We start from the raw sequence: 55167 nt of genomic DNA, 5'->3' as shown, positions 1-55167 counted from the left end.
TGTTTTCGTAAATAATTAATCAGTAACGTAATTTTTGCATCTATGGTTTCCGGTAAATGTATTCCCCGTTCGTCAGAGAAAAATCGAATCAGATTAGCTAACATCTCTTGAATAGGAGGAGCATTGCGGAGAGTTCGCCAAATAAAGTAATCAAAATTAGCTTGAACTTCGTCTGCTAACTTCACCGACAAGGTAGTTTTGCCAATTCCTCCCATGCCTAATAGTGCTACTAATCGACAGCGCTCCTCGACAATCCATTGCTTAAGTTTAGATAGTTCTGCTTCTCTGCCATAGAAGCTACTACGAATACTAGGCGCTTCGCCCCAATCTTGCCGGTTGGGGACACTCGGTTTTGCAGGCTGCGAAGATGCTTGATATGCGCTTTCAATAACTTGTTGTAACTTAGTGAGCTTACCTGGCCCACCGCCGCTAACTTGGAATTTTTTGTAAACCTCACTTAATCTTTTGCGTACTGCCTCTGCACTAATACCCAATTCTTGGGCGATCGCATTTGGTGCTTTACCCTCAACGGCAGGCAAAAATACCTCTAGCTCACTACTAGATAAACACCGTTCTTCGGCTAATGCCAAAATAAAATTTTGAGCGATCGCACTCATGCACACACCAGAACTAACGACAACACTCATATTAGCTCACTTTGTGAGAAATTAATCTGCCAAAAGTGACGATTTGACTACTGTCCAGCAAGTGAAATGACAATGGTAAATCGTCGTATTCTGACTTTTTTTAACAATTTCTTCGGTATTACCTTGACGAAGTAACTTAGTTACCTTATAGTGAGTTTAACATAAGTTTTTAGGTAACTTAGTAAGTATGCTATTACCTTAAAACAACTTTGTGTGTGAGTGAGAGCTAAAGGCTGGAATAGAAAATTTCAGCAATTTCAAGAAAGGCAGTTATTCAAATTTCCTGGTTGGAATTGTTCATAAGCTAATGCGCCTACATATTTCACTTTTTCGTGAAGACTGTCATTGGTCATTTGTCCTTTGTGTGTAAACACAAATGAGAAATGACAAAGGACAACTCTTACAAGCATTGAACGCCTAGCCTTGATTTCTGAATCACGCTTCCAATTCATCTACAAATTCTAGATCACCATTGTTGGTATTCAAATTTTCAAACTTGACAAAAGTTTGCTCAGACTGCTGCGTGCCTTAACCAAGTAGGAGCATCACCATAAATATTTGCTCCAAACTTTAGGGTAGTTGATGGTGCGCTTGCACTTTAGATTCAACCCTCACAACAGGATAAAAATGATGAAAACCAATCTCAAAAATAGACAAAACCGACTTCTGAAGTGGGTAGCCAAGGGACTCAAGTACTTTCTCTTAGCTTTGCTTGGTTGTGCGATCGCTTTTGTTGTATCTCACGTTTTCAACGCTGTCTTAATAATTAAGATACTGCAATCCCCAGAACTATGGACATTGTTTTTGAGGATTGCAGTCTTTTTATTTTGTCTGTTTGTGATCGCCATGATGATCGAGTCTTGGGGTTAACTTTTGCCCCACTCATCAGCAGAAAGGTTGCTATTAGACACTCATGACGAATTGTAGTCAGTTACCTGTGGCTAACTTGCACTTAGCCACAGGTTTCTCATTCACTAGGAGATTATATCATGCCAAAGCATAACAGTAACGGCTTCAAAGGAGAAACACTGTCGCCAATTTTAGTTATTTTAATCGCAGGGTCAATCTCTTTAGCAATCGTAAATAAAGACAATCATCCCGCCTATTTTGACATTGTGAAAATAGCGATGGTTTATAGCTTCGGCTCTAGTAAGTCTAACGAGAAGACAAGACAGTTCCCTAACCAAGATGAGCAAGATAAAGACTAGTTGAGATAGCAAATCTGGAGACTATCTGTGAATATGGTACAAAATACATACTTTTCATAGTAGACCGATTACCCAACAGCTAACCCCCATGCTTAAAGTTGGGTAATCGGTCTTATCAGACGCGATTTATCGCGTCTTTACATGAGGCTTTTTGGCGTTACTGTCTTATATTTTTGCGATCGCTTCTAAAATAGAATCATGGTCTCAACTCCAACTCAACTATTACGACTGTCTCAAGGACATCTCAATTTACTAGCAACTTGTCCGCGTAAATTCCAACATACCTACTTAGAAAAACTTCATTCCCCGTCAGACCCTGAACATGAGGAACGGCAAACTTTAGGTAGTCGCTTTCACTTGCTCATGCAGCAGCAAGAAATGGGTCTGCCAATTGATAATTTTTTAGCAACGGATACTCAATTGCAAACCTGGATGGCGGCTTTTGCTAATGCTGCACCAGAAATTTTAACACCTGTAACCGATAACCAAACTTTCCGTGAAAGCGAACACTACCGTACCTTACAAGTTCAAGATTATTTGTTGATAGTTGTCTATGATTTATTAATTGCCAATCACCAACAGGCGCAAATTCTCGACTGGAAAACTTATCCTCAACCACCAAATAAACGCAACTTAGAGCAAAACTGGCAAACACGTCTTTATTTGTATGTGTTAGCTGAAACGAGTGAATATTTACCAGAAAATATTTCGATGACTTACTGGTTTGTGCAATCGCAAGGCAAACCAAAAAATACTAAATTTAATTACAATACTCGCCAGCATCAAGAAACAGCAAATGAACTTAATCAACTGTTGAGCCAGTTAACTCATTGGCTAGAAGCTTACCAACACAACGAGCAATTTCCGCAAGAAGCGGTGGGTAGTAAAGCTTGTGATTATTGCCAGTTTGCCACGCGGTGCGATCGCACACAAGCTACTGAAGAAATAAAAGATTTGTTGCCTAGTCTTGACAACATCCAAGAAGTATCAATTTAATGTTTGATAAATATTGGTTTGGTTAGCTTTTTATTCTAGCGATCGCACTTACCAACTTAAATTTTAGTAGATGAGTGCGATCGCATAGTTTTTAATTACATCCCAATTCTACGCACTTTTAGCATTTTCTTTGGCTGTTTCCTCTGCAACCGCTTTCAAACGGCTCAGGGTACTTCTACGGATGCGATCGCTTTTACGAACACCACCAGCCATTTCATACTCACGGCTGTCTTTACCGTATTTTACCGCAACTGCCAGCAGCATTTTTTCAGACAAGGCACTCAAATTTTTTTCTAGCTGTTCAATATCAGTTCTCGAAGCATCAATCACAGCCAAGGCAGTGTTATGAGTATCAAGTTTAGCATTTAACTGCTCAATTTGTTGTATCATATTTTGCAAGCTGTTATTATCGCCAAAATCTATATTTGGATCAATAGCTTTAAGTCCAGAAGCTCTGAGTTGAGCTTTTGCAAGAACGCGAGATGTACGTTTTGCGCGAGGCATAGATTTACTCCTGTAACGGTTATAGTGTTAGCTTGTCTCAAACAAGCTGTAATCTGGCTCAGGGTAAATCACAAAAATTAGTGTTTTAATTAACAAAGTATTTTCTAAAAAAGTATGTAATTATGCTTAAGCTACTAGTAGTTGCAACTCACCAAGGAAAACGCAACTATTAACCGTCTATGAAAACATCTCAGCACATAAAATCAACATGCTGATCACAAATAGTTGATGTTTTCTATGTATGAAGTGGCGTTAATAAGAAACTCTGCGTCGTTCGTCGCAAATTAGTTAAGGTTCTCTATGTATGAGGTGGCGTTAATAAGAAACTCTACGTCGTTCGTCACAAATTAGTTAAGGTTCTCTATGTATGAGGTAGCGTTAATAAAAAACCTTACGTCGTTCGTCACAAATTAGTTAAGGTTCTCCATGTATTAGGTAGTGTTAGTAATGAAAGGTAATTTTGCGTAGACGCAATGCGGCTAACTGGTACATAAACTACTCACCAACAATTTTAAGTGCTGACTCTATAACTTCTGTACTGACTCTAAAACCAATCTGAACCAGTTGTTCAAAAATCGGTCTAGCGGCTTCTACCTTACCTTCTTGCTTCGCAAGTAAAATCACACCCAGAGTTCCCCGTACAGGAATCCCTAAAGCAAGTGCAGCAGTTTTTGCGGCGCGATCATCTAAAATTGCTTCATAACCAGGATTGTTATATATCCAGGTAAGAACATGACTCTCTCCCAAACCAAGACCCCATGCAGCAATCACTGGATCAACTTGTTCTAAATTTTGAATATAGCTAGTTCCTGTATTCAAAATCCAGAGTTTTGTAGGGTCATTATCTGGGGCAATACAGATTTCTTGAACAACACCGCTAGGAATGACAACCTTATTACAGAGTTCAAAGAGCAAATGAACCTGATTAATCTTAGTAAGTACAATCAATGGAGAAGCATTCACAACCCATCGTCTAGTCACGCGCTAACTCCTGGGCTAATTCTTCGGGAGTCACTTGAAAAGGTGAAACATTATAACGATAAAGTGCTTCTAGAAATTGATGGCGACTAACTCCAGCAATTTCAGCAGCCTTAGATTGGGAAACCGTACCAACTTCATACCACTTGACAGCCGCCGCTAAACGCATCTCTTGAACAAACGTCTCTGGGTTACTGCGGAGTGCTGAAAATACGTCATTGGGAAGTTCGATACTAATTTGTATAGTCATAAATTCAGTTAAATCGGCAGCTCGTTTTTAGGCTAAGGCTAACATTACTTTTACTCAATACACAATGTTGATGGTGATGTTGGTAAAGAAAGCTGATGGATGCGTAGACGCAATGCGGCTTGTCGTAGACATCGCCATTACCATAATGAATACATGGGTATCTAGTAAAGCTCTCATTACATCTGATGTGAATTAAAACCTTGTAATAATGATATTGAGCGTGAAATAATGGGAAGAATAAGTTTTGGCAACTATTACCGATATCGGCACACTAATTAACCATAACCCAGAAATACATGGGGATTGCCCGATTATTGCTGGTACAGGGGTGACAGTCCGGCGTATAGCTATTTGGTATAAACAAGGTTACAGTGTAGAAGAAATTGCCGAGCAAATTAATCATCTAAGTTTAGCGCAGGTTTATGCAGCTTTAATTTATTATCATGCGAACCGTGAGGACATTGATGCTGATATTGCAGCCGAAGCAGCCGAAGCTGAGAGATTGGAGAAACTGCATCAGACTGAAAAACTTTCATGAGTCAAATTCGATTGTACATGGATGAAGATTCTACGGCACGTTCTTTAGTTATGGCTCTACAAAATCTTGGATTGAGGAATAATTTTCAATGAGTATGCGATCGCCTAGCATTTTTACGGAATTTAGACTAAAAAGCTTGTATTATCTCACATAAGCTTCCACACCCCAAACGGTCGGCAATGGAATTAAATCTGCGCTTCCCAGAGAATAACCAAGTCATTGTAATTTGTTGATTATTTAGACATTGACAAAACCTTAGACCCGGCTGCGGCTAAGATTTGGAAAACATATAACATCTTGGCAGATATTGCCGACAAGCAAAGCGACACCACCCAAGCTAAAGAATATCGTCGCCAAGCAAGGCAAGCAAAAGCGGCGTTTGGGGGGACACAGTATGAGTTGCGGCAACATGGGCAGTGGATTGCACAGGTAGTAGATGCTGTGGATAATGCAGAAATCAGGGAACAGCTAGAAATTGAGATGGAGAATCTTGCAGGAGATTTGCCAAATTTCGTTGCTGCCATCCGTCGTATCTTAGCCGGTGAGCGAGATGAGAATATACTGTGCGAGCAGTTAGATTTGGAAGATTCTATGATTATCTACGCTATCCTGCGGGGTATTGCTGACCCTCAATCCCTTGAGGCGTTGTTGGGAGAGTGATAATACCAATTCAAAATTCAAAATTAAGAAAGTGATTCTTAGTTGGATGCAAGACAAAATTATATCGTCGCCTGTAGGGGCATCGGCACTGCCGTGCCCTTAAGAGTGTGTGGACTTAACCGATAATCACTATCATGTTTGCGACATATCAATTATTCTAGAGGGCAAGAGGGCAAGGCATTGCTGTCGTATTCTTTTTTCAAATTGGTATAAGGTGCGTTAGCCTACGGCATAACTGGACTCTTAAAACTTTTACTCTTTGCGCCTCCGCGTCTTTGCGTGATGCAAAATTCATTTATTCTCCACTTCTGAAGAATAATCTTTACAAAACGCTTTCAACCCAATATGAATAACAATCACCGTCACGGCGACAGCTAAAGGAGATAGCACATCTCCTGAAAAACCCATTGTTACCAACACTGCACCAAGCGTTCCACAGCATCCTTATTATCCAAATCGCCCCATTTCTTCCACTGCTGATTCAGCATTCCCCCTTCTTGGCATAAATCACTTTTGGCGGCTCGTCCAAATCTCTGCAAAAAACTCTTAGACTTTTCTTGTGTAAGTTTTGTAATTGCTTCGGTTTGTTTTACCAGCATTTTTTCAGCCGACGTTTCATCGTCTCCTTGTTTTTGCCTTGAATCTGGGGCATCGCGCAGTTCGGTTAACTGGCGGTCAATTTCGGCAGAAAGGGCAGTAATTTCTTCGGGGCTAAAGATGCTGTTCATTACTGAATTGTTTAATAATGTTTGGCGATCGCTGGTTATTTTTACAATTCAATTTACAATATCATTGACGGCAATCTACCCACCAGTCAAAAAACCAAACTCTGATTTCACATTCCACCGCTTACCGTCGTGTAATAGCAGTGTTAAGTTGTCAGCAAGAAATTCAAAATGTAACTGTCGATTGGCAAACTCTGGCCAAGCAGCTTTAAAGTTTTGTCGAGTTAAATCCCGAAACGCAACTGTTAGATGGGGAGCAAAAGGACGCGTTTGAGAAACTCGATCAAAAATACTCAATTTACTTTCTGTATGCGCCATTAAATTAGCTTGTAAATTCAGAAGCTCCTCACTTCTAATGACATTAATATAAATGACACGGGGTGCAAAGGCTGCATAACCGCTAAGTGTAATTGGTACTGACTGTTGATTAATGGCAAACTCTTTTAAAGATGCTTCTAACAGTGGCAAATCTGCATCTGCCCATTCAAAGGGTGGTTGCAAGGTAATGTGAGGCGGAGATTTTTGGGCTGCACGACTGCCATAGTTATCAGCAAAGTATTGTTTAACTTCGCTGGCATACTCTTGAATATGCCGAGGCGGTAAAAGAGCAATAAAAAAACGGCTCATTTTATTTAAATCAGTGAACAGTAAACAGTAAACAGTTATCACGGCGTTGGTGAGGGATTTAAACCAGTAAACAGTTATCAAATAGCTTTTGACTGGTAACTGATAACTGTTAAAGGCTATTAGTTTATTTTGAGCAGCGATCGCCTCGAAAATATACAACTATCATTTACAATACAAAAATTTTAAGAGGTTGCCAGCACAATGCCCTGGTTTGTCAAAATTGAAACAGGTACAGTCGATAAACCTACCTTTGACCAATACGTACCCGCCCATAAAGCTTACGTTAAAGAGTTGATTGCTAAAGGACACAAAGCACGAACAGGATATTGGGCGCAGTTGGGAGGAGGCATGTTGCTATTTGAGGCAACCTCAATGGACGAAGCCCAAGCAATTGTCGCTGCTGACCCATTGGTAAAAAACGGCTGCGTTGACTATCAGCTTTACGAATGGAAAATTGTAGTCGAATAACACACACTTACTGACTTTTGGTGTTATGCTTTTAGAAGACCTGGATCTATGCGACTTCAACGCCCAAACTTTGTCAGAACCGGAAGGTAGCAGCAATACGGGATGCTTGTGGTAGGCGTAGTCTCCGGGTCGCCCTATTTGTAGGAGCTTTCAGCAGCAATGGCTGGTTTTGGTGATATTGTTCAAAAAGCTTTTTACCTCGGTGTCGGCTTAGCTTCTTACGCAGGTGAGAAAGCTGGGGGAAAATTAGCAGAACTGCGATCGCAAGTCCAAAAGCTGGCAGACGAAATGGTCGCAAAGGGCGAAATGAACACAGAAGAAGCCCGCCGCTTCGTCGAAGACATGATGAAGCAAGCTCAACAGCCACAACCAGCCAGTGAAACCCCAGATAAAACACCTTCTTCTGAACCTCGCCGCATCGAAATCTTAGAGGAAGATGAAGAGCCAACTGCGAAACAAGCCCCAACTGAGAATGTGGATAATTTGCGTCAGCAAGTGCTAGAACTGCAAGAAGAGTTAAAAAAACTGCAAAACGATTAAGTCAAAAAGCAACTTTTTAGCTTGAGCGATCATACTAAGTAACGCTTTGGCATGACGTTATGACCAAAGGTATTATAATATAAATTGCCTAGGGTGTACTTAGAGTGCTTCACGCCGGGCAGAATTAAGGGCGTAAAGTTTATGGAACAATGGCAGAAAGATTTAACAGAAATCATAGAAACAGTTGCAGATGAAGTAGAGCTATTCTTCCTAGGAATGAGTGAAATGGTAGATGCCTTTTTTGATCTGACGGAAGAAATTACTGAGCAAGTACACAGTACATTTATCACTGAAGTTGATCAGTATTTACAAGATTTAGCCGAACCGATTTTTTCGGAAGCTTACTGGGATCTAGAAGACATTATGTCCGATTTAGATCCTGGGTTTCCTTATGAAGTTGAACCCACACGCGAACAAAATTCTGCTTGCATAGGTTGCAACAACTACCACGGTCAAGTGTATGGCGGTAACTTGTTAGTTTGTGCCATGCATCCTCACGGATGGGACGATGAAAGTTGTCCAGACTGGGAACGGGAGTAGAGAGCAGAGGGGCAGAGGAGCAGAGGAAGCAAGAAAAATAACAACTGACAACACTTCAACAAGCTCAGTGCATCACTAACAACTAACAACTAACAACTGACAACTGACAACTAACAAATGACAACTGACAAATTATCTGAAACTGTATCTCAGCCAAGCCCAGAAATGAAGTATGGCGAACGAGAAATTGCGGAAGGGCAATTAATTACATTTCCTAATCCGCGTGTGGGCAGACGATACGATATTAGTATTACCTTGCCGGAATTTACCTGTAAATGTCCGTTTTCTGGCTATCCTGACTTTGCCACAATTTATATTAACTACATCCCTGGCGAACGGGTAGTAGAGTTAAAGGCACTTAAACTTTACATTAACAGTTACCGCGATCGCTATATTTCTCACGAAGAATCAGCCAATCAAATTTTAGATGATTTTGTTGCAGCTTGTGACCCTTTAGAGGTGACAGTAAAAACAGATTTTACTCCCCGTGGAAATGTGCATACTGTTGTAGAAGTACGGCATCAAAAGCAATAATTTCATCAACGTTTGTGTGAGGGTCTAGTGAATAGGGTAGCTATATTTGGCAATGCTGGAGGCGGTAAGTCTACTCTCAGTAAACGTTTGGCAGAAATGACTGGTTTGCCCTTGGTTGCTTTAGACCTTCTAAAGTATAAACCAGGCGGTGGAGAAGTCCCATACGAGGAGTATAAAGCTGCTCATAATGAACTCCTTCAGCAAGACCAGTGGATCGTTGATGGATACGGTTCATTGGATACAGTATGGGAAAGACTAGAAGTTGCAGATACCTTAGTGTACTTGGATATGCCAATTCTCCTGCATTATTGGTGGGTAACTAAGCGATTCTTGAAAGGATTTATGATACCACCAGAGGGTTGGCCTAAGGATAGCCCGCTTTTGAAAGGTACGCTCAACAGTTATTATACTGTTTGGCTGTGCAACAAGAAACTAACTCCTAAGTACCGAGAGTACGTGAATCAAGCAAAAGGAACTAAGAGAGTTTACCATCTTCAGTCTCCTAATGATTTAAAAGAATTCTACCGATCTGTTGAAATAGAACTAGCAAAATAAAGTTGTTAGGAGGTTGCTCGTCTCTTAGCAACTACTCGACAATCTTTTTGGTCGCAGATTGTATCTTAACTACAACTTTTTTAGACAGAGGAATATATCCCAGTTCCAAACTAGATTTTTGCCCTTCAGTCACAGCCCAGTTTATAAAGTTTTTTAATGCTTGGGCTTTAGCCGGGTCTTGATATTCGTTATAAGTCAACAGCCAAGTGTAAGTGACAATGGGATAAGATTGGGGATCTATAGGATCGGTGATAAAAGCAATCAAGTTATCGGCGGGTAATCTCACTTTTTCTAAGGTTCTAGCCGCCGATTCTGGTGTAGGTATGATGAAATTACCAGATTTATTTTCTAAAGCAGCAACAGCGATGTTATTTTGTATGGCGTAAGCATACTCCACATAGCCAATAGCGCCTACTACCTGTTGAATCTGGGCGGTAACACCTTCATTACCCTTAGCACCAATTCCTACGAACCATGCTATGGATTTACCAGCCCCGACTTTGCTTTTCCATTCTGGATTGATAGCACTAAAATGTTGCGTCAACACGCTTGTAGTACCACTACCGTCAGACCGATGTACGACCCGAATAGGGAGATTGGGCAAATTCACCCCTGGATTCGCTAAAGCTATTTGAGGATTATTCCAATTTTTAATTTTTCCTAAGAAGATGTCTGTGTAAACTTGGCGTGGTAGCTTCAGACCAGTTGGTATGTTGGGAAGATTGTAAGCTAGCACTATAGCACCAGCAGTTACGGGTAAAGCAATTACTCCCTTTTTAATCTTAGATGCTTGTTCATCTGTAATTGCCACATCACTAGCTGCAAAATCTACAGTCCCATTGCTTAGCTGTTGCACACCAACACTGCTTCCTAACGATTGATAGTTAATTTCTACATAGGGATTTTGCTGGTTGTAATCTGTAACCCAGCGTTGATATAAAGGTGCAGGAAAACTTGCTCCAGCACCAATTAGGGAAACAGTTTTTATCCTTCTATTCTCAGTCGTGCAGGAAGTGATGCTCAACAAGACAGCGATTATGGATAGAAGGAAAGCCCGTCGCTGAAATGGAAGTTGAGCAGACATACAAATCTTGAGTTTCAATGTTTAATAAACAGCCTTGTTAATTCGTAATTCGTAATACTCGCCAAGGGCGAGAAGCAAGCTACGTAATTCGTAATGTTCGTCTTTGCTAAAGTGGTGGATTAGATGCTAGAGATTCTGTAGTGTTGGTTTGATTGTCATTTTCTGATGGTGAACTTAGCTTGTCTAAAATATCTAAAACCTCTTGTTGAAAAGCCACTTGGGCACGATTAGTCTTACCGCCGACATACAAGCGATCGCCTTTTTGTAATGCCCAAATTTGCGAATGAGAAAAGTAGCTCATCACTGTACCTAACATCAGCACAGCAAACCCTGAGTAAACCATAGGTATACCTGGGTCAGATTTTATTTGCAAGCCAGTGCTACCAATTACATCCACAATTTTGAGATTTACACCATTCACTTTGGTAGCCATGCCAGTACGCACAGTATCAACTAATTTACCACTGGAATCGTAAATTAATACCATGCCTTGCAAGTCTTTGGCGATCAAAGACACACCCTCACTTAAATCTGGCTTTGTGGGAATCCAACTTCCCCAAAGTCTTCCTTTCCCGTTGGTGTCTAATGATGCCATTGGTAACTGAAAAATGGGGCTATTGTTAAATTGAATGCGAACTGCTGAGATTCCCCAATCAGTTTGATAAAAAGTTACGCCGTGATAACGCAATGGCTGATTGACAAAAATCTTTTTGTGGTCAACTTCCTGTCCCTGATTATTCAAGACAGACATATCTGAATAAAACTGATCAATTCCACCAGTGGGAGTGTAATCAATCCAAAAACGATTGACGCGCACAGACCAATCTTTAAGAGTTTTAGTAGATGCCCAAGGCCCAGCATCAACAATATTTTGTACTTGAAATGTATTGCCGCTAGAAACCATTTCTTGGGCCATAAATCCAGTCATTGCCCCTAAAATTCCCCCCAACAGAATAGTCACAATACCCACATGCACAATGATGGGGCCAATGCGGCCGACTATTCCTTTACGGGCATAGAGAATATTGCTGTTTTCTTGAAAAATTTTATAGCGGCGCTTTTGTAATATTTCGTTTAGAGAATTGAGAGAACCAGTATCTAGTTCTGCACTCAAAGCTAATTTTTGAAATTGCCGTGGTTCTTCGTAATATTTCCAGCGACGGGAAGCTTTTAAGGCTGGTAATTGGCGAGTGAAAGTACAAGCAGTTAGGCTAGTGCCAAACAAAATCAGTAATGCCAGGAACCACCAAGTACGATACACATGGTCTAACCCGACGACTTGAATCACCTTCCAAGTCAAAAAACCAAACAAGGCAGGATGTTCGGGATAGTTAGCCTGATAAAACGCGGGTGACTGACCTTGCTCAATCACAGTACCGCTGATGCTGAATAAAGCAATTAATAGCAAAAGTGCGATCGCTAGTCGTAAATTTGTCAATACAGGCAAAAGCTCTTGTCGTAAGAATCGCCCAGGTATTGACCACCAACGTAATTCTGTGGACGCGGAATCATCTAAAGTCATTGCTTAAAAACTGCCAAAGGGAATGCGAGAAATTAAGGAAAAAACGCCAAATCCTACCAAGAGCACACCACTGACTGGGTTAATCCATCCAGACCAACGACGTAACTCCAGCAATCTTTTGATAGAAGCAGTAAAAGTACCAGCCAAAATCAAAGGTGCAACATATCCTGCTGTATAAGAAAGCAACAAAACAGCGCCTAAAATTAAATCTTGGGTGTTAGCAACCCAACCCAGTAAGCTAGCTAAAACTGGGGTGCTACAAGGAGATGCAACTAAACCGAAAGTTAGCCCGATTGAATAAGAACGGACTGCTGGTGGCAAATCTGACGAAATCCAATTCGTTTCGCCCAGTGAGGGAAATTGTAGGGGTAATGCTTCTAGTAAATTCAGCCCCATCAAAATAGCAACAACGCTAACAATAATTGGTAAACCAATTCCCACCTGACCGTAGACTTTACCTACCACAGCAGCGGCAATACCTAGTCCTGCTAGCGTAGTTGCCAATCCCAAAGCAAACCATGTTGATTGCGCCGCAGCTTGCAGGCGGCTTTTCCCTTCATAACCGCCGATGTAGCCAATGGTAATAGGCAACATAGAAAGCATACAAGGCGTGAGACTGGTGAGTAAGCCAGCTACAAAAATGATGCCAATACTCAGCAAGCTCAGGTGCGTTAATTGGTTAGTGACAAGAGAGTTGGCAAATTGTTCTAATTCATAAAGTCGAGTTGGCAAATTTTCAAACATAGCGTATTTCTGAGCAGGGAAATGCTTACTCTGCTTGAATTTTAGCGTACTTTGCGTTTCAAAGTTGGTAGAGTACTAAGTGGCTATGCAAAATTCAAGTTATTGGTAGAGGCAAGGATAAAGGGAACATAAAGAATATGTAACTAATTTTGTTTAAGTACTGAGCTTCAACTTAAAATTAGTACAATTCAATTAGTACGGAAATACTGTTTTGGAATAGATCTGCTCATTATTAATATCAATAGCAGCAAAACTTAACACAGGTGTTACTAGATACTGTTTCCCACAGGTATCCGCCCTTTGGTAGACTTGAAGACTGAAATAGCCAGATGAAACGACGCGAAGTCAAGCAGTTGAGAGGGCGAGTTTGTGGAAAATACACTTGGGTTAGAGATTATTGAGGTAGTAGAGCAAGCGGCGATCGCTTCCTCGAAGTGGATGGGCAAAGGCGAAAAGAACATTGCTGACCAAGTAGCAGTGGAAGCCATGCGGGAACGGATGAACAAAATCTATATGCGCGGTCGCATTGTTATTGGCGAAGGCGAACGCGATGAAGCTCCGATGCTCTACATTGGAGAAGAAGTCGGTATTTGTACCCAACCAGATGCCAAAAACTTCTGTAACCCTGATGAATTAATTGAAATTGATATCGCTGTTGACCCTTGTGAAGGTACCAACTTAGTTGCTTACGGTCAAAATGGCTCAATGGCAGTTTTGGCGATTTCCGAAAAAGGCGGTTTATTTGCTGCACCTGACTTCTACATGAAGAAACTTGCAGCCCCAGCTCCCGCTAAAGGTCTAGTTGACATTAACAAGTCTGCTACTGAAAACCTCAAAATCCTATCTGAGTGCTTAAACCGTTCCATTGAGGAATTGGTGGTTGTGGTGATGGATCGTCCCCGCCACAAAGAACTCATTCAAGAAATCCGTGACGCAGGCGCGAGAGTCAGACTGATCAGTGATGGTGACGTTTCTGCTGCCATCTCCTGTGCTTTTGGTGGTACTAATATCCATGCTTTGATGGGTATTGGTGCAGCACCCGAAGGAGTCATCTCTGCTGCGGCTATGCGGTGCTTGGGAGGACATTTCCAAGGGCAACTGATCTATGATCCAAGCGTAGTGCAAACAGGTTTGATTGGTGAAAGCAGAGAAGGTAATCTTGCCCGGCTGAAGGAAATGGGCATCAATGACCCCGATAAAGTTTACGATGCCAACGAATTAGCCTCTGGCGAAACTGTTCTATTTGCTGCTTGTGGTATTACCCCTGGCACTCTCATGGAAGGTGTCCGCTTCTTTAACGGTGGTGCAAGGACTCAAAGCTTGGTTATTTCCAACCAGTCCAATACAGCCCGTTTTGTTGATACTATCCATTTGTTTGACGAACCTAAGAATTTGCAATTGCGTTAGTACTTAAGGACTAGGGGTTAGGGAAGAAGCAGGGGAGCAGTGTTTCGACTACGGGTAAAGGATGAAGAAACAAACCCTTTACCCCTTTCCCTTTACCCTTCTTTCCAATGCCCCATGCTCTTACCAATTCAATTACCCATTACTAATTACCGATAAGAAATGAATATTGCAGTGGTGGGGTTAAGCCATAAAACAGCCCCAGTTGAAATTCGGGAAAAGCTGAGTATTCCAGAACCTCAAACTGAAAGCGCGATCGCTCACCTTAGCAGCTATCCCCATATTGATGAAGTAGCAATAGTTAGCACTTGTAACCGCCTGGAAATCTACATTGTTACCAGTGAAACTGAGCATGGTATCCGGGAAGTTACTCAGTTTCTTTCGGAATACAGTAAATTGCCGGTGTTGTCTCTTAGACAACACCTATTTATGTTGTTGCATGATGATGCAGTCATGCATGTGATGCGGGTAGCTGCTGGCTTAGATAGTCTGGTACTTGGAGAAGGGCAAATTCTAGCTCAGATCAAGACCACTCACAAACTAGGGCAGCAATACAACGGTATAAAAACAATTTTGAATCGATTATTTAAACAAGCAATTACTGCTGGTAAGCGGGTTCGTACTGAAACTAGCATTGGTACTGGTGCAGTTTCTATCAGTTCGGCAGCTGTGGAGTTAGCACAGATTAAAGTGGCAAATTTAGCCGCTTGTCGAGCCACAATTTTGGGTGCTGGCAAAATGTCACGGCTGCTAGTTCAACACCTAATTTCTAAGGGTGCTGCACAAATTAATATTATCAATCGCTCTCGCGATCGCGCCCACGAATTGGCACAGCAGTTCCCTGAACAGCCTATACGTATTTATTTACTATCAGAAATGATGTCGGTGATTGCCGATAGTGATTTAGTGTTTACTAGCACTTCAGCAACGGAGCCAATACTTGATCGCACCAAGCTAGAAATAGTTTTAGAGCCTAACCGTTCTCTAATGTTATTTGATATTTCTGTACCGCGTAATGTTCATGCAGATGTCAATGAACTAGCAAACGTACAGGCTTTTAATGTCGATGATTTGAAAGCGGTAGTGGCACAAAACTACGAAAGCCGCCGAAAAATGGCACAAGAAGCCGAAAAACTTTTAGAGGAGGAAGTAGAAGCTTTTGATATATGGTGGCGTAGTCTAGAAACTGTATCCACGATTAGCTGTCTGCGGAATAAAGTCGAAACCATTCGTGAACAAGAACTAGAAAAAGCTTTGTCGCGATTGGGGTCAGAATTTGGTGAGAAACATCAAGAAGTTATCGAAGCCTTGACAAGGGGAATTGTTAACAAAATTTTACATGATCCGATGGTGCAACTGCGGGCGCAGCAGGATGTAGAAGCCAGACGGCGCTGTATGCAAACCCTGCAAATGTTGTTTAACCTAGATGCAGGCGAGCAATTTAGCTAAACAATCTTAAAATCTATTGCCAGGATCTCAGGTGCGTTAGCTTAGTTTTTAACGCACCTGCAATTTTTATGTTTAAATGCATTTGATCGATCAAGGTTTAAGTTGTTCTAAAACTATTGAGTTTATTTTTTAAGCCGTATAGTTAAGCGATCGCATACTAATTTACACAATTAAAAACATATCAGATCAGCTATTTGATAAATGATGCTGATTCCTTTGGGCATTCATTGGGCATGGTGAGACAGCGCCGCGGGAGGGAAACCCCCAAGATCGCGCTGGCTCCCCTGCTCCCTTGCCTTCTCATTGGGGTATTAACATAGCGAAATGTAAAGAACAACTTAAGAAATCTCAATTCTTTACAAAATGAATCCCAAAATTAACATTAATTCAAGATTAACTGTAAACCAAGCCTCTGGTGCATCGGAGGAGAACAACACGACTAATTTGATTTCTTTCTAATTAGATTGAAATCTAATTAAGCATAACAAATTATGAACAAAGAACAGTTTCAGACCCTGCTGCAATTTTTTAAAGCTTTGGCGGACGAAAGCCGATTGAAGATTGTGGGTATCCTGGCGAATCAGGAGTGCAGCGTCGAAGAATTGGCGGCACTCATGCAACTCAAAGAGCCAACGGTATCTCACCATCTAGCCAGACTTAGGCAGCTAAATTTAGTGACTATGCGCCCTGATGGCAATAGCCGTCTGTATCAGTTGGATAGCGAAGTATTACAAAGCATCAGCAAGGAAATTTTCACAGCTGAGAAAATAGCCTCTTTGATGGACGATGTGGATACTGAAGCCTGGGAAAGCAAAGTCATGAAAAACTATTTAGAGGCTGATACTGACGGACTGAACGGAAGGCAACGCCTCAAAGAAATTCCCGCTAGTCGTAAAAAGCGCTTAGTCATTCTCAAGTGGTTAGCCAACAAATTTGATCCGGGGGTTCAGTACCCCGAACGCACAGTGAATGAAATTCTCAAGCGCTACCATCCTGACTGCGCTACCTTACGGCGAGAATTAGTTGGCTACCAGTTAATGCAACGAGAAAATGGGGTTTATTGGCGCATAACATAGGCGTAATTCTCGAATGATTTGCAAGTTAGGAACTGACAAACAAAAAAATATCCAAAAATTTCTTGTGGTGCGGGCATCTTGCCCATCCCACAAAATGGGATAATTTATTTCCTGGAAATCCCATTAGTTGAAAGTAGGAGTTATTGACATTTTCAAACGCTACCCTACGACAAATCAGCTACCATTTAATTCGGGTCTAAGCTTTCATAATTTAATATTCCCTAATACTCATAAAATGTAACTATGATAAACAAAGTCCCCGACTTATCAAGAAAGTCGGGGATCTGTAGCTTTCAAATATATTTTTAGATCACAGATTATTTTCCTAAATAGGCTTCTAGAACCTTCTGATTATTTTGAATTTCCGCTGGCGTACCATCAGCCAAATTCTGCCCTTCAGCTAGTACCCAAACGCGATCGCACAAGGACATAATCACATCCATATTGTGTTCAATAATCAAAAATGTCATGCCATCCCGACGGTTCCAAGTGACAATGCGATCGCATATATCATTAATCAGTTTCGGATTCACTCCTGCCGCTGGTTCATCTAACAAAATTAACTTGGGGTTAGTCATCAACGCCCGTCCCATTTCTAGCAGTTTGCGTTGTCCCCCAGATAAACAACCTGCATATTCGTGCGCCTTTTGAGCCAATCCCACGGATTCTAATAAAAACATTGCCTGCTCTTGCAGTTGCTTTTCTTCTTTAGCTACAACATGCGGCTGCAACTGCACCTGCCAGAAATTCTCACCTGTTTGTTTTTGTGCTGCCAATAGCATATTTTCTAACACTGATAACCGCGAGAGAGTCCGAGCAACTTGAAAAGTTCGGACTAGCCCTTGTTGGGCTATTTGGTATGGTTGTAAATGCTGGATAGGTTCGCTGTCAAAAATCACTCGTCCCTTATCTGAGCGAATGAAATTCGAGAGTAAATTAAACAAAGTAGTTTTGCCAGCACCATTAGGGCCAATTAAGCCAGTAATACTGCCTTTTGCAACTTCAATTCTTGCCTCACTAACTGCTTTAATACCACCAAAACTTTTACAAAGTCCAGTAGCTACCAATAAGGGAGGTGGAGATGACTGGTTATTTACCAAGAGTAAGTTCCTCCTTTTTCCCTAAGATACCTTGAGGTCGCCAAATCATCAGTACCATCAAAATTAAACCAATTACCATGATGCGAAATGCACCGAGACGCGCCTCATCAAGAGGGACGAATCTTGGTAATACTTCCCTAGTGATGGCATCATAAGCAAAGAAAATCACCGCACCTAAAATTGTACCGACATTATTCCCAGAACCACCTAAAGTCACCATGACCCAAGCGTCAAAGGTTAGCTGTGGTTGGAAATTATCAGGATAAATAGCGCTAAGTTGCCAGGCAAAGAAAGCACCAGCGATGCCGGCAATCGCCCCTCCAAGCATCAGCGATTGTACTTTATACCAAAAAACGTTTTTTCCCATTGCTTTGGGTATTTCTTCGTCTTCACGGATAGCTTTGAGGACTCTACCCCAAGGCGATCGCACCAAAGTTTCCAAGCGCCAAAACACAAAAGCTAACACCAACAACGCCAACAGCATCAAACTTGCTTTGGGAAAAGTTTGTGGGTCGTAGTTATACAGCCGGACGACTCCAGAAATATAAATTGCGATCGTCAAAAGGGCGAATACAATTCCTACTCCCAAACGTGTTACTAATTCTTGCTTACTACCTATTTTGTGAGATGAATCAGCAATCAAAGATTTTTGAGCAGTCCGAATCCATCGCCATAAGGCTAAGAAAGTTACCACAGCCAACAGCGTCAGCAGTCCAATCATTACTAGTCTGAAAAACAGATTAGGTGCTGTGGATAACGGTAGAGGATAACTTTGTACTCCAAACGCTCCAGAGATCCAAGTGTCACCTACAGGTAATTCCTGGTTATTTACCACCAAACGAATTAGTTCTCCCGTCCCGATGGTGACAATTGCCAAATAATCCTCCCGCAAGCGCAGAGTTGCAAAACCAATTATTAAACCTAACAAAGCAGCGACTATTGCCCCAATCACTGCTGAAATAAGCAGGGGAACACCCTTTAAACTTAACAATACTGTTGTATAAGCTCCTAGAGTCATAAAAGCAATATGACCAAAGTTAATTAACCCTGTAAAACCCCATTGTAAGTTGAGTCCCAAGCTGAACAGGGCAAAAATTGCTGTAGAAATTGCAAGAAAGATAAGATAGTCAATCATATTTAATCAGTTGTCAGTGGTCAGTGGTCAGTGGTCAGTTGTTAATTATCGTTATATCTTCCTCATCTTCCCCTGCTCCCCCTGCTCCTCTGTCCCGCTGCTTAGTAACCATTTTGACGTTATCCATTGCCCATTTTTGGGAATAATATCTTTGAGTTTTGGGTAATATTATCAATAAAATTATGAATCTGCTGCGAATTAGAATTCATCACTTAATCGAGCAGTTAGGTGATGAAGAACTAGAAAAGGGTTGGAATGCTCTCCACGATTTACATTGCGACTTTTATATGCTCAATGCAATACAACAAGTCAAACAATCGCAGCAACCGTGGGATATCTTAACCCGTGAAGAAGCGATACAAGTATTAATGTTTTTCTGAATCAGAAATGCTTTCAAGCTGATGCGAAGTAAATAGCTCTCAAATTTTGGTTAAGGTAACGCCTAGTGAGTCTGGAAGTGCGCTATGCCAGGTCTTTTTTAGTAGACCTGAAGAGTTTAGAGCCAGCTGCCTACCAGCGGGTATATGATTTTGTGTTTTTTGAGTTTGCTGAAAAGGGGCCTTTGCATTGTCTGCCAGACTTACGGCAGTTAGATAGTGGAAGGATTTTTCATCGTTTTACCATAGATAATTATCTCATTGGTATAGAGATTAGGGGCGAAATTGTCAAATTTCTCCGGGTCATACCTATGCCAGATGTTTAAGGTGAGGACTTAGACCAACACTTAAAACTGTAAACTGTATAAGGCTAGGCAGGGATCGCTCTATCCTTACATTAAACTTGTTTTGGAAAAACACTTTATTTGAGATTTCCCTTATGGATGCAAAGGCACTTTGGCAACGATACCAAAATTGGTTATATTTCCACGAGGGATTAGGACTTTACCTAGATGTAAGTCGTATGCGTTTTGATGACGCTTTCGTGGAGTCGTTGCTGCCGAAGTTTGACAAGGCGTTTGCGGATATGGCGGAATTAGAGAAGGGTGCGATCGCTAACCCTGACGAAAACCGCATGGTTGGCCACTATTGGCTACGAAATCCTGATTTAGCCCCTACTCCAGAACTTACACAAGAAATTGTCCAAACTCTAGAAAATATCGAAGCCTTTGCTGAAAAAGTCCAAACAGGTGCTATTCATCCTCCTAAAGCCAGCCGTTTTACTGATGTGATCTCTATTGGGATTGGTGGTTCTGCCCTCGGCCCACAATTTGTCGCTGAAGCCCTCTCCCCTGATTTCCCACCTCTCAAAATTCACTTTATCGACAATAGTGATCCCGCAGGTATAGACCGCATTCTCAATCATCTGCGAAATAACCTTGCTAGTACCTTAGTTTTAGTCATCTCCAAATCTGGAGGAACACCGGAACCCCGCAACGGCATGATTGAAGTCAAAAAAGCCTATGCTGGACATAATTTAGATTTTGCTAAATATGCTGTAGCTATTACCAGTGTTGATAGCAACCTAGATAAAGTGGCACAAGCTGAAGGCTGGTTAGCTAGGTTCCCCATGTATGACTGGGTGGGAGGACGCACTTCAGAAATGTCTTCTGTGGGGCTAGTACCAGCAGCATTGCAGGGTATTGATGTTCGCGCCATGCTTGATGGTGCAAAAGAAATGGATGACGCTACCCGCGTTCGGGATTTGAAAAATAATCCTGCTGCCTTATTGGCTTTGGCTTGGTATTTTTCTGGTAATGGACGGGGTGAAAAAGATATGGTTGTCCTGCCATACAAGGACAGCCTACTGTTGTTCAGTCGCTATTTGCAACAGCTAGTGATGGAATCCTTGGGTAAGGAAAAGGACTTAGACGGTAAGACTGTCTATCAAGGTATTGCCGTTTATGGCAATAAAGGCTCTACAGATCAACATGCTTACGTCCAACAGTTACGTGAGGGTGTACCAAATTTCTTTGCTACCCTAATCGAAGTTTTGGAAGATCGTAATAGACCCTCTCCAGAAATAGAACCTGGAGTAACATCGGGCGATTTTCTTTCTGGTTTTCTCCAAGGAACTCGACAAGCACTTTACGAAAATCACCGCGATTCGATTACAGTCACTATTCCCCAAGTCAATCCTCGGACTGTGGGGGCATTAATTGCTTTGTATGAACGTGCTGTTGGTTTATATGCCAGCTTGGTAAATATCAACGCTTACCATCAACCAGGGGTGGAAGCTGGTAAAAAAGCCGCCGCCGCCATTCTCGACTTACAAACACGAGTAGTAGCAGTACTGCAAAAAGAAAAAACTGCCCTTTCTTTGGAAGAAGTTGCCGAGAAAGCAGGTGTTGCTGACCAAGTTGAAGCAATCTACAAAATTCTACGTCATCTGTACGCTAATCACCGAGGCGTGGTTCTTCAAGGTGATCTAGGTCAACCAAGTAGTTTGAAAGTTTCTGCTAGCTAACACATCACAATTTTCTCAAGTATTGTTGCATACACAACAATTTTTCACTGTAAAGCATCCCAGATTGAACATCCAGTTTCAATTTTCAGGGTGCTTTACTTTATATATTTTTCTACGTACGAGAGAGTAGTAGACATAAAACGCCTGTATTAACCCTTCTTGAAGTGTGTCTTAATTACGAATTACGTAGCTTGCTTCTCGCCCTTGGCGAGTATTACGAATTACGAATTAATATTACACCCGACTTAAAAAACGTTGATTAAAGTAACTTTTAGGTAAAAAACAGCGATCGGGTAGAAAAGGATTATCCATATATTCAGAAAATAAAGTGCCTAGCTGATGACGATGACAAAATGGTGGTACAATTCCCCAATCTTCTGCTAGCCAAATCCAATATCCTGTTTCAATTCTGCCGTAGTTTGATACTGCGAGAATCTCTCCAACACTGTTATTAATAGATACTAATTCGGGAGATGCTTTGATTTCAGTTAAGAGCCAGGCTAATTCTTCCACGGAAAAATAGTAGCCATTCTCAGTAGCTATTTTGATAAAATCCTGGGGATGTTTGGCTGTTAGCAATTGCTCTTTAAGAGATGGGGTTTTTTGCGCCAAATCAAAAAGATCCCAAATCTGTTTCCTCGTAGTTATGAACCAAGCAAGTTCCTCTGCGGTAAAGTGATAACCATTTTCTGTAGACAACTTGATAAACTGCTCAAGAGTATTAGTTTCTCCTAATTGACTTTTTAATAAAAAGGTTTGCTCTATTAATCCCAAAAAATCGATAATGTTTTGCCAAGTAAGTTTATCAGATTTTTTGTTAAGTTTTATCTTCTCTTTCCAGAAAAGATACTGATCTTCTTTTAAGAAAAAATTCCACAGATGATAATACATAAGTCATCTCTCTTATAGCCTCTAACTCAGTAGAGCCTAACTATTAATAAATATCACTGTACTCAGTAGAGAGTTAGTTCTTCGACAGTATTAAATACACTATATCATGTAAATGAAGTTACACAGCGACTAAGTGTAAAAGTTTTGTAAATTTTAAAACCAAAAAGAAAATTATACTGAGTCGATATTCAAATAAAGCGATCGCTTCTTTTTTTGTTACATACCGTAATCTATAGCTAGATAGCCTTTAAACTAGTGATCGCAATTCAATAATTTTGAAATCAACCATATAAATTATAGAAAAACAGAAGTAGTAAAATAAACTAGCTGTACTGTCTTCCTTTGATTAATAAACTGCCTCAAAAGTAAAATTAATCACACTATTATTTGTGTAAAAAAACACTATATAACTACAAACAACTTAAACAAACTGCAAAAATGTTTAATTTGGACGAGTCAAGACAAATACTACAGCAGATTTCAGGGAAATTAAGTACAAATTTCCATAACAAAGCCATATACCAAGGGAGTTTCAACCCTATTTCCTATTCCCTGCGATGCACTGAGCGTAGTCGAAGTGTTTCCTGTTCCCTGCTGTATGCTTGTCGCACATCTTAAAATAGAGATAAGTTAGATAGCTTAATATTTTCACTAATTTGCTCTATGTCAGTTTTAGCAGCGATCGCAGTCTTGGCTGTTTTGATCTTGGTACACGAGCTGGGACATTTTGTTGCAGCACGTTCTCAAGGTATTCACGTTAACCGTTTTTCTTTAGGGTTTGGCCCAATTCTTTGGAAGTACCAAGGATCACAAACCGAATATGCTATCCGCGCCTTTCCTTTGGGTGGTTTTGTTGGCTTTCCCGACGATGATCCAGATAGTGATATTCCACCCAATGACCCGAATTTGCTGCGTAATCGTCCAATTTTAGATCGGGCGATCGTCATCAGCGCAGGAGTAATCGCAAATTTAATATTTGCCTACTTCCTTTTAGTCGCGCAGATTGGCTTCGTTGGCATACCACAAACTAGCCCCCCCCAACCAGGAGTTTTAATCCAGCAGCTAGCACCAGATGTTAGTTCTGTAGCCCAAAAAGCAGGTATTCAAAAAGGAGATGTGATCTTAGCTGCTAATCAAAGAGAATTTGGCACATCGCAGCAAGAGTTAGAGGCTTTAAGGGAAATCATTAAAACGAATGCAGGTAAGCCAGTTAAATTAGAAATTGCCCGTGGCGACCAAAAGTTAGCTTTGAACATAGTTCCCGAAGCTAAATCCAACGGTGAAGGTAGTATTGGTATTGGACTTTCTCCCAACGTCAAAGTAGAACGTCATGCCATTACTAACCCGCTGAAAGCTTTGAACATGGGTGCAATAGAATTTCAGCGCATCATCACAATGACATTTAAAGGCTTTGGACAGCTAATTACTAACTTTGGCGAAACAGCTGGCCAAGTAGCTGGGCCAATTAAAATTGTCCAAATTGGTTCCAGCATTGCCCAAAATGATACAGGCAGCTTGTTCTTCTTTGCAGCTTTAATCAGCATTAACTTGGCAATTATAAATATTTTGCCCTTACCAGCTTTAGACGGTGGACAATTGGCGTTTCTGCTGATTGAAGGTGTGCGCGGTAAGCCTTTACCTAACCGTGTCCAAGAAGGTGTGATGCAAACAGGTTTAATGCTACTGTTAGGACTGGGAATTTTTCTCATTGTCAAAGAAACCACCCAGCTTACTAGCCAGTTGGAATGGGTACAAAAATTGTTTCAGTGAGTACCACGCGTAAATCACTATCCAACAAGCAACGGGCGCTAGAAATTCTAGTTCGCCTGAAGCGTCTTTATCCAGATGCAACTTGCTCTTTGAACTACTCAACACCAGTGCAACTGCTGGTCGCTACTATTCTCTCGGCTCAATGTACAGATGAACGAGTGAATAAAGTAACACCAGCTTTATTTGCTCGATTTCCTGATGCAGCGACTTTGGCGATCGCGGATTTAGTAGAATTAGAAAATTTGGTGCGTTCTACAGGGTTTTATCGCAATAAAGCGAAAAATATTCAAGCGGCATGTCGCATGATTGTCACTGAATTTGACTCTGTTGTACCCAACCAAATGGCACAATTGTTGCAACTTCCAGGTGTGGCGCGAAAGACAGCAAATGTAGTCTTGGCTCATGCTTATGGCATTAATGCTGGGGTGACTGTAGACACTCATGTTAAACGCCTCAGCCAACGCTTAGGTTTAACTCAGCATCCAGACCCCGTTCGGATAGAAAAAGATTTAATGGGGTTGTTACCCCAACCAGATTGGGAAAATTGGTCGATTCGGCTAATTTATCATGGTCGTGCTATCTGTAAAGCACGGTCTCCCGCCTGTGAAGCTTGTCAACTTGCTGATTTATGCCCTACTGCGAACAAAATTAGGGCATAGGACATAGGGCATGGGGCATTGGCGACAAAAGCAGCCCTAGTGGTCTATTAGTTCTGAGGAAATAATTAATTTCGTAGTCAGGACTTTAGTCCTGAATTTTAACCACTAAAGTGCTTACTACGAACCCTCAAAACTATCTTGACACACCACTAAAATTCATAGGGCATTGTAGAATGGAAAATGCTGTCTAAATTAAGTTAGAGAATGTATGGCAAAAAAGAGCATGATTGAGCGCGAGAAAAAGCGCGCCAAAATGGTAGAAAAGTACGCTGATAAGCGGGAAGCTTTGCTAGACGAGTTCAAAACTACTGAATCTCCCTTAGAAAAGTTAGAAATTCATCGTAAAATCCAACAGCTACCGCGTAATAGTGCGCCTAACCGTCGCCGCAACCGCTGTTGGGTAACTGGTCGCCCTAGAGGTGTTTACCGGGACTTTGGGCTATCTCGGAACGTACTACGGGAATGGGCACATGAAGGTCTTTTACCTGGAGTTGTTAAGTCTAGTTGGTAGTCAGTGGTTAGTGGTCAGTTGCAACAACTAACAACTGACAACTGACAACTGACAAAAATTATTGACCGCAGCAACGGTCTATGCCTAGACTGTCTAAGAGTAGATCGCTGACAGCGTTGGCGATCGCAAACTCTCCATAAAAACTTTTGGAAAAATCAAATGCCTGCATCTCTGTGACAATGGCAATCACCAGAGAACCAAGGTCATTTTCTCCTTCCATGCGCTGTCGCACAAAAATCTGTGCTGCTCGTTGAGAAATTGTGTGATTGATGGCTTCCGGGATAAATTCTGTATCTAGCCACCTCAATAAACGCTCTTGCAACCATTCACCTTCGAGGTGAGGATTTTCAGATGGTGGTAGGGTGATAGGTGGAATTGTCTCAGTCATTTTTTTAAACGCAGAAGAACGCTAAGGAAGTCGCAGAGAAATACAACTGGATGATTGTTAACATCCAGTTGTATTTCTCTGGCGTTTTTTATATTTATGCAATATGACATCGCTGCTATTATTCGAGGCTATGCCCAAGGCTATTTTCTCATGGCTGACGACCGCAACGGCCTGGGGTGGTATGGAAGTCGCGATCGCACTTTAATTCCTTTGAATGAAAAATTTCGCTACCCCAAGTCTTTGCAACGTGTCTTAAACCAAGAGCGTTTTACCGTAGCGATTAACCGTGACTTTCAGGCTGTAGTCGCTGGATGTGCTAACCGCGAAACCACTTGGATTTCACCAGAATTACAAGAGATTTACTGGCAACTTTACCAGACAGGGTATGCTTATAGTTTTGAAACTTGGCAAAGTGACGAACTCGCTGGCGGAATTTTAGGAATTGTCATTGGTGGCGCTTTCATTGGCGAATCGATGTTTTACCGCATTCCCGACGGCTCAAAAGTCGCAATGGTCAAGTTAGTGGAAAGATTACGTCAAAGGCAATTTGTGCTATTCGATGCCCAAATGATGAATCCACACTTAGAAAGATTTGGTGCTTATGGTGTTATGGATGAAGAATATCAAGCTTTACTCAACAAAGCATTGCAATCTCACTGTTGTTTAGTATAATAAAATACAATAAATTTTATACTTTTTGTTTACAAATTATTTAGTATTGCTATTCAGTTGAGGTATTGTTCAGTATACCGAAAACTTTTGCAGTCGCTCCGTGATTGATATCTGCAAAATTGATTATTGTCAAAAAAACCGTATTCTTAGATTGTATTAATAAGCTAAACTTATCATTTTCCCAAGTAATCAGCTTTTACACTTTTCTCCAAAAATGGTATCACAGGCTATTATTTTTTAGCGATCGCAAAAGTTTTCAGTCTACTGACATTGATAATAATTACCAAAAGTGACGCTCCATCGCGTTGTTGTACTGCTGGCTAGACGAGATCTATAGATAGCAAGAAACGGGTGGCATTGAACCTCTGCCACAGATAAATTGAGGATTGCATGGTGGACGTATGATGAAACCAGTAAGTAATATGAATTCTTCAGTAGAAACCAGCACCTATGACAGCGAAACCTATGAGCGCATTGCCAAGGCAATCGCGTTCATGCGTCAAAATTATTTGAATCAGCCTGACCTAGCAACCGTCGCTCAACATGTGCATTTCAGCGAGTATCACTTTCAGCGACTATTTACAAGATGGGCAGGCATCAGCCCCAAGCGTTTTTTGCAATATTTGACAGTGGAATATGCAAAATCAAAAATCACTGAGACAGCTAGCCTGTTAGATCTCACTGTAGATACTGGTTTATCAAGTCCAGGGCGTTTACACGATCTATTTGTGAAGTTGGAAGCTATGTCACCCGGTGAGTTTAAGGCAGGGGGCGTAGGGTTACAGATTGGGTATGGAATTCATCAAACCCCTTTTGGTGAATGCTTGATTGCAACAACCTCTCGTGGCATCTGCAATCTTCATTTCCTGAATACAACCAGCAAAGATGCTGCTAAACATACTCTCCGATCAGAGTGGTCAAATGGTGACATCATACATGATCAACAAACAACTAAAGAGATCTGTGATCGCATTTTCGAGCCAGTTGCATCTCACAGCAAACCCTTGGTTCTTTTTGTTAAAGGAACTAATTTCCAAATTCAAGTTTGGCGTGCGCTCTTAAGAGTTCCGTTTGCAGGGATCACAACTTACCAGGGTTTAGCGGAAGCGATGGGTCGTCCAACTGCTGCGAGAGCCATCGGCAACGCATTAGGTAGTAATCCAGTTGGGTACTTAATTCCCTGCCATCGAGTGATTCGGGAGTCCGGTGAGTTGGGCGGTTTCCGGTGGGGATTGGAGCGTAAAACAGTTCTACTGGGTTGGGAAGCGAGTCGAAATCAGAAAATAGGGCAGGAGTTGACATGAAAGGTTTAGAGATTGCTGAACTTTTGCTACTTGCTGCATTATGGGGTGGTTCGTTTTTATTTATGCGAATTGCAGCACCTGTACTAGGTCCAGTTTGGCTGATTGAGTTTCGCGTCTTACTAGCAGGTTTAGCATTGCTGCCAATTTTAGTCCGCTTAAATCTTTGGCATGAGATTCGACGGAATTGGATTCCACTTTTTATTAGACCTCTTGCACGAATATTTAAACATTGAAATGTAGAACTAGATTTAGCGTTCTCCTTTGCGTCTTTGCGCGCCAGTTGCTACAAGTCGTGGAACCGCAAGGGCGCACTGGCTTGCCTTTGCGCGAGCTTTTAAAGATATTTGCAGTAATACCAAAGTATTTATGTAAGATGTCTAATGATTTGGGGATGTGGTTTGATTTTGCTAGGAACGGCGATCACAAATGGTCTGTTCAAAATGAAGTTAGTTGACAGAACAAACGATGAGTAGTAACTCAGTATTCAACGCTTTACCAGTAACCTTGAAATACTGCCCTAACCGATCTCTCAAGCAGTACAACTAGTTATTACACAAAGAAATTCTGAAAGCTGCACCTATGCCATAGTAGTGTCAAATTATTTAAACATAACTATAACCGCCCAAAGCTACGATGGAGAAGTATCAGTAACTTAGGGCGGTTATTAAATATGTAATCGTTTTAGGAAACAGAAAAAAATAACTCAAATAAGGTGGACATTATTCGCAATCATCATTTTCAGCATTGAGCATCTTTAATTCCAATAGGCAGGCATTTCTGGCTGTACGTTCAAAAACCTCCAAAAATCAAAATAAACTCGAAACAAAACACTTTCACTAGATGCGTCAATGAGATATAATTGCGAGGATATCAGAGCAGGAGGTACAGGCTCTAATTTCAAGGCTTTTTAATCAAGCTTTAACCTTCTTGTACCTTGCTCTTAATGTAGCATTCTCTTTTTAAAGCTGATCCCTGTGTTTACTAAACTTGACTAGCATTAATTTGTCGCAACAATTCGGAAATTTTTCTTAAGACTTGTTTTACTTGGTACATACCTCTATAGATGTTGGTAGTACCAAGTGGGTAAAGATTTCAGTTAGTTACTGAGCAGAGTCTCCCGTACTACTATTACCAGTGCTAGAAGAACCATTATTAGATGTACTGTCGGACTGGCCTGCACCTTGAGGTGAAGTAGTTGTTGTAGAAGTATTACTGTTTATGCCCGGAGTGACACTATTAGTATTAGTAGAGGTATCCCTGTTTGCGCCTGGAGTAGGAGTGTTACCATCTGGACTATTTTGGCTTGGTATCTTTCCAGGAATTGTTTGAGTTGCAGAAGGCGCTGTTTCTGCCGCAGGGTGTTGGGGTGGAACAGTAATATTATATCTGGTGAAGAAGATGTAGGCGGAGGCGAAACCTGCTGTTGCGGAACTGGAACAGGTACTTCTCTGGTTCTCTCAATGATTGTAGTTTGTGGTTGAGGAGCTGCGCTGGGGGCAGGACTACTATTACTTGGTACAGGAACTAATAATCAATTATCTCAGCTGTTTAAGTTATAAAAATTCAGTTAAATTAATACTTATTTTATGAAGATTAAGCTAATTTTTATTGAAGTAGATATTATAAATTCATAAAGTAAAAGTGAATTAACCAAACAAAATAGTGCATTATGTTCAAGCCATAACAGACCCTTGAGGTTTGATGGTGAGTAGTTTACAAACTTTACATCTCATCGCCAACGCCGATTTAGCCGTAATAAATTTTTAATTTTTTGACACAACTTTCCTGCAAGAGATCTAGACTTTGGTGAATATCTGGATGAAGTGGATCGTCTTGAGTATGCTGATGTATAAGCAGTTGTTTGAGTGTTAAATTCTCCTTCTAACTCTGCGGCTTTATTTAAATCTGAAGCGGCTCGATATTCATATCCTAGTTGAGAGCAAGCTAACCCCCGGTATTTGTATGCTTCAATGTAATGAGGATTTAAGCGAATCGCTTTTGTAAAGTCTGCGATCGCTTCTGAATATCTTCCTTGAGTTGCATTCTCAACTCCCCAGTTATAAAAAGTTTCCGCATCCCAGCGATTGACAGAAATTTTGATGGGATTTGTAGGATTTGTAGGTTTTGACGACGAAGGCCGATGTTCAACAGATGGAGGTTCGGATGGAGATGGATTTTCGGACTTAAGCTTGTTATAAGCGGCGTTGATTTTTTTGATTTTTTCCTCAGCTTCTTGTTTTTGCTGCTGGTCAACAAAGCGATCAGGATGCCAAGTTTTAACTAGCTGACGATAAGCCCGCTTTATCTCTACCTGGGATGCACCAGGTGTTAATCCAAGAATTTCATAGGCATGATTGATATCAAGGCGATCGCGCATACTGGAAATAGGCAACTATGTAAATCCATGTTAACTATTCCCATAAATTTCTTGGAATCATCCCAAACGCCTCATAGCGGCTACCACTGGGATGGTAGTAGCCGCCGCTTCTTTGAGGGTTGGTATTATCGCGTAACTTTACCTGAAATTAGCCAAACCTTCGCCTTCATGTACTCCATCGAAGACCCTATCGGCGGTAAACCCTATAGTGGGGGTGCAGCTCAAGTTCTGGGACCCAACGATGAATATCTGTGCCGTACCTTTCCTGATGTAAAAAAATTTTGGGGTAGTCAAAATGCTCTCGGTCTGGGTCATTGGGGTAAAACCGACCTCAATAGCCAAGCGCTGTACCTTTTACCAGCGGAGTTTGAGCGTCATATTCACGAAGGCTATCAAGCTACAGCCACATTAAATCAGGGAATAATTTGCGATCGCGCTACTAATAGTTATTGCCGTTGGTTATATGAAATTCAACCAGTATACTTTTGGGGGAACCAAAATAATATTCAGCAATCAACTGCTGGCTGGCTTTCATTTTTGCAAATTTTTGAACCTGGATGGCAAATTTTGATGGCTCACGGTTTAGCCAGTGGTTGGATTGATTGGAATGGCAAAATCTATGAGTTCACTAACGCCCCAGCTTATGGTGAGAAAAATTGGGGTGGTGCTTTTCCTCAAAAATGGTTTTGGCTCAATTGTAATAGCTTTGATAACGAACCAGATTTGGCATTAACTGCTGGTGGTGGACGGCGCGGTGTGCTGTGGTGGATGGAATCGGTTGCCATGATTGGCTTGCATTATCAAGGCAAGTTTTATGAATTTGTTCCCTGGAACTCAACAGTGAAGTGGAACATTCAGCCTTGGGGTAGATGGCAAATGCAAGCACGTTCTTTAAAGCATGAAATCGAGCTAACAGGAACTACGCATCTACCTGGGACACCTCTGCGTGCGCCGACGGACAATGGTCTTTCATTCTGTTGTCGGGATACCATGCAAGGACAGCTAGATTTGGAGCTACGAAAAATCAGTGGTAGACAATCTAAAACAATCCTGAAAGCACAAAGTTCTCTTTGTGGCTTAGAAATAGGTGGCGATTCTTGGGATAATTATTGGCAATCTAGCTAAAACTGCTATAATCCTACAGAGAACTTTTTTGGGGCTGTAGCTCAGCTGGATAGAGCGAGCGCCTCCTGAATAATCGGGCACCATAGAGGAAACTCTGTGTGTGAATGTGGTTAAATTCGGTGAACCCTAAAGAGTAAGAAGCCTGTTGTCAACTCCCAATGATGATTAGGGCAAAGAGCTAACAAATTATCGATATGGTTAATCTGACCAACAAATCTGTTATTTGGAAAGTCTTTAATGGGCTTTATATGACAAACTTCATAGTGTTTGTCATATCCACATACAGCACATTGCTTAGGTTTATCAGATTGACGATAGATATTTCTGGCAACTTGACGTACTCTAGCTGAGTACTGATATAAAGCTTTACTCCTAATATCACTAAGAGTCAGACTAGACCAATCTACATAACAGGGATTGCAAGTGTCGCACGTAGTCCTCCTACCAACAATTGATATCCCACAATATTTGCAAAGTCTCTTTTGTTTACTCCTTTTAGGATGCTTTTGATTATTATAAGAAGCAGCACAAGAGCGACTACAGAAGATTGGATTGGTTGTGTTTTGACCACAGTGTTGACAATTCATGGGAATACCGAGCCAAGCTTGAATCGAAACAACAATTTTAATATTGATCAAAGTTCGACTCAAGAAGGTGTAGAGACTAGATAGCCACCACCTAACGGCTAAAAACCTATGGTGAAGGTATAGTCCAGAGAGTGGGGAAACTCACACAAATCTGAAGCGCTAGGTCGCCGGTTCGAATCTGGCCAGTCCCGTATTTTTCTAAGTAAGCAAAGACGAATTTCAAACATGCTTACAGCTTGTTGTGAGTGTTTTAGCGCTCATAGCAAAGTTTTTTATGTATTTATTTAGAGTTTTTGAAGAATTTCTGATCTAATGTAGGATAATGCCTCAAATAGAATTAATGGCGTGAATGCGCGATTATACTTGCATTAATAGAGAAATACGAATTAATACTTGGGTAAATTTTCCAAAAATCTGCTAACTTACATAGTTGTTTATATTTTTTCAGAGAAAATCCTGTCTTAGAGATGAAATTGTAGAGCCTTGAAAAATAATCTATTGTTTACAGGTAAATCATTTCGATTTATGATTCTTGCACTACCGCTGTTAATGTGGTTGGGAGCAAAAGAAGCACAAAACGAATACAAGCAACCGCAAGCAGTAGTAGTGTTGGGCGGTTCAACAAAAAATCTAGAACGAGAAAGGTTTACTGCAAAGTTTGCACGCGAGCATCCAAACCTACCAATTTGGATTTCTGGAGGAAGTCCACCTAGATCTACTCAAAAGGTGTTTGCTAAAGCTGGTATTGATCCCGAACGTTTACACTTGGATTATGAAGCGGTAGATACTGTTACAAATTTTACTACCTTGGTCGATGATTTGCAAGCTCGCGGCATTAAAAACGTTTATTTGATTACTTCAGATTTCCACATGCGCCGGGCTTGTGTAATTGGTGAGATAGTTTTAGGTAGTCGAGGTATTAAATTCCAATCGGTAGCAGTTCCTTCAGAAACCCGGTCTGAACCTGTAGAAAAATCTATTCGTGATGGCGCTAGAGCCTTACTTTGGGTAACTACTGGTTACACTGGTGCGAATGAAGGTAAAAACAGGTACTAGATTGCAATCCAAGAACTCGAAAGTTAAGTTCCTACGTTGCATTTGCTGCTAATTCGTAATTAGTAATTGTGAGCTTCATTACGTAGCTTGCTTATCGCCAAGAGCGAGTATTAGGTAAAACCTGCGGCATAACTGCGCTTAGAGCGTAGCGGTAGCGAGTCAGCGTTCGCTTTTAGCGTCTCGTAGAAAGCGTCATTACGAATTACGAATTATTTATCATGCTACTATTTCTTGTACCAAAACATAAGGCTGTAGGATGAGGGTATGAAATCGCTTGCTACGTTCATTTAATCCGCTGAGGGCATAGCTATTCCATTCTCCTATCTGTACTTCTGAAGGTTTAGCAATTAATTGCTGATCAATCCACTGTTGCACTAATGAAATATTATCACTAGCGATCGCAACTCCTACATCTAGCAAATCTAAATCTAGCGCCACTACAATTACCGCATCTCGCTGCACATGAGGAATTAGCCAATCCCACTCTGCTTCATCTAGGATTTCTGTTAATTCTGCTCTTAAATCCGACATAACTTCCCGTTTTTTATTTGTCTACGGCTGATTTTACATTAGTCCATATCTTGAAAATACTGAGTCTGTAGACTTTTTTTGACTAAACCTCTGCTTTCATCTCGTCAATTTCAAACAAAGATACAATGACTCCAGCAATGGGAATAGAGATGAAAATACCTAATAATCCTGCTACTCTAGCGCCTATTAACAAAGAAAAAAATACCACCACAGGATTAAGATTGAGCGCACCTTGCATAACTCGTGGTGCAATTAAATTATCTTGTATTTGTTGAAGCACAATACAAGCTATTAATACTTTTAATGCAAGCCAGACATTTTGAGATAACACTACTAAGGTGATTGTACTAACTCCTAATGTTGCTCCTATGCCTGGAATTATGTCTAGTATCCCGACGATTAAAGATAATATCAAAGCAAAAGGCACTTTTAATAAAAATAAAACTATAAAAGTTGAAATTGTTAAGAATAAAGTTAGTAATAATTGACCACGGAAAAAACCTAAAAAACTACGTCTTAGTACACGAGTAAATCTAGCACGGCGTTGTGCTGGCACTATTTGAAGAATGAAATCCCAAAGTTTTTCTCCATCCAATAACATGAAAAACGCCACAACTGAAATTAAAATAAATGTCACAAAATTAGTCAGAAACTGTTGTAAAACAGCCAAACCAGTTACTAGAGAAGATATAGCCTGATTTCGTAATTGTTCTTCAATTACACTTAAATCTATCTGAAGATTACGTTTTTGAAAAATTTGTTCTAATTGCTCTAATAGAGGTGCTAGAGAACTTAAAAAAGTAGATATACTATCAATTAATTGTTGCCCCTGAGATAAAACTCCTAAACCTACAGTGATAATCAGGCTTCCAATCATGATGACGCTGGTCAAAAAAACCACAATAACTGCTATGCTTCGGGGCAAATAACGCCGCAACCATTGTACAGGGTAGCTGAGCAAAAAAGCCAAAATTGTGGCAAACGTAAAAATAACTATGACCGCTTCAAAGTAAGCCAAAAGTTGGACAATAGCCCAGCCAGAAGCGACCAATAGCAAAAAACGGACTAACGCCAAATTATTCAATCTATCCCAAATAGTCTTGGCTCCAAAGCCGCTCATATTGCGTTTAAAAAAAGGTAGATAAATATTAATTGTGCTTAATAGTCATCATTGGGCACAAAGTCTAACTTTATTGCTAAAGTGAGTTGATCTCCAACATTATAGAAGGGAAGTGGCGATCGCTACCCCCCTAAAGCATATTTCCTTACTCAACGCCCTAAGTCGTGCATCTCATTAATTACTGTTGTACATTTTTGTGTGACTGTCTCCAATTCCTCTTTATTTGTTGAACTGGGGGTAGCAATCACACTGCCAATCCTGATAGTAATGGGAACTGCACGAGGTATTGTCGAGCCTTTTTCTAAAATTTTCTCAGTACCCCATACACTTACTGGTAACAAAGGTGCTTGTGCTTTGGCTGCCAATAATGCTGCACCTCTTTTGGGGTCTGTAACTCTGCCATCTGGGGTACGAGTACCTTGTAAAAAAACACCTACAGCCCAACCATTATTAAGATACTCTAGAGCTGAACGGATGGCAGTGCGATCGGCACTTCCCCTGCTGACTGGGTAAGCGCCATACAATTTAATTGCTTGGGCTAAAATCGGGATTTCAAATAACTCTTCTTTAGCCATGTATGCCACTGGTCGCCCTACACAATTAGAGACAATTGGTGGATCAAAATAACTAGCATGATTACTCACTACCACTAGCGGTTCAGATTGGGGCACATTTTCCACCCCATAAATCTTTCCCCGAAAGTAAGCATGAAGCATAGGGCTGACAACCGACCATTTAAAGGCGTGGTAAAGTGCCAGACTAATAAACGGTTCGCGGTTTCTGTTCACAGAAAATAATTTAATAAAACTGAATTTAGCATAAGCGATCGCCAGCACTTTTCGTCAAATAACAAAATACAGTCGAAATTTTAACGAAACATCTTTAATGTATGTGAATGAAAAGGAGCCTCAATGAGGCTCCTTTTTCAAAAAACTGGTAGTGAAATTTAAACTATTTCACAGTTACTTTACCACCAGCTTCTTCGATGCGCTTCTTAGCATCTTCAGCGGCATCTTTGGGAAGAGCTTCTTTAACTGGCTTGGGTGCAGCTTCCACCAAGTCTTTTGCTTCTTTCAGACCTAAACCAGTGATTTCCCGTACAATTTTCAGTACAGCAATCTTCTTATCAGCAGGAACTGATTCTAAAATTACGTCAAATTCGGTCTTCTCTTCTACTGGTTCAGCAGCAGCAGCAGCAGCAGGAGCAGCCATCATCATGCCACCTACAGGTGCAGCAGCACTCACGCCAAAAGCTTCTTCAATTTGCTTGACTAATTCAGATGCTTCCAACAAAGACAAAGATTTCAATTGTTCTAAAATTTGATCGGTTGCAGCAGACATTGATATAACTCCTGTAATGTAAATTTTTTGCTACCTACTATCAGTTTCACTTCAAGGCAAACTTATGCAGGCAAAATCTTGTGTGGTTTGGCAAATTTATTCAGCTGAACTTTCAGCAGCACTTTCAGCACTACCATCTTTTTCTTCGTCAGCCACAGCCTGCAAGACACGAGCCAAGGAACCAGGAACTTCGTTGATACCCACGGCAATCTTGGTGGCCAAAGCATTGATAGCTCCGGCAATTTGAGCCATGAGTTGTTCCTTAGATGGCAAGTCTCCTAGAGCCTTGACATCAGTTTCCTTGAGCAGGCGACCTTCCATGACACCGCCGCGAAGTTCTGTCTTCTTGGTAGCTTTTTGGAAGTCTTGATAAGCCTTAATTGCAGACGAGAAATCTTCTTTGACCAACAAAAAGGCAGAAGCACCTTGTAGCAATTCCGACATCGGTTGCCATTTTTCTTCCCCTTCAATGGCAATGCCCATTAAGGTGTTTTTAGTCACCTTGCAAACAGTGCCAGTCGGACGCAGCCGCCGCCTTAAGTCAGTGATTTGAGAAACTGTTAGCCCCTGATAGTCAATTACCAGTGCTAGAGTCGACTCGCTCAAAGTTTCTTTGAGGTCAGCTACTATCTCTTTTTTATTTTCTAGCGTTCTACCCATACTCGTTTTACCTCCAAGGGCAAAATCATCGATTTCCCTACTTATGCATCTTGCTCTGACCAACTCAAAACAACAAACCCCAGCTATCTTAGCCGGGGTTTAGCAGCAATACTCTTGGCTTGCTACAGTCATACCTTTAAAGGTAGTAGTAGAAACTTAGAGCATCAACCTAGGCAGGAAATTAAGCTATTAGCACCTGCTGTCTCCGGCTTTACCTATTTTGTTTTGTTAGTTGTCAGTTGTTAGTTGTCAGTTATTTTTTATTTACCACTGACCGTTGACAACTGACTAATGACTAAAGTTAAGCTGCTTCGGTCAGTTTCAAATCCCGTAGGGCGCTGACATCGACTTTAATCGATGGCCCCATAGTGGCAGACACATATATTGTGCGCCAATAACGACCTTTGGCTCCTGAAGGACGATTACGGTCAATTGTTTCTTGCAACGCCTTCAAGTTGATTAACAAATCTTCAGGCGAGAAGGATGCCTTACCAAACATAACATGGACAATACCAGTCCGATCAGCCCGGAACTCTAATTTCCCAGCTTTGAATTCTGCGATCGCACTTGCTACATCAAATGTTACTGTCCCACCTTTGGGTGATGGCATCAAACCACGGGGGCCTAACAACTTACCAAGCTTCGCCACCTGCGGCATCACATCCGGTGTAGCAATTAACTTGTCAAAGTCCATCATGCCTTTTTGAATGTCATCAATCAGTTCTTCTGAACCAACCAAATCAGCACCAGCATTGCTTGCTTCAGTAACTTTTTCGCCTCTAGCGATTACCGCTACCCGGACGATTTGTCCTGTACCTTTGGGCAGTGCTACCGTTGTCCGCAACTGTTGGTCTGTATACTTGGGGTCAATCCCTAACCGGATATGGGCTTCAGCGGCTTCAGGAAATTTGGCTGTCGCTGTCTCTTTTAAGAGGTTTAAAGCCTCTAGGGGTGTATAGTCCCTGTCTTGTACTTTCTCTTGCAGCGCCTGCAAACGACGCGATATTTTTTTTCCCATTTTTTTCTCCTGGGGTGATTCCGAAGCTTCGCCTCTCCCCCGATAAATTTTATTTGTCAGTTGTCAGTTGTTAGTCGTCAGTTGTTTATTTTTTCTTTACCACTGAACTAATGACCAATAACTAATGACCAATTAATCTGTGACTGTTACACCCATATTCTTTGCAGTTCCTGCCACAATCTTCATCGCCGCTTCTATATCGTTGGCGTTGAGGTCAGGCATTTTTGTTTGGGCAATTTCTTGCAATTGGGCTTTGGTAATTGTCCCAACTTTCTTTTTGTTGGGTTCATTAGAACCGCGTTCAATTTTCGCTGCCTTGCGAATCAGTACTGATGCTGGTGGCGTTTTGAGTACAAATGTAAAACTCCGGTCTTCAAAAACCGAAATTTCTACAGGTATTACCATCCCAGCTTGGTCTGCTGTTTTGGCGTTGTACTCTTTGCAGAACATCATAATATTCACACCATGTTGACCCAATGCTGGGCCTACTGGCGGTGCTGGGTTGGCTTTTCCAGCATTCAAGGCCAATTTAATGACCGCTACTACTTTCTTCGCCATTTGTATTTAGCTCTGTTTCTCAACCTGATTAAATTCCAATTCCACGGGTGTATCCCGCCCAAAAATCGAGAGCAGGGCTTTAAGCTTACTGCGCTCTGGGCTGACTTCAATCACCTCGCCTTCAAAGTCTTTAAATGGACCAGAAAGCACCATGATTTTATCACCAGTAGCCATGTCAATTTTGACAATCGGCTCTTGTTCAGTAGTCTGTTTGAATATCCGTTCTACTTCTGAGTGGCCCAGAGGTACAGGTTTTACGTGACCACGACCCTTAGCGCTACCACGTTTTTGTTCTGCTCCCACAAAGTTAATTACATGGGAGGTGTTTCGTACCACCTGCCAAGAATCATCATCCATTACCATCCGTACTAACACATAGCCAGGAAAAACTTTTTCCTCTGTGTGCTGACGGCTACCATCTTTGCGGATTTTTACCGCTGGCGTGTGTGGAATTTCCACCTGAATGATTTTGTCAGCGACATCAAACGTTTGGATACGTTGTTCTAAGTTTGTCTTGACACGTTTTTCACAGCCTGAGGCTACTTGCACTGCATACCAGCGTGCTTCGTTGAGCGCTGTTTCTGCTGTTTCCTCTGACTGCAAAGCCGAGTTAAGTGGTTCGTCTGTTGCGGAAGTCATCAAAACACCTGTTTTGCGGCCCAAGCAAAAAATCCATCGACCAAATAAATCAAAGAAGCGGAGAGTGTCACCATGAGCAATACAGCCGCTGATTCACTCACCAACTGCTTGCGACTGGGCCAAACTACTTTCTCCAGTTCTTCTCTAGTTCCCTGAAAGAAGTTGACAAAGTTAAACCCATTTGTGGTTTCTGGCATTTCTGCTTCATTTTTTTTGGCCACAGTCGTTAATCTCCCCGTTTCTTATAGAGCTATACCCTGCTAATTCGCGCTCAGGTTTACAGCTTCAAATCCATCCTACTTACTGGAAGCAAAAAAGCTGTAAATATTATCAAAATAATTATACCCGAAATCATTAGCACTAACTGCTATGTTAGCAGTTGTGCTACTGTTCCGGGCTGTATTTTTTGCTTCCTAGCGCGCCCTGGAGGACTTGAACCCCCGACATCAGGTTTTGGAGACCTGCGTTCTACCAACTGAACTAAGAGCGCACAAGCTGGATTGGATTCAGTTATTGCGCTGAACTTTATTAGTTTAACGCAACGCGACTTCTATACTACCCTATTTTTGTCTAGAGAACAAATAGCGGCAAATGCCGCTTCTTGTTTATTAGGGATTTCTCCCCTACCCTGAACATAAAATCACAAAGAACGGTCAAACCGTTGCTTGATCCGGGTAGCTTTACCTACGCGATCGCGCAGATAATATAGCTTAGCACGCCGTACTTTACCACGACGCAAGACTTTGATATTGTCAATCCGGGGAGAATGCAACAAAAATACTCGTTCTACGCCCACGCCTTGAAATACACGACGAACTGTAATAGTTTCGTTAATACCGCCATTACGTTTGCCAATGACGACTCCTTCATAGGGTTGTACACGATATTTTTCGCCTTCTTTAATTTTCACCCCGACTCTTACAGTGTCACCCACGTAAATTAGGGGAAGATTGGATTTTAGTTGTTCCGCTTCAATCGAAGCGATGATCTCTTGAGCGCTCATGATCTGTATGTTTTAAAAACTCACAATCATTTATCATAAATCGATCATCCGGTTTCAGTCTACTGAATTTAAATATTGAGAATTTTACCGATACAGCAGGGCAGTAATAGAAGCTATATTGCAAAAGATTGAGATGCAAGTGTAATATTTATGAAATTTAGCGTCGTCATTAGTACTTATAACCGCTTAGATTTACTCCGCCGAGCAATTGATTCTGCGCTCAATCAGACAATTCCTTGTGAGGTAGTTGTTGCTGATGACTGTTCAACAGAGGATACCGAAAACTATGTCAGAAGCTTAGGTGAGTCTGTTGTTTACCATCGTAATGAAGTTAACAAAGGTCATGCAGCGACAGTGAATGCAGGAGTGCAAAAAGCCAGCGGCGACTGGATTAAATTTTTGGATGATGATGACTACTTAGATAGTAACTGTCTAGCAGAAATGGCAAAAGCGATCGCACTTTGTCCTGGTGCTGTCATTTGCTCTTGTATTGCTGCTCAAGTAAATGTTGATGAAGTTGAATTGAGCCGTACCCCTCAAGTGGGGCCTGGTTTAGCTTGTTATATCCCACAAACAGATATTCACTATGGGATGCTCTTGGAATTAGTGCCTTTTGGTACACCCGTACAAGTAGCTTGTCAACGGCAAGCTTTTTGCCAAACTGGCGGTTGGGATTCTCAACTTGATGCTAATTGTGATGATATTGATTCTTGGATTCGCATTGCTCAGTTTGGTCATGCCATTTTTATAAATCAGTGCCTTGCCTACCGTACTATTTGGCCTGGTGCTTATAATCAGAAGTTTTCTTTAATTCAACGCTTAGAGACAAATATTTTAATGAAAGAAAAGATATATAGATTAATTGATGAAAGCCATCGCCCTCATGTCCCTACACTTGAGAATATTAAAAATTACCTACAACTACATTGGGCTTTAGTAGCATTAAAGCAAAAAAACTTTCAAAGCTTTGTCTCAATGTTAGATAAATCTTTCTTTTCTGTTTTTGCTTGGCGGCTTTTAGTGACCGCTATGTTCTCGCGTAAATCTCAAATCTCCAATTCTCAAATTCGTAAATTTGTATTGATTGAGTATTAAATAGCCTTCCTATGTCACGGACACTTTGCTTAAGATACAAGGGTATGTTATTGCGCATATATTCGATATGATTGGTCACGAAAAGGGAAATTTAAGTGCCTAACGCACCATCACATAATAATGTGCGTTAGGCTAAAACCTTAACATACCCTACTTAAAATTCACTTTATAAATAGTCTCTAAAGGTAAAGGTTAAGGGCTACGTGGCTGACAATTTTACTTGTAACCTTAATATATAAAAAACCCTTGAAACTAAGGATGCTATCAGCATCCTTAGTTTCAAGGGCGATAAAAACTAGAAAAATTGCAGATACTACGAAGCTAGGGCTACTTCCACCATTTGCTGCAATTCACCTTTTTGGTAAAGTTCAATCAAGATGTCAGAACCGCCAACGAATTGACCATCAATATAAACTTGTGGAATTGTCGGCCAGCTGGAATATTCTTTAATTCCCTGACGAATTTCAGGGTCTGATAAAACATCAATCGTCTCAAAAGGGACTCCCAATGTGTTGAGAATCTGCACAACATTGTTGGAGAAACCACATTGAGGCATCAACTTGTTTCCCTTCATGAAAACCATAATCTTGTTTTGTTGTAACAAGTTATCAATTTTCTCTTTAGTTTCTGGTGTCATAGTCTTTTTGTTTCCTATTCTGAATTAAAGAGCGAGTAGCGATGAGTGAAGAGTTAAAAATTCATAACTCTTAACTCTTAACTCTTAACTTTAGGAAGCGGCTGTTGCTTTCCAAGCTTCGGGAGTATATGTTTTTACAGCCAAGGCATGAATTGCTTCAGTTGACACAGCTTGCTGCAACGCACCATAAACTAGCTGGTGTTGTTGCACCAGTCCTTTGCCTGCAAACTGCGATGAAACTACTGTCACCTGATAGTGGTCGCCGCCACCAGTCAAGTCCTGCACCTGAACTTGTGCATCTGGCAGTCCCGCCTTGATCATTGCCTCAACCTGCTGCGGACTAATCATCGCAATTCCTGAAAAAACTTACTTTTCTATTATTAACAGATATAGAGCAGATGCCTTTGCCAATTTCAGGTTTTAGCAAATCTGAGAATAAACCGCCTTTGAGGCGTATTTTGGCGATCGCTTGATAAACCTGTGAGCGATCATCTTATCCTAACACTGGTAAGCTAGGGAGAGTTGACTATTTTTGGGTTGAAGGAGAGGAGCTACTACCTTGTCTGGGATAAGGTGTATCCACGAAACCCAGTTCAAATAATTGTTGATAAGCCTTCTTACCTAAATCTCTTGTCGGGTTTTGACTCCTAATAATTTGAATTAACAATGGTACGGCTAATTCTGGCTGATTTTGCGCTCGATGTACTAGTGCTAACTGATAAGTAGCTTCGTCTCGCTTTTGGGCGGTTTCTAACGCCTTTTTACGTTGAGAATCAGAAACTCTGTTGTCAATTCCCGTAAAGCTGGCATTTAATTCTTGATAAAAATTAGATAACTGATTAAAAACCTGACGTGATTCTTGGAGCTTTTTTGCTGCTAAGGGGTAGTTTTGAGCAGAAACGGCTTGACTCGCCTCTTTCATGAGACGTTCCCCACCCTCAAGGCTCAATAGGCTGTTATTTTGGGCTGTAGGACGTAAATTATTGGGGTCGTTGGGGTCAATTGGTTGTGGTTGGTTAGTAGTACCTGGTAACTGGGGCATCTGAGCATTGACAGGCGATAGCAGACTGAGGACTGCTATGACTGATAAGGAAGTGAAGCGAATTAAAGGAGCAGCAGCAGCAATGTTCATGAGGTAAATTAATGCGACAAATATATACAAAAGGAATGCAAACTTCGGGTATCTTAACTCTGTTCTTGTCTTTAACAAAGCGAAGCTACACACTGAAGTTTCTGTGATTTAGACTGAAAATCGGTTTAATTGAGTTCCCATTGCCTCTGCATCCTAAACTACAATCGCTCCCTCCTATGAACGATCTTAATTCCTCTGATTTGCCAACCACAGGTGTACCAGAAAGCAGCTTGGGAGTAATTTTACAACGCGGTGGTGAAGAATTAATTTTAGAAAAGGCTTTAGACCGCTTCACCATCCGTCCCACTATCGATTTTCCTCGCCAACAATTATCTCAGGTTAGTTGGGGCATTTGGCAGCAAAGTATTCCCCAAGCCCAACTCGAATTATTTACGGTTGCACCTACCCAATTAGACCTGGCGATGTCCCAAGCACGCGCTGCCCAAAATGTTGCTTTTGCCAGTCATGTTTACACCCTCAAAAATCATCCAGGAACGTTCGTTTACCTCAATGACCAAATCACAATTCAATTTATTTCTAAGGTAGATGTTGCCGAAATTAACACCATATCAACCACATTTAGCTTAGTTCAGGAAAAACCAGTTTTGGGTATTCCGAATACTTTTGTATTTCTAGTCAGCAAGCAAGCAACAGAAAATCCCATCAAAATCACCAACCAATTACAAGGACTCAAAGAAGTATTAGTTGCTGAACCTAATATCCTTATCCAAAGTGAGCCACATTATCAACCCCGTGATTCTCTTTATCCCCAGCAATGGTATCTCAACCACAACGGCGGTAATCAGTTAGCAGTTGGTTCTCATATTTTTGTAGAAAAAGCTTGGGATATTACTCGCGGTGTACGTTCTGTAGTTGTGGCAGTAGTAGATGATTCTTTTGATTTGAACCACCCAGATTTTCAAGGTACTGGAAAAATTGTTGCTCCAAGAGACTTAAAAGAAAATGACTTTTTACCGTTGCCTAATGGACAAGAGAATAGTCATGGTACAGCTTGTGCAGGTATAGTCCTAGCAGAAGAAAATGGTACAGGAATTGTGGGAGTGGCTCCTGGTTGCGCTTTGATGCCAATTCGTAGCACTGGGTTTTTGGATGATGTATCAATTGAGGAGATATTCAACTGGGCAATAGACAAGGGAGCTAGTGTCATTTCTTGCAGTTGGGGAGCTTCTGCGGTTTATTTTCCTTTGTCTTTGCGTCAAAAGGCTGCTATCAACCGCACTGCAACGAAAGGACGCAACGGGAAAGGTTGTGTAATTGTATTTGCTGCGGGTAATGCCAATCGTCCGGTTAACGGTAGCATCTATGAACGCAATTGGCCAGAAAATATTTTAAAAGGTAATACAGATTGGTTAAGTGGTTTCTCGGTACATCCAGATGTGATGGCGATCGCTGCTTCTACTAGTTTAAATAAGAAAGCTGCTTATAGTAATTGGGGAGCTAATATTGCGTTATGTGCCCCTAGCAACAATGCTTCTCCTGGTATGTCGTTTCAAGAAAAAGGTTTTGTTTTTACTCAACCTGCGATCGCTACTTCTCTAAATGGATTAGGAATGTTAACTACTGATCAAATAGGAGCCGCAGGCTACGATCCAGGCAATTTTACCAATAATTTTGGCGGCACATCTAGCGCTACTCCTGTAGTTGCGGGAGTAGCAGCACTAATTTTATCCGCAAATCCTGATTTAACGGCACAACAAGTCAAACGCATTTTGCAAGAAACAGCGGATAAGATTGTAGACTCTGACCCTGATCCTCAATTGGGTTTGCGTGGAGGTGCTTACGATGGTAATGGACATTCCCAATGGTTTGGTTATGGCAAAGTCAATGCGGCTAAGGCAGTGCAAACAGCACAGCAGCTAAAAGGAGTGATATCACAGACCAATCAACAAGTACAGGTCAAAAATAATAGCCAGCTAGAAATTCCAGATAATAACAAACAGGGTATCAAAAGTGCGATCGCTATTTCTCAAGGCAGTACTGTTAAAGATATTCAGGTAACAGTTAACATCACTCACGATTTTTTAGGCGATTTAGAAATTTATTTAATAGCTCCCAATAATCAGCAGGTATTGTTACAAAATCGTACCTTGGGACGACGTACTGATTTGCAAACAACACATACCGTGCGATCGCATCCAATCCTCAAGCAGTTGCTATCTCTTCCAATTCAAGGACGCTGGCATTTATGGATAATTGACTATGCATCACAAGATGTAGGGAAATTAAATAGTTGGGAATTAGTTATTAGTTATTAGTAACACCACTAACAAAGGGATGAGGTATCAAACCAGATCAAAAACAACTGACAACTGACAACCGACAACTGACCCGCGTAGCGTAAATAAAATTAAGAATTAGGAATTTCTGCAAATGCATGATGACTAATTTTTGATTCTTGATGACTTAATTGTTGCAACACTTTTGTTAAATCTTCTGTCAGGCGTTTGGCATTTTGTTTGACTTTGCCATTCGTGTAATCTGCCACATTAATTGCAGATCCAACGTGAATATTCACATCCGTACCCCAGTGAGGATAAGGCCGACTGTAATTAATGCCAATAGGGAGAATTTTAACTCCTAATCCTGGATGGCTAAACTCAGCACTCAAAGACAGGCGGGCAATTCCTGACTTCAAAGGATGAACTTTACCATCGCGGTAGATATTACCTTCAGGAAAAATTACCAAGGCTTTTCTCTGCTGAAGTAACTCTACTCCATGCCGTAGAGTACGAATAGATGGATGTCTAGAATCTACAGGAAACCCCCCCAAACGTCGGACGAACCAACCTTGTAATCCTTGGCATTCATCAATTGTCACCATGAACCGCAAATCTTTTCCTGCTATGTAATCAACAGTAGTGTAGGGTACAAGCAATCCATCCCAACGTGCCCGATGAGTAGGAGCAAGAATAATAGGGCCAGTTACAGGAATATTTTTTTGTCCGGTAATTTTAATTTGTCGAAAGAAGAATGGTAAAAGAAGATGACGACCTAATAGATACGCTAAAGGACTTAACCAAGGAGAAACCCGCGAGGTAGTATCAGCAACCTGATAACTTGCTTGAGTTTGGGCTAATTTTTCTGGGGAGTTGGGAACGGAAGAGTAAAACTCTATCATGACGGTAGCTGCTGATTGTCCGGTAGAATACAACGAAAACTTAGTTACTTACACCGTAGATTTTCTTTTATGAGTTGTGTCCCTGGTACTGGACAGTTTTATCTTTGTCCGTTAGTTTTCTGATGCCGCTTAGTAGCAAACCAAGCTTGTAACTGTTGACGACAAGATGATTCTAGAATGCCTCCGACAACACGCAGGCGGTGATTAGAAGCAGAACTATCAGGAATGTTGATAACAGTACGGATAGCTCCAGTTTTTGTATCGTCTACTCCATAGACAAGCATTCCTAAACGTGCTTGTACAATCGCACCCGCGCACATCGGGCAAGGTTCTAAAGTTACGTACAGCGTGCATTCATGCAAACGCCAACTTTGTAAGGTTTTAGCAGCTGACCTAATTGCAATAATTTCTGCGTGAGCTGTAGGGTCTTTGTCGCGTTCTTTTCTATTTTCGCCCTCCGCAATTAAGTTTCCATTTACATCAGCGATCGCAGCACCTACAGGAACTTCACCTGCATCACCTGCGGTTTGTGCTAACTCTAGAGCATGATTCATCCATTGTCGGTGTCTCAGATATTCTGGGTATTCAATTAATACCATTTGGGATTTTAATTGTAAAAGTTCTGGTAGGTTCGTAGTAAGGACTTCAGTCCTTAGTTTTTGAAAGGACTAAAGTCCTTACTACGAAAAATTAATTTCCACTTGTAGCAATTTTATTTAATTTGTGAAAATTGATAGGCTCAGATCCCCGACTTCTTTGAGAAGTCGGGGATCTTGTTGTAAGGTATATTTTTAAACAGCTGGCTGGGATAAAAGAGGCTCGAGTTGAGCTTTTGTATCTAGCTGATAAAGGTCATCACACCCACCAATGTGCTGGTTATTAATAAAAATTTGAGGTACTGTGCGTCTCCCGTTCGCACGTTCTGCCATTTTGGCTCTGGCTGCTGCGTCACCATCGATTTTATATTCTGTAAAGTTTACACCCTTCCACCACAGCAGCATCTTAGCTCGGATGCAGTAAGGGCAAGTTTGCCATGTATAGATTTCAACATTAGCATTGACGCGTTCTGGATGACGACCTAGAAGAGGGTTGAGGAAATCAAACATAATTTTATTATTGGTTTTTGTGAATTATCTCTAGCCTAGATCATGAATCAAAAACGATGTTAAGACTACCAAAATATTGATCTTGATTGCCTACAGGAGTTGATAGTTAAAAGCCACTGCAAAATGGTATTAGAGGTAACTTTTATCAATTAATCCAGTTTAAATTCATCACTCTTAGCTCCTAACTCTTACAATAAGAATAGACTTTGTTGAGATTTGTATCGTTAGGGATAAGCTGTCATGGCTCCCGCCGTTTTAATTCAAAATCTGCAAAAGCACTATGGCACGGTGGTCGCCGTAAAGGACGTTTCCTTTCAGGTCGAACCAGGAGAAATCTTTGGTCTACTTGGCCCCAACGGTGCGGGAAAAACTACTACTTTGCGTGCCTTGTGTACTCTCACCACACCGGATGCTGGCAAAATTGAAGTATCTGGTATTTCTGTGTTGGATAATCCTAAACTCGCCAGACAACGCTTAGGCTATGTAGCTCAGGAAGTTGCTCCCGATAAGGTACTAACAGGACGAGAACTACTGCAATTGCAAGCAGCACTTTATCATCTGCCAAAAGCGATCGCCAAACAGCGGATTGACACGGTATTAAATTTACTTGGTTTGCAAGAATACGCCAATAAAAAAACCGGGACTTACTCTGGCGGTTTACGCAAACGCCTAGATTTAGCTGCGGGTTTACTCCATGCACCAGACGTACTGGTATTGGACGAGCCAACCGTGGGACTTGATATAGAAAGCCGTTTTGTAGTGTGGGATTTCCTGCGAAAACTACGCGCATCTGGCACAACGGTGGTAATTACCAGCCATTATTTAGAAGAGATTGATGCCCTAGCCGATCGCGTGGCAATTATTGATCGCGGCGTTGTAATTGCAGCGGGGACACCTTCACAGTTAAAAGATCAAGTAGGGGGCGATCGCATCACTTTGCGAATTCGTGAGTTTTCGCCTAGTGAAGAAGCCGAAAAAGCCAAAGACCTGCTGCAAGCTTTACCGTTTGTGCAAGAAGTAATTATCAATAGCGCTCAAGGTAACTCCCTCAACTTGGTAGTGACCCCCCAAAATGATGCCTTGATTACCATCCAGCAAGCATTGAATGCTGCCAATTTACCCATTTTTGGCATCGCTCAATCTCGCCCTAGCCTGGATGACGTTTACCTCGCTGCTACAGGACGCACCTTAATGGATGCCGAATTAGCAGCAGTTGCTACCCGCGATCCCAAAGCCGAAAAGAAACAGAATATGAGATGAAGAAGAGGCTAGGGGCTAGAGGCTAGGGATTAAATAATAAATAGGTGATAGAGAATAAAGTTTAAAAATCAACTTAGTCCCTAGTCCCTAATCCCTAGTCCCTAATCCCTAATCCCTAACCCCTAACCCCTAATATTATGAGCGTTACTCCTAAATCTGATCTGAATTGGCAGCAACTAGCATCGCCTCCAGTAGATGCTAATACTGCCCCCAGTTTTTTTGGTGAATTAGTACAAGAGACACTGGCTTTAACTCGGCGCTTGTTTATTCAGTTGCAACGCCGTCCCTCAACATTAGTTGCGGGAATTATTCAGCCGGTGATGTGGTTGGTACTATTTGGTGCTTTGTTCCAAAATGCACCCAAGGGTTTATTTGGTAGTACTACAAATTACGGTCAGTTTTTGGCTGCTGGTGTAATTGTGTTTACAGCTTTTGCTGGGGCACTAAATGCTGGTTTGCCTGTGATGTTTGACCGTGAGTTTGGATTTTTAAATCGGTTGCTGGTGGCTCCTTTAGCGTCGCGATTTTCAATTGTCTTTGCTTCAGCAATCTTTATTATTAGTCAAAGTTTGTTGCAAGCAGCTGTGATTGTAGCCGCAGCAGCATTTTTAGGTGCTGGTCTACCGGATGCGGCGGGTTTAGGTGCGATCGCCCTAATTGTTTTTCTCCTAGCTTTGGGTGTAACTGCTATTTCTCTTGGCTTGGCTTTTGCCCTACCTGGGCACATTGAACTGATTGCAGTGATTTTTGTTACCAATTTGCCGCTACTATTTGCCAGTACCGCTTTGGCTCCTTTATCCTTCATGCCCAAGTGGTTACAGGTTGTAGCTACTCTTAATCCTCTGAGCTACGCCATTGAACCAATTCGCTATCTTTATCTTCATAGCAATTGGGGATTAAATAGTGTAGTGATGCAGGCTTTTTGGGGTGACGTTACCTTTGGCGGAGCGTTGCTGGTATTGCTTGGCTTTGCCATTGTTGCCTTGCTCAGTATTCAACCCCAATTGCGACGAACTCTTGCTTAAGATAAAACAGAATAGTTTAAGGTACAAAAAATGAAAAAACCATTTTTACAGCTTTCTAGACTTGTTGTGGCAGGAATTGGCTTTGGTTCTCTACTGATAGCTCAACCTAGCTTGGCTCAACTCAACCAAGTGGATGCTTTTCCCAGTGGTGGTAGTACAACAGATCAAAACACTGATCCGTTTTACCGTCCTAACTCAGGTGATTTAAATATGTTTGACCTGATTCATCGGGCAAATTTTGGGAATTTTAATTGGAATCCTGACCAACAAAATCAACAACTAAATTCAGCCGCCGAACAGTTTAAAGCCGAGCAAAATAAACGATTTCAAAACCAACAGCAGCAAGGTCAGGTAGTTCCAGGTTTGCCAGCGGTTACGCTTCCAGAAGCTACACCTCAACCACAAAACTGAATGAATACCAAAAGCCTCACCCCAAAATCAAGTGAGGTGAGGCGGATGTGAAATAATTTATGCGGTCAAACCAACTACAGACCCAATGCAGCTAAAACATCACTGGCGTGGGTGGTTGTGTTTACATTGGCATCAACATGAGTGATTTTGCCATTAGGGTCAATGACGTAAGTGACACGCTTGGCATAGCCACCACCATCGACATCGTAAGCGTTAATCAGAGTTTTATCTTTATCAGCCAGTAGGGGAAAATTCAGATTATATTTTTGGGTAAATGCTTGATGGGAGACTTCATCATCGGCGCTAACTCCCAACACTACAACATTCTTACCTTGGTAATTAGATTGGGCATCCCGGAAGCTACAAGCTTGTTTGGTGCAGCCTGGAGTGTCATCTTTAGGGTAAAAATACAAAACAACTGTCTTTCCAGCAAAATCAGATAACGAGACGGTGTTGCCGTTAGTATCTTTGACGGTAAATGCAGGTGCATCCGTACCAACTGCTAGAGGCATAATGAACCTTTCCTGTTTCAGATTATTGATGACTCTGAAATTTTACAATAATTTACAATGATTAGATGATTTAGCAAAAAAAACAGCACAAATACGTATTAAAAAATTCTGCAAAAATTTGGATAGCTAGTTCTAAAATATACTCGTTAAAAATAATCTTTAATTCAAAAAAATCGCCCCAAACACAAAATGTCCACTGCTGATTCCCCAACCCCAAAAACATTTTCTTACTCCCGTAGCACAGAAAAAAGGGCTGAGCGATCGCTCTTTTGTTCTCCCTTTAATCTGGTATTGTTTGAAGCAATGCGTCATCAGAGTGTGTCATTGGGTGCGATCGCCTCAGAAAATGGTGTTAAGCATGGCTACACCAATCGCCCTTTGTCAGAATTGGCATCTGATAACGCTTTAAACTGGCTGATTCAAGTAGGTGTTCTCCGCCGAGAAGTCGATGGTCAAGGAATTACAGATAGTTTTCGCCTCACTCCCTTAGGTCATCAATTAGTAGAAAAATACCAAGGAAAAAACTGGTCTACTCCCTCATGGAGCGATCGCCTATATAATGCGATGATTCGTTGGTTTAGACTACCTTTTTAGAATCGAAAACCAAAGAGTTAGGATTAGGGAGCCGAAGGGAACAATATTACTACGGAAGCATCAAACTCCTTGATGAAATCTTTACCATAATCATCTGACTGAATTTATCGGGTGTTGGTAGGAGTTAGATAAAAGAGATGGGCTGGTAGCAGGTATCAAAAGCTCTAGGATATCCTTGGGGTTTGGGGTGAATACCTGTACTTAATCTAGTCTCGAAGCTTCCCGGCTTTCTAAATGCTAATGAGCAGATTGCCATATTATCCCCTGAGTTTTTACCCCTTATTTTGAAAAACTGATAGTGACTATGAAATCAATTATGGTAGTGGGAACAACATCCCACGCAGGGAAATCACTGATAACTACAGCTATTTGTCGTATCTTGTCGCGGCGTGGTTGGCGGGTGGCTCCCTTTAAAGGCCAAAATATGGCTTTAAATGCTTATGTCACTGCTAACGGGGGAGAAATGGGCTATGCTCAAGCAGTACAAGCCTGGGCCGCAGGAGTTGTTCCTTGGGTAGAAATGAACCCTATTTTACTCAAACCCCAAGGAGATATGACCTCCCAAGTAATTATCAAAGGGAGATCTGTTGGCAAAGTTAATGCCGCAGATTACTACGAGCAATACTTTGAACTGGGTTGGCGGACAATTGAAGAATCGCTACAGCATTTAAGTACAGAATTTGATTTGCTGGTTTGTGAAGGCGCTGGTAGTCCAGCAGAGATTAATCTCAAGCACCGCGACTTGACAAACATGCGAGTGGCAAAGTACTTGAATGCACCAACTATATTAGTAGTTGATATTGACAGAGGTGGTGCTTTTGCCCATGTGGTAGGCACTTTAGAGTTACTAGAACCAGATGAACGCCAACTCATTAAAGGCATTGTGATTAATAAGTTCCGGGGACAGCGATCGCTCCTAGAGCCAGGAATAAAATGGTTAGAAGCCCGTATCGGTATTCCTGTTGTAGGTGTTATCCCTTATTTCCAAGAAACATTCCCAGCAGAAGACTCTCTTGATTTGTTGGAACGTAACTCACTCAAAACTCAAGCTGATCTCAATATTGCTGTTATCCGCTTACCAAGAATTGCCAACTTTACCGACTTTGACCCACTGGAATCAGAACCTACAGTTTCCGTAAAATACCTAAGTCCAAAGCAAGATTTGGGACACCCCGATGCTGTGATTATTCCAGGTACAAAAACCACAGTTGCTGATTTGTTATTGCTACAAAGAAGCGGTATGGCGGAAGCAATACAAAATTATGCCGCATCTGGTGGCACAGTTTTGGGTATTTGTGGCGGCTATCAAATGCTGGGGCAAATGATCGCTGATCCAGAGGGAATTGAAGGACAAGCAGGTAGATTTCAAGGATTGAATCTCTTACCAATTAGAACTGTAATTACAGGACAGAAAATAGCTCGTCAACGCCAAGTTAGCTCAAATTATCCGCAGATGGGTTTGCCCGTCAATGGATTTGAAATTCACCAAGGGCGATCGCGCATAGAGCAACAAGGTGATAGCAAAGCCTTCCAACCCTTATTTGATGATGTTAATTTAGGGTTAGTGGATAGCTGTCAATCAGTTTGGGGTAGTTATCTACATGGGCTATTTGATAATGGCCCTTGGCGGCGCGCTTGGTTAAATCGCCTGCGTCAACAAAGGGGTTTGAAATCTTTGCCGACTGGTGTTGCTAACTATCGGGAACAGCGAGAGCAAATTTTAGATTCACTAGCTACCGAAGTTGAAAACTATTTAGACTTAACACCCTTTTTGCCTTAGTAAAGCATTTCATTAATTTGTAGCAAATTTAAAGTTGGTATAAATCTGCATCCCCTTGCGCTGATTCAGCATTTAAAAACGCTACAATTTTACGCAAAGCTGTACTAAGCTAGGCTATTTATTTCATGAATGTTCGCGTCCGCTTTTTGCCAGATGATGTCACCGTTAATGCCGAAGTGGGAGAAGCCCTCCTGGATGTCGCAGATCGGGCTGGAGTGTTTATTCCTACAGGCTGTCTGATGGGGTCTTGTCATGCTTGCACTGTGGAACTTGAAGATGGTGATGTCATCCGCGCTTGTATTACAGCAATACCACCCCAAGAAGAATTGACGATAAATCTGTTTAGTGATCCAACTTGGTAATTTTTGAACTTTATAGAATCTAACTGATATCTTTTTGAAAATAGCGGTTGTATCTTTAGGAAAAGCAATGCTAAAATACCAGACTGTTATTCAATGGTCAGAAGAAGACAATTGTTTCTTGGTAGGAGTACCAGATCTTCCTGGATAATACTGGCGAACTCATGGCAATACTTACGAATTGGCAGTAACCAATCGTTAAGACCACTTTTATCTGTAAATATGGAAAAAAGCGAGTAGGAACATCAGTCAAAATTCCATTAGGAACACATGACCGCACTACTCGCCATGAGCTATACAAGGTTTATTGAGAAAAGCTATACCTCAATATATAGTAATAGTGCGATCAACTATTGTTTGTTAGATAACAAATATGCTTTTTCTTAAGAATGATAATAGTAAAATTTATTACTCTTAGTTTTCAGGTTATGTTTGGTTAAAACACTGTATACATCAAATCAAAGCCCAGTCTTCTGGTGTATTACAGTTAAACAGTATTTCCGGCTTTGGTAAGGGCAAAACTTTTACTGGATGGTGTTTCAGCCATTGCTGAAACGATCGCCCCCCTTGGTTGATAAACTCTAAAAGTTGGGGTAAACAGCGACTGCGATAGAAACCACACAGAGGTTCCCAACCTTTATTTGAATAAGCTAAAGCTGCGATCGCTTCATCTTCTACCTTATCAAGTCCTTTTATCCATGCTTGCAAAACATCAATCTGCAACTTAGGTAAATCGCAAGCAAGTAACAGCACCCACTCAGTTTGTACCTGTGCAAGTCCCTGAGCAAACCCTACCAACGGCCCGTGATTTAAAGGTTCATTGCCAGTTTCACCAGACAACGGCATTTCTTGAATAAACTGACAATGAGGCAATATTAAGTGTTGATAGCGTTCTGGCCAGGGAGTAACAATATAAACATTATCAGCACAACCCGCCGCAATTCGACAAATTCGCTGCAATAAAGGTATTCCTTGAACAGGAAGCAAAGCTTTATCCTGTCCCATACGTGAACTTTTACCACCAGCTAAGACAATGGCGGATAACAGTTGTGAGCCATTTGTTATTTGTACTTCTATATCCTTATCTCCTCCTCCCTGTACCTCAATGTTGTCACTAGTTTTGAGATTTTCTTAGAGATGATTTATTAAAGTAAACTGAAATTGTAGGGTGCGTTATAATAATGCTTAACGCACCAATTTATAAACAGCCTTTCATTTATCAAGTTTAGTCTTTATAAATTTTACTCCTATGCCCTACTTTAACTACACTTATTAGTAAAATTTCATCATATATTTCATATATTATGCGGTAATCTCCTACTCGAATTCGATAAGAATTTTCATCACCTTTTATTTTTTTAACTCCATCTGGACGAGGTTCTATAGCCAAATCTAAAATTCTGGCATCAATGCGTTCTTTAATGTTAATTGGTAGTTTATTTAGTTGTTTTGTAGCACTCTTTGTCAATTCAATTTGATACATTAAGCGGTTTATTTGTTATATTCTTTATATTCATTCCAAGACACAGCACCATTGATACGTCTATCTTCTCTAGCTTCTTTAACAGCTTGTAAATCTTCTTCATCTTCCATATCATCAATTCTTCGTAAATACGCGAGTATTTCATCTAAAACACTGTCGTATGCTTGGTTTAACAACACGTCGATAGATTTGATTATTTCTTGTCTTTCTTGTTCGCTTTTTATTGCCATTTTGCTTTATTTATATAATAGATAGACTTCATCAATTTTCTGGTTCACAAAAAGTAATGCACACACCAGCTACATCAATAATTGCAAACTCCTTCATTCCCCAAGGTTTTGTTTGCAACTGACCGTTTGGATGAGTTATGTGTCCGCCATGTGCTTGAAATTCCTGATATAGTTGCTCAATACCATCAACTTGAATGCGAAAGGTTGTCCATTCTGCAAGATGTTGATCGTCATTTTTTAAAAGAAAAATTTCTGCAAAGTCGCGCTTGACAACCGCCATAGTAATTGGGTTGCCTTCTTTATGAATTAATTTAAAGCCAAGCTGTTGTTCATAAAAAGCGATAGATTTTTCTAAATCATTGCCAGCCGGAATCATGGGGCTGATGTTTTTCAGTACAGGCTGTTTACTCATAAATTATACGTTCAGTGTTTTAAATCATCCTCTAGTTTGACTTTGCTGCACTTGCTGTAGCATTTGCTCATAACTTGTTGCAGGTGCAAGACATT

Annotated in this window: 69 protein-coding genes, 1 tRNA gene, 1 other RNA gene, 1 pseudogene and 1 other annotated feature (2 of these 73 only partly in view); of the genes and pseudogenes, 34 read left to right on the top strand and 38 right to left on the bottom strand. The window is 41.2% G+C overall.

The window, feature by feature from the left end; translation table 11 throughout:
- Window positions 1-647, bottom strand: the 5' portion of a protein-coding gene (locus I8751_RS23015) for a WD40 domain-containing protein (protein ID WP_225894338.1). Its footprint begins 2989 nt before the window's first position; only the first 647 of its 3636 coding nucleotides appear in the window; its start codon is at window positions 645-647; its stop codon lies beyond the left edge, outside the window.
- 627 nt (window positions 648-1274) lie between these two features.
- Between I8751_RS23015 and I8751_RS23010 the strand changes: the two genes are divergently transcribed.
- The 3 genes from I8751_RS23010 (at window position 1275) to I8751_RS23000 (ending at window position 2851) form a co-directional block, all read left to right on the top strand.
- A complete protein-coding gene (locus I8751_RS23010) occupies window positions 1275-1517 on the top strand; it encodes a hypothetical protein (RefSeq protein ID WP_225894337.1) in 243 nt (80 codons plus the stop codon).
- A 119-nt stretch (window positions 1518-1636) separates the two neighbouring features.
- A complete protein-coding gene (locus I8751_RS23005; protein ID WP_214441415.1) occupies window positions 1637-1855 on the top strand; it encodes a hypothetical protein in 219 nt (72 codons plus the stop codon).
- A gap of 198 nt (window positions 1856-2053) precedes the next feature.
- A complete protein-coding gene (locus tag I8751_RS23000; RefSeq protein ID WP_214441414.1) occupies window positions 2054-2851 on the top strand; it encodes a PD-(D/E)XK nuclease family protein in 798 nt (265 codons plus the stop codon).
- A 108-nt stretch (window positions 2852-2959) separates the two neighbouring features.
- Here I8751_RS23000 and I8751_RS22995 read toward each other — a convergent pair whose 3' ends face one another.
- The 3 genes from I8751_RS22995 to I8751_RS22985 all read right to left on the bottom strand — a co-directional run bounded on the left by I8751_RS22995 (window position 2960) and on the right by I8751_RS22985 (window position 4583).
- Window positions 2960-3355 carry a hypothetical protein gene (locus I8751_RS22995; protein ID WP_214441413.1) on the bottom strand — a complete coding sequence of 132 codons (396 nt, stop codon included), beginning with the start codon at window positions 3353-3355 and terminating at the stop codon, window positions 2960-2962.
- A gap of 495 nt (window positions 3356-3850) precedes the next feature.
- A complete protein-coding gene (locus tag I8751_RS22990) occupies window positions 3851-4336 on the bottom strand; it encodes a DUF3368 domain-containing protein (protein WP_214441412.1) in 486 nt (161 codons plus the stop codon).
- Window positions 4329-4583: a UPF0175 family protein gene (locus I8751_RS22985; protein ID WP_214441411.1), complete on the bottom strand. Its 255-nt coding sequence runs from the start codon at window positions 4581-4583 to the stop codon at window positions 4329-4331. The genes I8751_RS22990 and I8751_RS22985 overlap by 8 nt, the downstream gene beginning before the upstream one ends.
- A 244-nt stretch (window positions 4584-4827) precedes the next feature.
- On the opposite strand from I8751_RS22985, the gene I8751_RS22980 reads away from it, so the two are divergent.
- Window positions 4828-5121, top strand: a complete 294-nt coding sequence (locus I8751_RS22980) for a DUF433 domain-containing protein (RefSeq protein WP_214441410.1) — start codon at window positions 4828-4830, stop codon at window positions 5119-5121.
- 297 nt (window positions 5122-5418) lie between these two features.
- A complete protein-coding gene (locus tag I8751_RS22975; protein ID WP_214441409.1) occupies window positions 5419-5781 on the top strand; it encodes a hypothetical protein in 363 nt (120 codons plus the stop codon).
- A gap of 410 nt (window positions 5782-6191) precedes the next feature.
- On the opposite strand, the gene I8751_RS22970 is transcribed toward I8751_RS22975, so the two are convergent.
- Both I8751_RS22970 and I8751_RS22965 read right to left on the bottom strand, forming a co-directional pair.
- Window positions 6192-6509 carry a hypothetical protein gene (locus I8751_RS22970; RefSeq protein ID WP_214441408.1) on the bottom strand — a complete coding sequence of 106 codons (318 nt, stop codon included), beginning with the start codon at window positions 6507-6509 and terminating at the stop codon, window positions 6192-6194.
- Window positions 6510-6584: 75 nt separating this feature from the next.
- Entirely contained in the window at window positions 6585-7133 is a 549-nt protein-coding gene (locus I8751_RS22965) for a 2'-5' RNA ligase family protein (protein ID WP_214441487.1), read from the bottom strand.
- Window positions 7134-7334: 201 nt separating this feature from the next.
- On the opposite strand from I8751_RS22965, the gene I8751_RS22960 reads away from it, so the two are divergent.
- The 6 genes from I8751_RS22960 (at window position 7335) to I8751_RS22935 (ending at window position 9770) form a co-directional block, all read left to right on the top strand.
- Window positions 7335-7601, top strand: coding sequence for a YciI family protein (locus I8751_RS22960; protein ID WP_214441407.1), 267 nt, complete (start codon window positions 7335-7337; stop codon window positions 7599-7601).
- A 37-nt stretch (window positions 7602-7638) separates the two neighbouring features.
- Window positions 7639-7735, top strand: an RNA gene (ffs, locus tag I8751_RS22955) — signal recognition particle sRNA small type.
- 25 nt (window positions 7736-7760) lie between these two features.
- Complete coding sequence (locus I8751_RS22950) at window positions 7761-8141, top strand: phasin family protein (RefSeq protein WP_214441406.1); 381 nt, start codon at window positions 7761-7763, stop codon at window positions 8139-8141.
- A gap of 141 nt (window positions 8142-8282) precedes the next feature.
- A complete protein-coding gene (locus I8751_RS22945) occupies window positions 8283-8681 on the top strand; it encodes a hypothetical protein (RefSeq protein ID WP_214441405.1) in 399 nt (132 codons plus the stop codon).
- Between the two features lie 117 nt (window positions 8682-8798).
- Entirely contained in the window at window positions 8799-9215 is a 417-nt protein-coding gene (gene queF, locus I8751_RS22940) for a preQ(1) synthase (RefSeq protein WP_214441404.1), read from the top strand.
- A 27-nt stretch (window positions 9216-9242) separates the two neighbouring features.
- Window positions 9243-9770 (top strand): P-loop NTPase family protein, encoded by a 528-nt coding sequence (locus tag I8751_RS22935; RefSeq protein ID WP_214441403.1) that lies wholly within the window; start codon window positions 9243-9245, stop codon window positions 9768-9770.
- Between the two features lie 31 nt (window positions 9771-9801).
- Here I8751_RS22935 and pstS read toward each other — a convergent pair whose 3' ends face one another.
- From pstS to I8751_RS22920, 3 genes are all read right to left on the bottom strand, one after another.
- The gene (gene pstS / locus I8751_RS22930) at window positions 9802-10854 is read right to left on the bottom strand and encodes a phosphate ABC transporter substrate-binding protein PstS (RefSeq protein WP_214441402.1); all 1053 of its coding nucleotides are present in this window, start codon (window positions 10852-10854) and stop codon (window positions 9802-9804) included.
- A gap of 106 nt (window positions 10855-10960) precedes the next feature.
- A complete protein-coding gene (locus I8751_RS22925) occupies window positions 10961-12376 on the bottom strand; it encodes a cytochrome c biogenesis protein (RefSeq protein ID WP_214441401.1) in 1416 nt (471 codons plus the stop codon).
- Between the two features lie 3 nt (window positions 12377-12379).
- Complete coding sequence (locus I8751_RS22920) at window positions 12380-13120, bottom strand: cytochrome c biogenesis protein CcdA (protein WP_214441400.1); 741 nt, start codon at window positions 13118-13120, stop codon at window positions 12380-12382.
- A gap of 369 nt (window positions 13121-13489) precedes the next feature.
- Here I8751_RS22920 and glpX point away from each other — a divergent pair, with 369 nt between their 5' ends.
- The 3 genes from glpX to I8751_RS22905 all read left to right on the top strand — a co-directional run bounded on the left by glpX (window position 13490) and on the right by I8751_RS22905 (window position 17049).
- Window positions 13490-14527, top strand: a complete 1038-nt coding sequence (gene glpX, locus I8751_RS22915) for a class II fructose-bisphosphatase (RefSeq protein WP_214441399.1) — start codon at window positions 13490-13492, stop codon at window positions 14525-14527.
- A 159-nt stretch (window positions 14528-14686) separates the two neighbouring features.
- A complete protein-coding gene (locus I8751_RS22910; RefSeq protein WP_214441398.1) occupies window positions 14687-15973 on the top strand; it encodes a glutamyl-tRNA reductase in 1287 nt (428 codons plus the stop codon).
- 491 nt (window positions 15974-16464) lie between these two features.
- Window positions 16465-17049, top strand: coding sequence for a DUF2087 domain-containing protein (locus I8751_RS22905; protein ID WP_214441397.1), 585 nt, complete (start codon window positions 16465-16467; stop codon window positions 17047-17049).
- 317 nt (window positions 17050-17366) lie between these two features.
- Here the strand turns inward: I8751_RS22905 and I8751_RS22900 are convergent, their stop codons facing one another.
- Complete coding sequence (locus tag I8751_RS22900; protein ID WP_214441396.1) at window positions 17367-18149, bottom strand: ABC transporter ATP-binding protein; 783 nt, start codon at window positions 18147-18149, stop codon at window positions 17367-17369.
- Window positions 18139-19284, bottom strand: coding sequence for a branched-chain amino acid ABC transporter permease (locus tag I8751_RS22895; protein ID WP_214441395.1), 1146 nt, complete (start codon window positions 19282-19284; stop codon window positions 18139-18141). Before I8751_RS22895 ends, I8751_RS22900 begins: the two co-directional genes overlap by 11 nt.
- 182 nt (window positions 19285-19466) lie before the next feature.
- Between I8751_RS22895 and I8751_RS22890 the strand changes: the two genes are divergently transcribed.
- From I8751_RS22890 to I8751_RS22880, 3 genes are all read left to right on the top strand, one after another.
- Complete coding sequence (locus tag I8751_RS22890; protein ID WP_214441394.1) at window positions 19467-19664, top strand: hypothetical protein; 198 nt, start codon at window positions 19467-19469, stop codon at window positions 19662-19664.
- A 65-nt stretch (window positions 19665-19729) separates the two neighbouring features.
- Window positions 19730-19987: a cytotoxic translational repressor of toxin-antitoxin stability system gene (locus I8751_RS22885; protein WP_214441393.1), complete on the top strand. Its 258-nt coding sequence runs from the start codon at window positions 19730-19732 to the stop codon at window positions 19985-19987.
- A gap of 113 nt (window positions 19988-20100) precedes the next feature.
- Window positions 20101-21687 carry a glucose-6-phosphate isomerase gene (locus I8751_RS22880; RefSeq protein ID WP_214441392.1) on the top strand — a complete coding sequence of 529 codons (1587 nt, stop codon included), beginning with the start codon at window positions 20101-20103 and terminating at the stop codon, window positions 21685-21687.
- 234 nt (window positions 21688-21921) lie between these two features.
- Here the strand turns inward: I8751_RS22880 and I8751_RS22875 are convergent, their stop codons facing one another.
- The gene (locus I8751_RS22875; RefSeq protein WP_214441391.1) at window positions 21922-22578 is read right to left on the bottom strand and encodes a Nif11-like leader peptide family natural product precursor; all 657 of its coding nucleotides are present in this window, start codon (window positions 22576-22578) and stop codon (window positions 21922-21924) included.
- Window positions 22579-23241: 663 nt separating this feature from the next.
- Here I8751_RS22875 and rseP point away from each other — a divergent pair.
- The 3 genes from rseP to rpsN all read left to right on the top strand — a co-directional run bounded on the left by rseP (window position 23242) and on the right by rpsN (window position 25518).
- The gene (gene rseP / locus I8751_RS22870) at window positions 23242-24348 is read left to right on the top strand and encodes an RIP metalloprotease RseP (RefSeq protein ID WP_214441390.1); all 1107 of its coding nucleotides are present in this window, start codon (window positions 23242-23244) and stop codon (window positions 24346-24348) included.
- Window positions 24324-25007, top strand: a complete 684-nt coding sequence (gene nth / locus I8751_RS22865) for an endonuclease III (RefSeq protein WP_214441389.1) — start codon at window positions 24324-24326, stop codon at window positions 25005-25007. Before rseP ends, nth begins: the two co-directional genes overlap by 25 nt.
- A 208-nt stretch (window positions 25008-25215) precedes the next feature.
- Window positions 25216-25518, top strand: a complete 303-nt coding sequence (gene rpsN / locus I8751_RS22860; protein WP_214441388.1) for a 30S ribosomal protein S14 — start codon at window positions 25216-25218, stop codon at window positions 25516-25518.
- A gap of 58 nt (window positions 25519-25576) precedes the next feature.
- Here the strand turns inward: rpsN and I8751_RS22855 are convergent, their stop codons facing one another.
- The gene (locus I8751_RS22855) at window positions 25577-25906 is read right to left on the bottom strand and encodes a hypothetical protein (protein ID WP_214441387.1); all 330 of its coding nucleotides are present in this window, start codon (window positions 25904-25906) and stop codon (window positions 25577-25579) included.
- 96 nt (window positions 25907-26002) lie between these two features.
- Between I8751_RS22855 and aat the strand changes: the two genes are divergently transcribed.
- The 3 genes from aat to I8751_RS22840 all read left to right on the top strand — a co-directional run bounded on the left by aat (window position 26003) and on the right by I8751_RS22840 (window position 28115).
- Entirely contained in the window at window positions 26003-26578 is a 576-nt protein-coding gene (gene aat, locus I8751_RS22850) for a leucyl/phenylalanyl-tRNA--protein transferase (protein WP_214441386.1), read from the top strand.
- 422 nt (window positions 26579-27000) lie between these two features.
- Window positions 27001-27882 carry a methylated-DNA--[protein]-cysteine S-methyltransferase gene (locus tag I8751_RS22845; protein ID WP_214441385.1) on the top strand — a complete coding sequence of 294 codons (882 nt, stop codon included), beginning with the start codon at window positions 27001-27003 and terminating at the stop codon, window positions 27880-27882.
- The gene (locus tag I8751_RS22840) at window positions 27879-28115 is read left to right on the top strand and encodes an EamA family transporter (protein WP_214441384.1); all 237 of its coding nucleotides are present in this window, start codon (window positions 27879-27881) and stop codon (window positions 28113-28115) included. The genes I8751_RS22845 and I8751_RS22840 overlap by 4 nt, the downstream gene beginning before the upstream one ends.
- A 1496-nt stretch (window positions 28116-29611) precedes the next feature.
- Here the strand turns inward: I8751_RS22840 and I8751_RS22835 are convergent.
- On the bottom strand, window positions 29612-30259 hold the full coding sequence (locus tag I8751_RS22835; RefSeq protein ID WP_214441486.1) for a J domain-containing protein: 648 nt from the start codon (window positions 30257-30259) through the stop codon (window positions 29612-29614).
- Window positions 30260-30286: 27 nt separating this feature from the next.
- Here I8751_RS22835 and I8751_RS22830 point away from each other — a divergent pair, with 27 nt between their 5' ends.
- Window positions 30287-31384 (top strand): tocopherol cyclase family protein, encoded by a 1098-nt coding sequence (locus I8751_RS22830; RefSeq protein WP_214441485.1) that lies wholly within the window; start codon window positions 30287-30289, stop codon window positions 31382-31384.
- Window positions 31385-31494: 110 nt separating this feature from the next.
- On the opposite strand, the gene I8751_RS30510 is transcribed toward I8751_RS22830, so the two are convergent.
- Entirely contained in the window at window positions 31495-31971 is a 477-nt protein-coding gene (locus I8751_RS30510; protein ID WP_225894357.1) for an HNH endonuclease, read from the bottom strand.
- Between the two features lie 525 nt (window positions 31972-32496).
- On the opposite strand from I8751_RS30510, the gene I8751_RS22820 reads away from it, so the two are divergent.
- A complete protein-coding gene (locus I8751_RS22820; protein WP_214441382.1) occupies window positions 32497-33027 on the top strand; it encodes a YdcF family protein in 531 nt (176 codons plus the stop codon).
- Window positions 33028-33243: 216 nt separating this feature from the next.
- Here I8751_RS22820 and I8751_RS22815 read toward each other — a convergent pair whose 3' ends face one another.
- The 11 genes from I8751_RS22815 to rplS all read right to left on the bottom strand — a co-directional run bounded on the left by I8751_RS22815 (window position 33244) and on the right by rplS (window position 39897).
- Complete coding sequence (locus I8751_RS22815) at window positions 33244-33558, bottom strand: DUF2288 domain-containing protein (protein ID WP_214441381.1); 315 nt, start codon at window positions 33556-33558, stop codon at window positions 33244-33246.
- Between the two features lie 82 nt (window positions 33559-33640).
- Complete coding sequence (locus I8751_RS22810; protein WP_214441380.1) at window positions 33641-34678, bottom strand: AI-2E family transporter; 1038 nt, start codon at window positions 34676-34678, stop codon at window positions 33641-33643.
- Between the two features lie 149 nt (window positions 34679-34827).
- On the bottom strand, window positions 34828-35466 hold the full coding sequence (locus I8751_RS22805) for a lysophospholipid acyltransferase family protein (RefSeq protein WP_214441379.1): 639 nt from the start codon (window positions 35464-35466) through the stop codon (window positions 34828-34830).
- 163 nt (window positions 35467-35629) lie between these two features.
- A complete protein-coding gene (rplL, locus tag I8751_RS22800) occupies window positions 35630-36019 on the bottom strand; it encodes a 50S ribosomal protein L7/L12 (RefSeq protein WP_214441378.1) in 390 nt (129 codons plus the stop codon).
- A 96-nt stretch (window positions 36020-36115) separates the two neighbouring features.
- Window positions 36116-36679 (bottom strand): 50S ribosomal protein L10, encoded by a 564-nt coding sequence (gene rplJ / locus I8751_RS22795; protein ID WP_214441377.1) that lies wholly within the window; start codon window positions 36677-36679, stop codon window positions 36116-36118.
- Window positions 36680-36741: 62 nt separating this feature from the next.
- Window positions 36742-36906: a sequence feature (ribosomal protein L10 leader region), on the bottom strand.
- A 74-nt stretch (window positions 36907-36980) separates the two neighbouring features.
- On the bottom strand, window positions 36981-37697 hold the full coding sequence (gene rplA, locus I8751_RS22790; RefSeq protein ID WP_214441376.1) for a 50S ribosomal protein L1: 717 nt from the start codon (window positions 37695-37697) through the stop codon (window positions 36981-36983).
- A gap of 132 nt (window positions 37698-37829) precedes the next feature.
- Window positions 37830-38255, bottom strand: a complete 426-nt coding sequence (rplK, locus tag I8751_RS22785; RefSeq protein ID WP_214441375.1) for a 50S ribosomal protein L11 — start codon at window positions 38253-38255, stop codon at window positions 37830-37832.
- Window positions 38256-38261: 6 nt separating this feature from the next.
- Entirely contained in the window at window positions 38262-38894 is a 633-nt protein-coding gene (gene nusG / locus I8751_RS22780) for a transcription termination/antitermination protein NusG (protein WP_214441374.1), read from the bottom strand.
- The gene (gene secE, locus I8751_RS22775; RefSeq protein ID WP_214441373.1) at window positions 38894-39115 is read right to left on the bottom strand and encodes a preprotein translocase subunit SecE; all 222 of its coding nucleotides are present in this window, start codon (window positions 39113-39115) and stop codon (window positions 38894-38896) included. Before secE ends, nusG begins: the two co-directional genes overlap by 1 nt.
- Before the next feature lie 196 nt (window positions 39116-39311).
- Window positions 39312-39384: transfer RNA gene (locus I8751_RS22770), tRNA-Trp, on the bottom strand.
- A 150-nt stretch (window positions 39385-39534) separates the two neighbouring features.
- Window positions 39535-39897, bottom strand: coding sequence for a 50S ribosomal protein L19 (rplS, locus tag I8751_RS22765; protein WP_214441372.1), 363 nt, complete (start codon window positions 39895-39897; stop codon window positions 39535-39537).
- 150 nt (window positions 39898-40047) lie between these two features.
- Here rplS and I8751_RS22760 point away from each other — a divergent pair, with 150 nt between their 5' ends.
- Window positions 40048-40992 (top strand): glycosyltransferase family 2 protein, encoded by a 945-nt coding sequence (locus I8751_RS22760; protein WP_214441371.1) that lies wholly within the window; start codon window positions 40048-40050, stop codon window positions 40990-40992.
- Between the two features lie 313 nt (window positions 40993-41305).
- On the opposite strand, the gene grxD is transcribed toward I8751_RS22760, so the two are convergent.
- From grxD to I8751_RS22745, 3 genes are all read right to left on the bottom strand, one after another.
- Window positions 41306-41629 (bottom strand): Grx4 family monothiol glutaredoxin, encoded by a 324-nt coding sequence (gene grxD, locus I8751_RS22755; RefSeq protein WP_214441370.1) that lies wholly within the window; start codon window positions 41627-41629, stop codon window positions 41306-41308.
- 90 nt (window positions 41630-41719) lie between these two features.
- Window positions 41720-41977: a BolA family protein gene (locus tag I8751_RS22750; RefSeq protein WP_214441369.1), complete on the bottom strand. Its 258-nt coding sequence runs from the start codon at window positions 41975-41977 to the stop codon at window positions 41720-41722.
- A 178-nt stretch (window positions 41978-42155) separates the two neighbouring features.
- Window positions 42156-42761, bottom strand: a complete 606-nt coding sequence (locus I8751_RS22745) for a hypothetical protein (RefSeq protein WP_214441368.1) — start codon at window positions 42759-42761, stop codon at window positions 42156-42158.
- A 176-nt stretch (window positions 42762-42937) separates the two neighbouring features.
- Here I8751_RS22745 and I8751_RS22740 point away from each other — a divergent pair, with 176 nt between their 5' ends.
- On the top strand, window positions 42938-45037 hold the full coding sequence (locus tag I8751_RS22740) for a S8 family serine peptidase (RefSeq protein WP_214441367.1): 2100 nt from the start codon (window positions 42938-42940) through the stop codon (window positions 45035-45037).
- Between the two features lie 92 nt (window positions 45038-45129).
- Here the strand turns inward: I8751_RS22740 and I8751_RS22735 are convergent, their stop codons facing one another.
- The 3 genes from I8751_RS22735 to grxC all read right to left on the bottom strand — a co-directional run bounded on the left by I8751_RS22735 (window position 45130) and on the right by grxC (window position 47006).
- Window positions 45130-45900: a lysophospholipid acyltransferase family protein gene (locus I8751_RS22735; RefSeq protein ID WP_214441366.1), complete on the bottom strand. Its 771-nt coding sequence runs from the start codon at window positions 45898-45900 to the stop codon at window positions 45130-45132.
- 98 nt (window positions 45901-45998) lie between these two features.
- Window positions 45999-46499 (bottom strand): tRNA adenosine(34) deaminase TadA, encoded by a 501-nt coding sequence (gene tadA, locus I8751_RS22730; protein WP_214441365.1) that lies wholly within the window; start codon window positions 46497-46499, stop codon window positions 45999-46001.
- A gap of 192 nt (window positions 46500-46691) precedes the next feature.
- Entirely contained in the window at window positions 46692-47006 is a 315-nt protein-coding gene (gene grxC, locus I8751_RS22725; protein ID WP_214441364.1) for a glutaredoxin 3, read from the bottom strand.
- A 240-nt stretch (window positions 47007-47246) separates the two neighbouring features.
- On the opposite strand from grxC, the gene I8751_RS22720 reads away from it, so the two are divergent.
- The 3 genes from I8751_RS22720 (at window position 47247) to I8751_RS22710 (ending at window position 49702) form a co-directional block, all read left to right on the top strand.
- On the top strand, window positions 47247-48266 hold the full coding sequence (locus I8751_RS22720; protein WP_214441363.1) for an ABC transporter ATP-binding protein: 1020 nt from the start codon (window positions 47247-47249) through the stop codon (window positions 48264-48266).
- A gap of 137 nt (window positions 48267-48403) precedes the next feature.
- A complete protein-coding gene (locus tag I8751_RS22715) occupies window positions 48404-49291 on the top strand; it encodes an ABC transporter permease (protein WP_214441362.1) in 888 nt (295 codons plus the stop codon).
- A 30-nt stretch (window positions 49292-49321) separates the two neighbouring features.
- Entirely contained in the window at window positions 49322-49702 is a 381-nt protein-coding gene (locus I8751_RS22710) for a hypothetical protein (RefSeq protein ID WP_214441361.1), read from the top strand.
- 74 nt (window positions 49703-49776) lie between these two features.
- Here the strand turns inward: I8751_RS22710 and I8751_RS22705 are convergent, their stop codons facing one another.
- The gene (locus I8751_RS22705; RefSeq protein WP_214441360.1) at window positions 49777-50214 is read right to left on the bottom strand and encodes a peroxiredoxin; all 438 of its coding nucleotides are present in this window, start codon (window positions 50212-50214) and stop codon (window positions 49777-49779) included.
- Window positions 50215-50403: 189 nt separating this feature from the next.
- On the opposite strand from I8751_RS22705, the gene I8751_RS22700 reads away from it, so the two are divergent.
- The 4 genes and pseudogenes from I8751_RS22700 to I8751_RS29825 form a co-directional block, all read left to right on the top strand.
- A complete protein-coding gene (locus I8751_RS22700; RefSeq protein ID WP_214441359.1) occupies window positions 50404-50808 on the top strand; it encodes an Npun_F0494 family protein in 405 nt (134 codons plus the stop codon).
- A 304-nt stretch (window positions 50809-51112) separates the two neighbouring features.
- Window positions 51113-52588: a cobyric acid synthase CobQ gene (cobQ, locus tag I8751_RS22695; protein WP_214441358.1), complete on the top strand. Its 1476-nt coding sequence runs from the start codon at window positions 51113-51115 to the stop codon at window positions 52586-52588.
- Between the two features lie 125 nt (window positions 52589-52713).
- Window positions 52714-52950: a 2Fe-2S iron-sulfur cluster-binding protein gene (locus I8751_RS22690; protein WP_214441357.1), complete on the top strand. Its 237-nt coding sequence runs from the start codon at window positions 52714-52716 to the stop codon at window positions 52948-52950.
- 67 nt (window positions 52951-53017) lie between these two features.
- Window positions 53018-53095: pseudogene (locus I8751_RS29825) on the top strand (type II toxin-antitoxin system HicB family antitoxin); the annotation flags it as partial.
- A gap of 305 nt (window positions 53096-53400) precedes the next feature.
- On the opposite strand, the gene I8751_RS22685 reads toward I8751_RS29825, so the two are convergent.
- The 5 genes from I8751_RS22685 to I8751_RS22665 all read right to left on the bottom strand — a co-directional run.
- Window positions 53401-53994, bottom strand: a complete 594-nt coding sequence (locus I8751_RS22685) for a molybdenum cofactor guanylyltransferase (protein WP_225894354.1) — start codon at window positions 53992-53994, stop codon at window positions 53401-53403.
- A gap of 178 nt (window positions 53995-54172) precedes the next feature.
- The gene (locus I8751_RS22680; protein ID WP_214441355.1) at window positions 54173-54430 is read right to left on the bottom strand and encodes a type II toxin-antitoxin system RelE family toxin; all 258 of its coding nucleotides are present in this window, start codon (window positions 54428-54430) and stop codon (window positions 54173-54175) included.
- Between the two features lie 8 nt (window positions 54431-54438).
- A complete protein-coding gene (locus I8751_RS22675) occupies window positions 54439-54660 on the bottom strand; it encodes a hypothetical protein (RefSeq protein WP_225894336.1) in 222 nt (73 codons plus the stop codon).
- A 31-nt stretch (window positions 54661-54691) separates the two neighbouring features.
- Window positions 54692-55072 carry a VOC family protein gene (locus I8751_RS22670; RefSeq protein WP_214441354.1) on the bottom strand — a complete coding sequence of 127 codons (381 nt, stop codon included), beginning with the start codon at window positions 55070-55072 and terminating at the stop codon, window positions 54692-54694.
- Between the two features lie 24 nt (window positions 55073-55096).
- Window positions 55097-55167: the 3' end of a thioredoxin domain-containing protein gene (locus I8751_RS22665; RefSeq protein ID WP_214441353.1), read on the bottom strand. The gene runs 2008 nt beyond the window's last position; only the last 71 of its 2079 coding nucleotides appear in the window; its start codon lies beyond the right edge, outside the window; it ends in the stop codon at window positions 55097-55099.

This window comes from Atlanticothrix silvestris CENA357, assembly GCF_016056295.1.
GTDB lineage: Bacteria > Cyanobacteriota > Cyanobacteriia > Cyanobacteriales > Nostocaceae > Atlanticothrix > Atlanticothrix silvestris.
This window is presented reverse-complemented; position numbering and strand designations above follow the sequence as displayed.

Bases quoted from the DNA above. Each gene is read 5' to 3' on its own strand.
- I8751_RS22965 (WP_214441487.1), bottom strand. From the start codon at position 7,133: ATGAGCCGTTTTTTTATTGCTCTTTTACCGCCTCGGCATATTCAAGAG.
- rplK (WP_214441375.1), bottom strand. From the start codon at position 38,255: ATGGCGAAGAAAGTAGTAGCGGTCATTAAATTGGCCTTGAATGCTGGA.
- rplJ (WP_214441377.1), bottom strand. From the start codon at position 36,679: ATGGGTAGAACGCTAGAAAATAAAAAAGAGATAGTAGCTGACCTCAAA.
- rplA (WP_214441376.1), bottom strand. From the start codon at position 37,697: ATGGGAAAAAAAATATCGCGTCGTTTGCAGGCGCTGCAAGAGAAAGTA.
- I8751_RS22840 (WP_214441384.1), top strand. From the start codon at position 27,879: ATGAAAGGTTTAGAGATTGCTGAACTTTTGCTACTTGCTGCATTATGG.
- I8751_RS22690 (WP_214441357.1), top strand. From the start codon at position 52,714: ATGAATGTTCGCGTCCGCTTTTTGCCAGATGATGTCACCGTTAATGCC.
- grxD (WP_214441370.1), bottom strand. From the start codon at position 41,629: ATGACACCAGAAACTAAAGAGAAAATTGATAACTTGTTACAACAAAAC.
- pstS (WP_214441402.1), bottom strand. From the start codon at position 10,854: ATGTCTGCTCAACTTCCATTTCAGCGACGGGCTTTCCTTCTATCCATA.
- I8751_RS22945 (WP_214441405.1), top strand. From the start codon at position 8,283: ATGGAACAATGGCAGAAAGATTTAACAGAAATCATAGAAACAGTTGCA.
- nusG (WP_214441374.1), bottom strand. From the start codon at position 38,894: ATGACTTCCGCAACAGACGAACCACTTAACTCGGCTTTGCAGTCAGAG.
- I8751_RS22705 (WP_214441360.1), bottom strand. From the start codon at position 50,214: ATGCCTCTAGCAGTTGGTACGGATGCACCTGCATTTACCGTCAAAGAT.
- I8751_RS22960 (WP_214441407.1), top strand. From the start codon at position 7,335: ATGCCCTGGTTTGTCAAAATTGAAACAGGTACAGTCGATAAACCTACC.
- I8751_RS22830 (WP_214441485.1), top strand. From the start codon at position 30,287: ATGTTAACTATTCCCATAAATTTCTTGGAATCATCCCAAACGCCTCAT.
- I8751_RS22910 (WP_214441398.1), top strand. From the start codon at position 14,687: ATGAATATTGCAGTGGTGGGGTTAAGCCATAAAACAGCCCCAGTTGAA.
- grxC (WP_214441364.1), bottom strand. From the start codon at position 47,006: ATGTTTGATTTCCTCAACCCTCTTCTAGGTCGTCATCCAGAACGCGTC.
- I8751_RS22925 (WP_214441401.1), bottom strand. From the start codon at position 12,376: ATGACTTTAGATGATTCCGCGTCCACAGAATTACGTTGGTGGTCAATA.
- I8751_RS30510 (WP_225894357.1), bottom strand. From the start codon at position 31,971: ATGAATTGTCAACACTGTGGTCAAAACACAACCAATCCAATCTTCTGT.
- I8751_RS22970 (WP_214441408.1), bottom strand. From the start codon at position 6,509: ATGAACAGCATCTTTAGCCCCGAAGAAATTACTGCCCTTTCTGCCGAA.
- I8751_RS22810 (WP_214441380.1), bottom strand. From the start codon at position 34,678: ATGAGCGGCTTTGGAGCCAAGACTATTTGGGATAGATTGAATAATTTG.
- I8751_RS22920 (WP_214441400.1), bottom strand. From the start codon at position 13,120: ATGTTTGAAAATTTGCCAACTCGACTTTATGAATTAGAACAATTTGCC.
- I8751_RS22670 (WP_214441354.1), bottom strand. From the start codon at position 55,072: ATGAGTAAACAGCCTGTACTGAAAAACATCAGCCCCATGATTCCGGCT.
- rplS (WP_214441372.1), bottom strand. From the start codon at position 39,897: ATGAGCGCTCAAGAGATCATCGCTTCGATTGAAGCGGAACAACTAAAA.
- I8751_RS23000 (WP_214441414.1), top strand. From the start codon at position 2,054: ATGGTCTCAACTCCAACTCAACTATTACGACTGTCTCAAGGACATCTC.
- cobQ (WP_214441358.1), top strand. From the start codon at position 51,113: ATGAAATCAATTATGGTAGTGGGAACAACATCCCACGCAGGGAAATCA.
- I8751_RS22895 (WP_214441395.1), bottom strand. From the start codon at position 19,284: ATGATTGACTATCTTATCTTTCTTGCAATTTCTACAGCAATTTTTGCC.
- I8751_RS22750 (WP_214441369.1), bottom strand. From the start codon at position 41,977: ATGATTAGTCCGCAGCAGGTTGAGGCAATGATCAAGGCGGGACTGCCA.
- I8751_RS22875 (WP_214441391.1), bottom strand. From the start codon at position 22,578: ATGTATTATCATCTGTGGAATTTTTTCTTAAAAGAAGATCAGTATCTT.
- rpsN (WP_214441388.1), top strand. From the start codon at position 25,216: ATGGCAAAAAAGAGCATGATTGAGCGCGAGAAAAAGCGCGCCAAAATG.
- I8751_RS22820 (WP_214441382.1), top strand. From the start codon at position 32,497: ATGATTCTTGCACTACCGCTGTTAATGTGGTTGGGAGCAAAAGAAGCA.
- I8751_RS22985 (WP_214441411.1), bottom strand. From the start codon at position 4,583: ATGACTATACAAATTAGTATCGAACTTCCCAATGACGTATTTTCAGCA.
- I8751_RS22845 (WP_214441385.1), top strand. From the start codon at position 27,001: ATGAATTCTTCAGTAGAAACCAGCACCTATGACAGCGAAACCTATGAG.
- I8751_RS22710 (WP_214441361.1), top strand. From the start codon at position 49,322: ATGAAAAAACCATTTTTACAGCTTTCTAGACTTGTTGTGGCAGGAATT.
- I8751_RS22735 (WP_214441366.1), bottom strand. From the start codon at position 45,900: ATGATAGAGTTTTACTCTTCCGTTCCCAACTCCCCAGAAAAATTAGCC.
- I8751_RS22745 (WP_214441368.1), bottom strand. From the start codon at position 42,761: ATGAACATTGCTGCTGCTGCTCCTTTAATTCGCTTCACTTCCTTATCA.
- rplL (WP_214441378.1), bottom strand. From the start codon at position 36,019: ATGTCTGCTGCAACCGATCAAATTTTAGAACAATTGAAATCTTTGTCT.
- I8751_RS22700 (WP_214441359.1), top strand. From the start codon at position 50,404: ATGTCCACTGCTGATTCCCCAACCCCAAAAACATTTTCTTACTCCCGT.
- I8751_RS22880 (WP_214441392.1), top strand. From the start codon at position 20,101: ATGGATGCAAAGGCACTTTGGCAACGATACCAAAATTGGTTATATTTC.
- I8751_RS23010 (WP_225894337.1), top strand. From the start codon at position 1,275: ATGATGAAAACCAATCTCAAAAATAGACAAAACCGACTTCTGAAGTGG.
- I8751_RS22720 (WP_214441363.1), top strand. From the start codon at position 47,247: ATGGCTCCCGCCGTTTTAATTCAAAATCTGCAAAAGCACTATGGCACG.
- I8751_RS22855 (WP_214441387.1), bottom strand. From the start codon at position 25,906: ATGACTGAGACAATTCCACCTATCACCCTACCACCATCTGAAAATCCT.
- tadA (WP_214441365.1), bottom strand. From the start codon at position 46,499: ATGGTATTAATTGAATACCCAGAATATCTGAGACACCGACAATGGATG.
- I8751_RS22835 (WP_214441486.1), bottom strand. From the start codon at position 30,259: ATGCGCGATCGCCTTGATATCAATCATGCCTATGAAATTCTTGGATTA.
- I8751_RS22675 (WP_225894336.1), bottom strand. From the start codon at position 54,660: ATGGCAATAAAAAGCGAACAAGAAAGACAAGAAATAATCAAATCTATC.
- aat (WP_214441386.1), top strand. From the start codon at position 26,003: ATGCAATATGACATCGCTGCTATTATTCGAGGCTATGCCCAAGGCTAT.
- nth (WP_214441389.1), top strand. From the start codon at position 24,324: ATGGGTACAAAAATTGTTTCAGTGAGTACCACGCGTAAATCACTATCC.
- I8751_RS22760 (WP_214441371.1), top strand. From the start codon at position 40,048: ATGAAATTTAGCGTCGTCATTAGTACTTATAACCGCTTAGATTTACTC.
- queF (WP_214441404.1), top strand. From the start codon at position 8,799: ATGACAACTGACAAATTATCTGAAACTGTATCTCAGCCAAGCCCAGAA.
- I8751_RS22815 (WP_214441381.1), bottom strand. From the start codon at position 33,558: ATGTCGGATTTAAGAGCAGAATTAACAGAAATCCTAGATGAAGCAGAG.
- I8751_RS22715 (WP_214441362.1), top strand. From the start codon at position 48,404: ATGAGCGTTACTCCTAAATCTGATCTGAATTGGCAGCAACTAGCATCG.
- I8751_RS22905 (WP_214441397.1), top strand. From the start codon at position 16,465: ATGAACAAAGAACAGTTTCAGACCCTGCTGCAATTTTTTAAAGCTTTG.
- I8751_RS22995 (WP_214441413.1), bottom strand. From the start codon at position 3,355: ATGCCTCGCGCAAAACGTACATCTCGCGTTCTTGCAAAAGCTCAACTC.
- I8751_RS23005 (WP_214441415.1), top strand. From the start codon at position 1,637: ATGCCAAAGCATAACAGTAACGGCTTCAAAGGAGAAACACTGTCGCCA.
- rseP (WP_214441390.1), top strand. From the start codon at position 23,242: ATGTCAGTTTTAGCAGCGATCGCAGTCTTGGCTGTTTTGATCTTGGTA.
- I8751_RS22890 (WP_214441394.1), top strand. From the start codon at position 19,467: ATGAATCTGCTGCGAATTAGAATTCATCACTTAATCGAGCAGTTAGGT.
- I8751_RS22680 (WP_214441355.1), bottom strand. From the start codon at position 54,430: ATGTATCAAATTGAATTGACAAAGAGTGCTACAAAACAACTAAATAAA.
- I8751_RS22740 (WP_214441367.1), top strand. From the start codon at position 42,938: ATGAACGATCTTAATTCCTCTGATTTGCCAACCACAGGTGTACCAGAA.
- I8751_RS22950 (WP_214441406.1), top strand. From the start codon at position 7,761: ATGGCTGGTTTTGGTGATATTGTTCAAAAAGCTTTTTACCTCGGTGTC.